At 64.0% G+C, this 57,151-nt stretch carries 50 protein-coding genes (2 of these 50 cut by a window edge); 18 read left to right on the plus strand and 32 right to left on the minus strand.

What is annotated here, in order from left to right; all coding sequences use genetic code 11:
* Positions 1-119, plus strand: partial view of a GntR family transcriptional regulator gene (locus B9A23_RS04600; RefSeq protein WP_084277680.1) — the end only. 547 nt of this gene lie to the left of the window's left edge; only the last 119 of its 666 coding nucleotides appear in the window; its start codon lies off the left edge, out of view; it ends in the stop codon at positions 117-119.
* A 66-nt stretch (positions 120-185) separates the two neighbouring features.
* Here B9A23_RS04600 and B9A23_RS04605 read toward each other — a convergent pair whose 3' ends face one another.
* From B9A23_RS04605 to B9A23_RS04610, 3 genes are all read right to left on the minus strand, one after another.
* Positions 186-2,855 (minus strand): TonB-dependent receptor domain-containing protein, encoded by a 2,670-nt coding sequence (locus B9A23_RS04605; protein WP_254894988.1) that lies wholly within the window; start codon positions 2,853-2,855, stop codon positions 186-188.
* 60 nt (positions 2,856-2,915) lie between these two features.
* Positions 2,916-3,152, minus strand: coding sequence for a hypothetical protein (locus B9A23_RS23260; RefSeq protein WP_254894989.1), 237 nt, complete (start codon positions 3,150-3,152; stop codon positions 2,916-2,918).
* 227 nt (positions 3,153-3,379) lie between these two features.
* Complete coding sequence (locus tag B9A23_RS04610) at positions 3,380-3,976, minus strand: rhodanese-like domain-containing protein (protein WP_139797345.1); 597 nt, start codon at positions 3,974-3,976, stop codon at positions 3,380-3,382.
* Positions 3,977-4,062: 86 nt separating this feature from the next.
* On the opposite strand from B9A23_RS04610, the gene B9A23_RS04615 reads away from it, so the two are divergent.
* Together B9A23_RS04615 and B9A23_RS04620 are read left to right on the plus strand one after the other, a co-directional pair.
* Positions 4,063-4,836 carry a quinoprotein dehydrogenase-associated SoxYZ-like carrier gene (locus tag B9A23_RS04615; RefSeq protein ID WP_084277898.1) on the plus strand — a complete coding sequence of 258 codons (774 nt, stop codon included), beginning with the start codon at positions 4,063-4,065 and terminating at the stop codon, positions 4,834-4,836.
* 14 nt (positions 4,837-4,850) lie between these two features.
* A complete protein-coding gene (locus B9A23_RS04620) occupies positions 4,851-5,789 on the plus strand; it encodes a quinoprotein relay system zinc metallohydrolase 1 (RefSeq protein ID WP_084277681.1) in 939 nt (312 codons plus the stop codon).
* Here B9A23_RS04620 and B9A23_RS04625 read toward each other — a convergent pair.
* The 8 genes from B9A23_RS04625 to B9A23_RS04660 form a co-directional block, all read right to left on the minus strand.
* Positions 5,786-8,038, minus strand: coding sequence for a TonB-dependent receptor (locus B9A23_RS04625; RefSeq protein WP_084277682.1), 2,253 nt, complete (start codon positions 8,036-8,038; stop codon positions 5,786-5,788). The two genes, B9A23_RS04620 and B9A23_RS04625, sit on opposite strands and share 4 nt — an antisense overlap.
* 2 nt (positions 8,039-8,040) lie before the next feature.
* On the minus strand, positions 8,041-10,077 hold the full coding sequence (locus tag B9A23_RS04630; RefSeq protein ID WP_254894990.1) for a TonB-dependent receptor: 2,037 nt from the start codon (positions 10,075-10,077) through the stop codon (positions 8,041-8,043).
* Positions 10,078-10,197: 120 nt separating this feature from the next.
* On the minus strand, positions 10,198-11,616 hold the full coding sequence (locus B9A23_RS04635) for a porin family protein (protein WP_084277900.1): 1,419 nt from the start codon (positions 11,614-11,616) through the stop codon (positions 10,198-10,200).
* Between the two features lie 179 nt (positions 11,617-11,795).
* A complete protein-coding gene (locus B9A23_RS04640; protein ID WP_084277901.1) occupies positions 11,796-12,776 on the minus strand; it encodes an NAD(P)H-dependent flavin oxidoreductase in 981 nt (326 codons plus the stop codon).
* Positions 12,777-12,807: 31 nt separating this feature from the next.
* Positions 12,808-13,596 carry an enoyl-CoA hydratase/isomerase family protein gene (locus B9A23_RS04645; RefSeq protein WP_084277902.1) on the minus strand — a complete coding sequence of 263 codons (789 nt, stop codon included), beginning with the start codon at positions 13,594-13,596 and terminating at the stop codon, positions 12,808-12,810.
* Entirely contained in the window at positions 13,593-14,651 is a 1,059-nt protein-coding gene (locus B9A23_RS04650; RefSeq protein ID WP_084277903.1) for a phosphotransferase family protein, read from the minus strand. Before B9A23_RS04650 ends, B9A23_RS04645 begins: the two co-directional genes overlap by 4 nt.
* Complete coding sequence (locus B9A23_RS04655) at positions 14,648-15,829, minus strand: acyl-CoA dehydrogenase family protein (protein WP_084277683.1); 1,182 nt, start codon at positions 15,827-15,829, stop codon at positions 14,648-14,650. Before B9A23_RS04655 ends, B9A23_RS04650 begins: the two co-directional genes overlap by 4 nt.
* A 32-nt stretch (positions 15,830-15,861) precedes the next feature.
* Positions 15,862-16,629: an SDR family NAD(P)-dependent oxidoreductase gene (locus tag B9A23_RS04660; protein ID WP_084277684.1), complete on the minus strand. Its 768-nt coding sequence runs from the start codon at positions 16,627-16,629 to the stop codon at positions 15,862-15,864.
* A gap of 135 nt (positions 16,630-16,764) precedes the next feature.
* On the opposite strand from B9A23_RS04660, the gene B9A23_RS04665 reads away from it, so the two are divergent.
* The 4 genes from B9A23_RS04665 to B9A23_RS04680 all read left to right on the plus strand — a co-directional run bounded on the left by B9A23_RS04665 (position 16,765) and on the right by B9A23_RS04680 (position 21,135).
* Positions 16,765-17,391 (plus strand): TetR/AcrR family transcriptional regulator, encoded by a 627-nt coding sequence (locus B9A23_RS04665; protein WP_084277685.1) that lies wholly within the window; start codon positions 16,765-16,767, stop codon positions 17,389-17,391.
* A gap of 139 nt (positions 17,392-17,530) precedes the next feature.
* Complete coding sequence (cysD, locus tag B9A23_RS04670; RefSeq protein ID WP_084277686.1) at positions 17,531-18,451, plus strand: sulfate adenylyltransferase subunit CysD; 921 nt, start codon at positions 17,531-17,533, stop codon at positions 18,449-18,451.
* Positions 18,451-20,373 carry a sulfate adenylyltransferase subunit CysN gene (gene cysN, locus B9A23_RS04675; RefSeq protein ID WP_084277687.1) on the plus strand — a complete coding sequence of 641 codons (1,923 nt, stop codon included), beginning with the start codon at positions 18,451-18,453 and terminating at the stop codon, positions 20,371-20,373. Before cysD ends, cysN begins: the two co-directional genes overlap by 1 nt.
* Before the next feature lie 21 nt (positions 20,374-20,394).
* On the plus strand, positions 20,395-21,135 hold the full coding sequence (locus tag B9A23_RS04680; RefSeq protein WP_084277688.1) for a 3'(2'),5'-bisphosphate nucleotidase CysQ: 741 nt from the start codon (positions 20,395-20,397) through the stop codon (positions 21,133-21,135).
* 12 nt (positions 21,136-21,147) lie between these two features.
* Here the strand turns inward: B9A23_RS04680 and B9A23_RS04685 are convergent, their stop codons facing one another.
* On the minus strand, positions 21,148-22,122 hold the full coding sequence (locus B9A23_RS04685) for a PQQ-dependent catabolism-associated beta-propeller protein (protein WP_084277904.1): 975 nt from the start codon (positions 22,120-22,122) through the stop codon (positions 21,148-21,150).
* A 147-nt stretch (positions 22,123-22,269) separates the two neighbouring features.
* On the opposite strand from B9A23_RS04685, the gene pedF reads away from it, so the two are divergent.
* The 4 genes from pedF to B9A23_RS04705 all read left to right on the plus strand — a co-directional run bounded on the left by pedF (position 22,270) and on the right by B9A23_RS04705 (position 26,410).
* Positions 22,270-22,716, plus strand: a complete 447-nt coding sequence (pedF, locus tag B9A23_RS04690; protein ID WP_084277689.1) for a cytochrome c-550 PedF — start codon at positions 22,270-22,272, stop codon at positions 22,714-22,716.
* An 8-nt stretch (positions 22,717-22,724) separates the two neighbouring features.
* Positions 22,725-23,585 carry a substrate-binding periplasmic protein gene (locus B9A23_RS04695; RefSeq protein WP_254894991.1) on the plus strand — a complete coding sequence of 287 codons (861 nt, stop codon included), beginning with the start codon at positions 22,725-22,727 and terminating at the stop codon, positions 23,583-23,585.
* 267 nt (positions 23,586-23,852) lie between these two features.
* Positions 23,853-25,595, plus strand: a complete 1,743-nt coding sequence (locus tag B9A23_RS04700) for a methanol/ethanol family PQQ-dependent dehydrogenase (RefSeq protein ID WP_084277691.1) — start codon at positions 23,853-23,855, stop codon at positions 25,593-25,595.
* A gap of 149 nt (positions 25,596-25,744) precedes the next feature.
* Positions 25,745-26,410, plus strand: a complete 666-nt coding sequence (locus tag B9A23_RS04705; protein ID WP_084277905.1) for a response regulator transcription factor — start codon at positions 25,745-25,747, stop codon at positions 26,408-26,410.
* A 3-nt stretch (positions 26,411-26,413) separates the two neighbouring features.
* On the opposite strand, the gene B9A23_RS04710 is transcribed toward B9A23_RS04705, so the two are convergent.
* The 12 genes from B9A23_RS04710 to B9A23_RS22710 form a co-directional block, all read right to left on the minus strand.
* Positions 26,414-26,605 (minus strand): hypothetical protein, encoded by a 192-nt coding sequence (locus tag B9A23_RS04710; RefSeq protein ID WP_084277692.1) that lies wholly within the window; start codon positions 26,603-26,605, stop codon positions 26,414-26,416.
* A 142-nt stretch (positions 26,606-26,747) separates the two neighbouring features.
* Positions 26,748-28,958 carry a hybrid sensor histidine kinase/response regulator gene (locus tag B9A23_RS04715; RefSeq protein ID WP_254894992.1) on the minus strand — a complete coding sequence of 737 codons (2,211 nt, stop codon included), beginning with the start codon at positions 28,956-28,958 and terminating at the stop codon, positions 26,748-26,750.
* On the minus strand, positions 28,955-30,091 hold the full coding sequence (locus B9A23_RS04720; RefSeq protein ID WP_084277907.1) for an FIST N-terminal domain-containing protein: 1,137 nt from the start codon (positions 30,089-30,091) through the stop codon (positions 28,955-28,957). The genes B9A23_RS04715 and B9A23_RS04720 overlap by 4 nt, the downstream gene beginning before the upstream one ends.
* A gap of 82 nt (positions 30,092-30,173) precedes the next feature.
* Complete coding sequence (locus B9A23_RS04725) at positions 30,174-30,593, minus strand: DUF779 domain-containing protein (protein ID WP_084277693.1); 420 nt, start codon at positions 30,591-30,593, stop codon at positions 30,174-30,176.
* Positions 30,590-30,898: an EthD family reductase gene (locus B9A23_RS04730; protein WP_084277908.1), complete on the minus strand. Its 309-nt coding sequence runs from the start codon at positions 30,896-30,898 to the stop codon at positions 30,590-30,592. Before B9A23_RS04730 ends, B9A23_RS04725 begins: the two co-directional genes overlap by 4 nt.
* A 154-nt stretch (positions 30,899-31,052) precedes the next feature.
* A complete protein-coding gene (gene adh / locus B9A23_RS04735; RefSeq protein WP_084277909.1) occupies positions 31,053-32,573 on the minus strand; it encodes an aldehyde dehydrogenase in 1,521 nt (506 codons plus the stop codon).
* A 205-nt stretch (positions 32,574-32,778) separates the two neighbouring features.
* Positions 32,779-33,843 carry an ACR3 family arsenite efflux transporter gene (gene arsB, locus B9A23_RS04740; RefSeq protein WP_139797325.1) on the minus strand — a complete coding sequence of 355 codons (1,065 nt, stop codon included), beginning with the start codon at positions 33,841-33,843 and terminating at the stop codon, positions 32,779-32,781.
* Positions 33,843-34,349: an arsenate reductase ArsC gene (locus tag B9A23_RS04745; RefSeq protein WP_084277911.1), complete on the minus strand. Its 507-nt coding sequence runs from the start codon at positions 34,347-34,349 to the stop codon at positions 33,843-33,845. Before B9A23_RS04745 ends, arsB begins: the two co-directional genes overlap by 1 nt.
* Positions 34,349-34,825, minus strand: coding sequence for an ArsI/CadI family heavy metal resistance metalloenzyme (locus tag B9A23_RS04750; RefSeq protein WP_084277694.1), 477 nt, complete (start codon positions 34,823-34,825; stop codon positions 34,349-34,351). Before B9A23_RS04750 ends, B9A23_RS04745 begins: the two co-directional genes overlap by 1 nt.
* Complete coding sequence (locus B9A23_RS04755) at positions 34,822-35,163, minus strand: ArsR/SmtB family transcription factor (protein WP_176217898.1); 342 nt, start codon at positions 35,161-35,163, stop codon at positions 34,822-34,824. Before B9A23_RS04755 ends, B9A23_RS04750 begins: the two co-directional genes overlap by 4 nt.
* 136 nt (positions 35,164-35,299) lie before the next feature.
* Positions 35,300-37,186 carry a CocE/NonD family hydrolase gene (locus tag B9A23_RS04760; protein WP_254895014.1) on the minus strand — a complete coding sequence of 629 codons (1,887 nt, stop codon included), beginning with the start codon at positions 37,184-37,186 and terminating at the stop codon, positions 35,300-35,302.
* 224 nt (positions 37,187-37,410) lie between these two features.
* On the minus strand, positions 37,411-37,587 hold the full coding sequence (locus B9A23_RS22710) for a hypothetical protein (protein ID WP_176217883.1): 177 nt from the start codon (positions 37,585-37,587) through the stop codon (positions 37,411-37,413).
* A 226-nt stretch (positions 37,588-37,813) separates the two neighbouring features.
* Here B9A23_RS22710 and B9A23_RS04765 point away from each other — a divergent pair, with 226 nt between their 5' ends.
* On the plus strand, positions 37,814-39,241 hold the full coding sequence (locus B9A23_RS04765) for a methyl-accepting chemotaxis protein (RefSeq protein ID WP_084277697.1): 1,428 nt from the start codon (positions 37,814-37,816) through the stop codon (positions 39,239-39,241).
* Positions 39,242-39,247: 6 nt separating this feature from the next.
* Here the strand turns inward: B9A23_RS04765 and B9A23_RS04770 are convergent, their stop codons facing one another.
* The 5 genes from B9A23_RS04770 to B9A23_RS04790 all read right to left on the minus strand — a co-directional run bounded on the left by B9A23_RS04770 (position 39,248) and on the right by B9A23_RS04790 (position 43,451).
* Entirely contained in the window at positions 39,248-40,126 is an 879-nt protein-coding gene (locus tag B9A23_RS04770; protein WP_176217884.1) for an MBL fold metallo-hydrolase, read from the minus strand.
* Between the two features lie 24 nt (positions 40,127-40,150).
* Positions 40,151-40,903, minus strand: coding sequence for an SDR family NAD(P)-dependent oxidoreductase (locus B9A23_RS04775; RefSeq protein ID WP_084277699.1), 753 nt, complete (start codon positions 40,901-40,903; stop codon positions 40,151-40,153).
* Between the two features lies 1 nt (position 40,904).
* Positions 40,905-42,533 carry an FAD-binding oxidoreductase gene (locus tag B9A23_RS04780; RefSeq protein WP_084277700.1) on the minus strand — a complete coding sequence of 543 codons (1,629 nt, stop codon included), beginning with the start codon at positions 42,531-42,533 and terminating at the stop codon, positions 40,905-40,907.
* Entirely contained in the window at positions 42,530-42,862 is a 333-nt protein-coding gene (locus tag B9A23_RS04785; protein ID WP_084277701.1) for a c-type cytochrome, read from the minus strand. Before B9A23_RS04785 ends, B9A23_RS04780 begins: the two co-directional genes overlap by 4 nt.
* Positions 42,863-42,980: 118 nt before the next feature.
* Positions 42,981-43,451 carry a DUF3429 domain-containing protein gene (locus B9A23_RS04790; RefSeq protein ID WP_254894993.1) on the minus strand — a complete coding sequence of 157 codons (471 nt, stop codon included), beginning with the start codon at positions 43,449-43,451 and terminating at the stop codon, positions 42,981-42,983.
* 87 nt (positions 43,452-43,538) lie between these two features.
* On the opposite strand from B9A23_RS04790, the gene B9A23_RS04795 reads away from it, so the two are divergent.
* From B9A23_RS04795 to B9A23_RS04810, 4 genes are all read left to right on the plus strand, one after another.
* Positions 43,539-44,735 carry an FAD-binding domain-containing protein gene (locus B9A23_RS04795; RefSeq protein ID WP_084277702.1) on the plus strand — a complete coding sequence of 399 codons (1,197 nt, stop codon included), beginning with the start codon at positions 43,539-43,541 and terminating at the stop codon, positions 44,733-44,735.
* Between the two features lie 40 nt (positions 44,736-44,775).
* Positions 44,776-45,705 carry an AraC-like ligand-binding domain-containing protein gene (locus tag B9A23_RS04800; protein ID WP_084277703.1) on the plus strand — a complete coding sequence of 310 codons (930 nt, stop codon included), beginning with the start codon at positions 44,776-44,778 and terminating at the stop codon, positions 45,703-45,705.
* Positions 45,706-45,799: 94 nt separating this feature from the next.
* Positions 45,800-48,442, plus strand: coding sequence for a TonB-dependent receptor (locus B9A23_RS04805; protein WP_084277704.1), 2,643 nt, complete (start codon positions 45,800-45,802; stop codon positions 48,440-48,442).
* A gap of 68 nt (positions 48,443-48,510) precedes the next feature.
* On the plus strand, positions 48,511-49,614 hold the full coding sequence (locus tag B9A23_RS04810; RefSeq protein ID WP_084277705.1) for an NAD(P)-dependent alcohol dehydrogenase: 1,104 nt from the start codon (positions 48,511-48,513) through the stop codon (positions 49,612-49,614).
* A 4-nt stretch (positions 49,615-49,618) separates the two neighbouring features.
* Here the strand turns inward: B9A23_RS04810 and B9A23_RS04815 are convergent, their stop codons facing one another.
* Positions 49,619-50,743: a DUF2332 family protein gene (locus B9A23_RS04815; protein WP_084277706.1), complete on the minus strand. Its 1,125-nt coding sequence runs from the start codon at positions 50,741-50,743 to the stop codon at positions 49,619-49,621.
* Between the two features lie 215 nt (positions 50,744-50,958).
* Here B9A23_RS04815 and B9A23_RS04820 point away from each other — a divergent pair, with 215 nt between their 5' ends.
* Both B9A23_RS04820 and B9A23_RS04825 read left to right on the plus strand, forming a co-directional pair.
* The gene (locus B9A23_RS04820) at positions 50,959-53,487 is read left to right on the plus strand and encodes a TonB-dependent receptor domain-containing protein (protein ID WP_084277913.1); all 2,529 of its coding nucleotides are present in this window, start codon (positions 50,959-50,961) and stop codon (positions 53,485-53,487) included.
* Positions 53,488-53,565: 78 nt separating this feature from the next.
* Positions 53,566-55,392 (plus strand): methyl-accepting chemotaxis protein, encoded by a 1,827-nt coding sequence (locus tag B9A23_RS04825; RefSeq protein WP_084277707.1) that lies wholly within the window; start codon positions 53,566-53,568, stop codon positions 55,390-55,392.
* 51 nt (positions 55,393-55,443) lie between these two features.
* On the opposite strand, the gene B9A23_RS04830 is transcribed toward B9A23_RS04825, so the two are convergent.
* Positions 55,444-56,055: a hemerythrin domain-containing protein gene (locus B9A23_RS04830; RefSeq protein ID WP_217806583.1), complete on the minus strand. Its 612-nt coding sequence runs from the start codon at positions 56,053-56,055 to the stop codon at positions 55,444-55,446.
* A gap of 10 nt (positions 56,056-56,065) precedes the next feature.
* On the minus strand, positions 56,066-57,151 hold the 3' portion of the coding sequence (locus tag B9A23_RS04835) for a catalase (protein WP_084277709.1). Its footprint extends 1,077 nt past the window's final position; only the last 1,086 of its 2,163 coding nucleotides appear in the window; its start codon lies beyond the right edge, outside the window — the gene reads right to left on this strand; it ends in the stop codon at positions 56,066-56,068.

Here is a 57,151-nt window from a genome sequence, read left to right on the forward strand (position 1 = left end):
AGGCCATGCTCGCGCTGATCCTTGCCGGCGACGCCGATGGCGCCGAACGCGCCATGCGCCAGCACATCGGCGACGGCTTCGAAACCCTCGCCCGCATCGAGGACGAATTCTACCGCTGATCGCGCATGAACGCGAAAGGCCGGCCCCACGGGGACCGGCCTTCGCGTTTTGCAACAGGGTTGAGGTCAGAGAGTGACCTTGGCCCCTGCATAGAGATAGCGACCGACGAAGCTGATCGGATAGTTGCTCGAGGCGATATCCGGCTTCTGGTTCCAGATGTTGTTGCCGCCCACATAGAAGCGGAACTTGTCGGCCACGTCGAAGCCGATCTGCACGTCGTGCTGCCAGCGCTCCTTGAAGTAAAGGTACTGCGGATCGACGAGGTCCGGATTGGCCGCCAGCGTTTCCAGCTCGTAACGGCGGGTCTTGCTGAACCAGCTGATGCCGTAGTTGATGGTTACGCCTTCCATCTTCCAGGTAATGTCGCCGGTGGCGTTCCACTTCGGGCTGTAGGCTTCCTCGCGATCGATATCGACTTGGGCGCCCGGAGTCGGGATGAACTCGAGACGATCAAGATAGCCGCCGACGAGGCCGATGCTGAACGAGCCGAGCTTCTCGGTGCGGAAGCTGTAGTTCAACTTGAAGTCGGCGCCCGCGGTGCGGAAGTTCGCGACGTTGACCGGCTGGACGAAGTAGCTCGAGATATAACCCGTGGTGCCCGAGCGAGTGATGCTCTGGCAGAACACGTTGTCGAGGCTCGGCTGGTCGACGCACAGTTCGGCCAGATCCTGCGCCGATGGCGTGTTCACTGCATTGCTCAGCTTGATGTCCCACCAGTCGAACGAGGCGACGAGGCCGGGAATGAAGCTGGGACGCACGACGACGCCCGCCGTCCAGGTGCGCGCGGTTTCCTCGCGCAGGTTGCGGTTGCCGCCCGAGAAGCCCGGAAGGCTGACCGTCGCGGTCGGATCATTTTCAGGATTGAACGCGGCAATCTGAGCCGGGGTCAGTCCTGCAGCGGTCAGCGCAGCGCGGCAGTTTTCCGCGCGGAACTGCGTGCCTTCGGTGACGAACACCGGGTCGCACGGATCGCTGATGAACGAGAAGCCACCGTTGCGCGGGGCAAACAGCTCGGTGATGTTCGGAGCGCGGACCGCTTCCGAGTACGTCCCGCGGAAGGTGACGTCCCGGATCGGCGCGTATGTGCCGTCAACCTTCCATGTCGTGGTCTTGCCTACGGTCGAGTAGTCCGACAGGCGGATCGCTGCACCGAAGGAGAGTTCGTGCGCCAGCGGCATGTCGCGAAGCAGCGGCACCTGCAGTTCGGCGAAGGCTTCCTTCACGTTGAATTCGCCCTGCTCGGGAAGCTGGAGCGAGAAGTCGGCCAGCGCGCCCTGCTGCAGGAGCTGGTCAGGCACGAAGTTGCTCGTTTCCTTGCGGTATTCGCCGCCAATCGCGAAGCCGACGGGGCCACCCGGCAGTTCGAAGAACTGGCCGAAGTCGCCTGAGATCGCGCCCGAGACAACATGCTGGCGGATACGCGCACGGTTCAGGATATCGGCATTGACCCAATCGAGCGCGGCCTGGCTGCGCACGCCATCGCCCAGCAGGTTGAGCGGAAGACAGCCGCTGTTGGCGCCCGGCGTGAACGTCGATGCCGGCGCATCGTAGTTGTTGGGATCGATGTTGCCGGCGGGGCTGATCGTGCTGCGGCAGACGATGTTGCCGCTGCCATCGCGCACTGCGTCGACAGCTGCGAAATAGCGGTCGGCAATGCGGTAGTCGGTCAGCAGGATGTTCGACTTGGTCTGCCCGAAGACATAGGAGATGTCGTAACGGGCATTGTCCGAGATGCGGCCTTCAAAGCCGGCGACAGCGCGGATCGTCTCGCGATCGTTGCGTTCACCACGCACGCCAAGGTCAAAGTTGTCGCGCGAGATCAGCGCACCGTTGCTGGTATCGGCAAGCCCGGCATAGCGCGCCTGCAGATAGGGGTTGTCCGGCGTGAGGTAGGTGAAGAAGTCGAACGATGGCTGGGCCAGCGTGAACGTGCGGTTCTTCACGTACTTGCCTTCGACATAGAACGAAACCGCGTCGCTGAAGTCGTAGTGCGCAAGGAAGTTCACGTTGTGAACGCGGTTGTAGGCCTGCAGATCACCCTGGTAACCGGCGAGCGGCGTGCTGTCGCCGCCCTGGGTCAGACCACCTGCCGAGCGCAGCAAACGGCCGCGGTCGTAGATCTTGCCCGATCCGGTGAAGTCCGGAATGCCATCGAGATCGAGGTCGACCGCGCCGTCGATCGAGCTGTCGGCGTAGCGCAGGTTGTTGGTGGGGACGCGGTCCGGCACGTTCGGATTGTCGGGGAAGTCTGCCTGGTTGCGCACCAGCCCGAAGGTCTTCTGCGGATCGCCGGTGAAGTCGCGCGCGAAGCTGCTGACCCGGTCGATCTCGCGGAATTCGTACGACAGCGCCACATTGCCGCGGCCGTCCGCAAAATTGCGACCCACGGTGACCGAACCGTAACGCTGGCCGGCGTCGCCCTGGTCGGAAATACCGATCTGGCCGCCTGCAGTCACGCCTTCGAAATTGCGCTTGAGGCGGAAGTTGACCACGCCCGAGACGCCATCGGCGCCGTAGATGGCCGAAGCGCCGCCAGTCAGCACGTCAACGCTTTCGATCAGGTCGGTCGGGATCGAGTTGACGTCAACCGCAGCGGAGCCGGAAAGGCTCGACACATGGCGGCGGCCGTTGACCAGGGTCAGGGTGCGATTCGAGCCAAGGCCGCGCAGATTGAGGAGCTGGACGCCAACTGCGCCAAAATCGGCATTCGAACCGGACGTGCGGGCCGCCGACACCGAATTGATCAGCGCCGGATTCTGCGCCAGCGTTTCGACGATCTGGATGTTGCCGGCCTGCTACAGCGTTTCGGCCGTGACCGCGACGACGGGGTTGGGGGTGTTGTAATCGGCGCGCTGCTGGATGCGGCTGCCGGTAACGACGATTGGCGCGGCGGCCTCGTCGACTTCGGCGTTATTCTCTGCCGAACTTGAAACTTCGGCCTGTGCTTCCTGCGCGACGGCAGGGAGAGCGGCAACTGCCAGGCTGCTGACGGAAACGAGCATCGCAGCCCGTGCGAAGGTGTTCTTCTGCATGATAAGTCCCTGAAAATCGCGACGCGACAACGCGTTGATCAGGTCAATTCCTTACAGACGATACCAAGGTCAACCGCCCGGAAGGGAATCCGGCCGCGAAAACTCACTTTCGTTTGGATATGCGGCATTTTGACAACACCGTATTTCAGGAACTTGTCGTCAATTTTTTGTCACGCGTGGACATGTATTGGCAATATGACTCAACGAAAGTTTAATAAACGTCGCTGTCACCTTGCGATCACTACAGGCGACGCCGGAGCCAGCTCTTGCCCGGAATCGTGCCAGCCTTCGATCCCCTCGGCCAGCCAGTAGACATTGCCGAAGCCGTCACGAGCGAGGCGGCGGGCGGCGTTCCAGCCCATCCAGCAATCGGTGCGACAAAACACCACCACCGGCAATCCCGGCGCCTTTTCGCGCGCCAGCGCGACGGCATCGTGCAGGCCGTGCCATAGCGCGACATCAGGACTGGCTCGTCCGGTTTCTGGATGCCACACCGCGCCAGGAATTGTCTCGTGGGCCTGGGCGAGGGTCCAGACGCCCGACAGCGGATCGCGACGCCCGCCTTCTGTTGGGAGCACATCGATAAACAGCGCATCCTGACCGGCGCGCAGCTTCAGCGCATCGGCCAAGGCGATTCGCAAGGCAGGGGCAGGAGCACGGTCAACCGGGCCTCGATAGCGCGACATCCTGTAACCGGATGCATCGAACAACGCCTCAGCGTCGTCAGTGGCCTGTGGCAGCCCGGAAGTCGGGTGCGTCATCTGCGCGGCCACCGGGGCCGCAATCGCTGCCAGCGCAAGTATTGCCAGCCCATGCCGCACCATCGTCTCGCGCTCCTCTCCATTGATCCTTGGTCCAATATGCACGGACCCTGTGACCTGCGATATTGATCGATGGGAGAATGCGCGAAATGAACAGGCTGTCCATCCTTACTGCGTCATTTTATGTGTCCGTCCAGACGCTTGCACCCGGCGCAGCGCAAGCGCGGACTTTGGTGGCCGATCCCTTGGGATCGCCGATGTGGGAGCATCATGGCGCGGGCCTGTTCGGCAAGGATCCGGTCAGCTTCGACCCGCGCGTGATCGTTCGCATACCGCAGATCGCGGAAAACCAGCGCGTCTTCCCGGTCACCATCGATGCCCGCGCGCTGCCGCAGGTCAAGCGGATCGTCCTGCTGATCGACCTCAATCCCATCCCCATCGCCATCGACTATGTGCCCACGGGGGCGGAGCCGTTTATTGCCACCCGGATCAAGCTCGACCAGCGCACGCCCGTACGCGCTGTCGTGCAGACCATGGATGGCAGCTGGCACGTTGCCGGCAGCTGGGTCGATGCGGCGGGCGGCGGCTGCTCTGCCCCGCCGGTCAGCCGGGTCAAGGGCGACTGGGCCGAACATCTTGGCGAAGTACGCGGCCAGGCCTGGCACGAAAGCGCCGGCGAGACGCGGCTGCGCATGACCTTCCGCCACCCGATGGACACCGGCCTGGTCGAGAACATCCCGCCCTACAACATCGAACACCTGACCTTGCACGATGCTACAGGCCAGTCGCTTGGGAAAATGGAGGTGTTCGGATCGGTGGCCGAAGACCCTGCCTTCACCGTGCTGGTCAAGACGGCTGGCCCGGTCAGCTTCGAGGCGCGTGACAGCGCGGGCTTGCGCTTTGCCGGCAAGACCGGCGCTTGAGAACGCGACGAGGCATGAAGATCGATCGTCGCGGCCTGCTGTTGGCAGGACTGCTTGCGCCAGCCGCCGCTTTTGCCGAGCAGTTTGCGGGAAAGTACCAACCACAAGCCCAGCCTATCGGCGAAGGCATCTGGATGGTGCGCGGTGCGGATGAGGCCATCGGCTTTGCCAATGGCGGCGCGATCGCAAACAGCGCGATCATCGCCACAGACGCGGGCGCAGTGCTGTTTGATCCGGGCGTCTCGCGCGAACATGGCCTGGCGCTTGGTGCGCTGGCGCAGAGGCTGACCGGCAAGCCTGTCGGCCGAGTCTATATCAGTCACCTTCATCCCGACCATGCGATGGGCGCAGCAGCGTTCGATCCGGCAATCATTCACGCGCTGCCGGCCACGCGCGCCGAACTGGAGCGCGATGGCGAAGGTTTTTCGGATGCGATGTACCGCCTGCTGGCCGACTGGATGAAGGGCACGGCGGTGGTGCTGCCGCAAGGCGATCTGGCTGGCGGGTCAACGCAGTTCGGCGGTCGCCCTTTCCGCTTGCTGGCACTGAAGGGGCACTCCGGCGGCGATCTTGCTATGATCGATGAGCGCACCGCCACGCTGGTCACAGGCGATCTGGTGTTCCACGACCGCGCGCCCTCAACCCCGCACGCCAGCCTGCCCGACTGGCGCGCCTCGCTGGGCGTGCTGGCCGGGCTGCCGCACAAGGTGCTGGTTCCGGGCCATGGTCCGCTCGACAGGGATGGCAGCGCGATTGCCCAGACGCGCGACTGGCTGGATTGGGTAGAACAGAGCCTGCACAAGGCGGTGGTCGATGGCCTCGACATGAGCGAGGCTGGCGATCTGCCGATCCCGGCGCGCTTCGCCGCCCTCAAGGCCGCGCGTTACGAATTGCAGCGCAGCGTCTCGCACTTCTACCCGCGGCTGGAAGCGGAACTGCTGCCCAAGCTCTAGAACGCTGCCCGCAAAGAAACCGCGAGCCGCCTTGGCGCGCCGGGTGCATAGGCACGCGGATTCTCGGCACCGGGGGCTTCGGTCAGTTCGATATCATCTACTTCCGAGAAAGTCCCGAAAGTCGCATAGCGCTTGTCGAGCACGTTCCGTAGCTGCGCGACAAGGCGAAGATTGGGAAGAAGCTTTACCGAAGCATCGAGATCGAACACGGCATAGGCCGGAGTCAGGGCATTGTCGTTGCCTTCGTCACCGGCAAGGTATTGGCCCGAGCGGGCACGCATCGTCAGTCCGGCAGACCAGGTTCGCTCCTCCCTCGCCAGACGCAGATTAAGGGCGTGGCGCGGTGTCGACGGAAGCCGGTCACCGCGCATGACCATGATCGTGCCGTCGTCGTCGGACGCGGGATTGGACGGGCTCGACATGGTGAAGCCTTCACGGAAGCGGGCATCCGTAAAGCCATATGCCGCGGAGAGATGCCAGCCGTCCTTGCGCCATTCCGCCGAAGCCTCGACGCCTTGTCTGCGGGTGTGGCCAAGGTTTGCAAAGTAGGCGCGGCCACGCACCGCCGAGGCAACCATGCGGATGTCATTGCTGGTTTCCGAGCGCCACAGGTTAACGCGCCAGGCCAGCGAAGCGCTCGTTGCGCTTATGCCGCCGTGCCAGTTGGTCGCCGTGACCTGTTTGAGCGGGGGATCGGCGATGAAGAAATTGGCCAAGGTGCAGGGTGCGTCGGGATCGGCGCAGCTCAGCTCTGCGGGGGTGGGGTTGCGGCTGGTGAGCGCGAAGCCGGCGGCAGCGCGCATGCCATCGGCCAGCGCGTAGTCCAGTTCGACCGACGGGTTGAAACGGTTGAAGCTGTGTCTGCCATCGAGCGCGGTGCCGAGCCGGTCGTCCATCACCACGCGATTGTGGGACCAGCGCGCGCCTGCCTCCATCGACAGACGTGGCAGCAGCGGCAGTTCGACGCTGGCGAACAGGGCAAGGTCATCGAGCCGTGTGGCAAGATCGACTGGCTGGATCGCGCCTTCTTCCGAGATCAGCGGCAGGCCGAGATCCTCGACCGAGCGGTCATCCTCGAGCTCGCCCAGATCGGTACTGGCGCCAAAGCGGGTGCGGGCGCGCTCCCACGTACCGCCAAGCGCGATGCGGCGGGTGCCGATGGCGGTTTCACGCTCGTCCAGCCATTGCAGCGTGGCGCCAAAGGCCCGGGTGCGCTCTTGCCCGCGGTTGAACACGGCGGGATCATCGCCTGCAGCATCGGCGGCGATCGGGGCGCCATTCGAGAACAGCCGGTCGGCAAATCCCTCATCGTCGTCCTCAACGCAGAGCAGCGAGGGATCGGCTTCGCAGGGGCCGAAATCGGCAAGGTCGCCGTTGGCATTGCGCCGGTCGAGGTATTGCCAGTGCGCGCGCAACTCGATGCGCCCGTTGTCACCCGTCGCCAGCCAAGGTGCGGCGACAAGGCGGCCGAACCGCGTACGGGTGGTGTCCGGGCGGGTAAACACGGCGTTATAGCGGGCATCGAGCAGTTCGACAGGAGACACGCCGTTTCCGGTCAGGTCTGTCGAAGCGCCAAGCGCGGAAAACTCGATACCCCAGCCCTCGCCCACGTGAACGCCCTTGGCAAAGCCGCGATATAGCGTGGAGGGGCTGGCAACGCGCCACCCCTTGTCGTGGCGGGCCTCGATAGCAACGAGCAGGTTATCGGCCTGCGTTCCGGAGCCGAAGCTAACCGCGCCGCCAACCATACCCTCTGTATCGGCATCAGCCTGCGCCCTCAAACCCGAAAGGCTGACACCGTCGCCAGTCTGGACGAGCAGCGATCCTGCGAGCGCATTGCGGCCAAGCACCGGGTTGGCATCATTGACCTGCGCGCTGACCAGAACGGTATCAGGCACAAGATCCAGCAGCACGACATCGCCGAACGGCTGGTTGAAGCGCACGCCATCGAGATAGACGGCGAGGCCCTGTTCCGCCCCTTGCAGCGCGCCGGCCGAAAAACCCCGCCAGTTGATCGTGGCCTGCCATGGATTGCCCGCCGCTTCTCCCAGCGTCAGGCCCGGGATCGCACGCTCGAGCGCACGGCCAAGATCGGCGCGGCCCGACGCATCTATCGCCGCGAGGTCGAGCCCTCGCGCTTCGTCGAGATCAATGATGCCACCGGGCGCGGTGACGACGATCGGCACCGCCTCGCCGGCCAGCGCAGGCGCGGGAGCGGCAGCGAAAAGCAGCAGGATCAGCTTGCGCATCGTCAGATCTTCACACGCAAGCCAGCCCAGATCGTGCGCGGATTGCCAAGGTCGATCGAACCGCCCGCGTTGCGCGTCACGATCTCGGCGTCGAAGATATTCTCGGCGCGCAGAACAAGGCTGACGCCCTTGGGCAACGGCAGTTGCGCGAACAGGTCGAGCGTGGTGGCAGCCTTGAGGCTGTCAACCTGCAGGTCGTCCTCGTATTGCTGGCCGACATGGCGCAGGGTGGCGGCGACGTCCCAACCCGGCGCGGGGGCCAGGCCAAGCGTGGCCGACGCTACAATGCGAGGGGTCTGGGCCGGGCGCTTGCCAGTGAGGTTGGAGGTGGCACCGTTGCGCACCTCGGCATCGGTCCACGCCAGCGAACCATCGAAGCGGACCATGCCAAGCTCAGCGTGCGCAGCGGCTTCAACGCCGCGGGCGCGGATTTGGTCCACGTTCTGACGCTGCCTGAGGTTCGTACCAACCGTGACGTTGGCGATTGCATCCTCGATGCGATTATCGAAGCCCGTCACCGAAATCCGGAAGCCCGCAGCAGGCGTCAGGTCGATGCCCGCCTCGAAACCTTTCTGCCTCTCGTTGCGCAGCGAGGCGTTGGCTTGGGTGGTCACCGGGAAGACCGTGAAGGGTCGGTAGAGTTCGTTCAAGGTCGGCTGGCGCAAGCCGCTGTAGGCTGCAGCCCGCAGCGCGATTGCGGCATTGGCGCGCAGCACCGCGCCGCCGCGCCAGGTCACGGTCCAGTCGCTCTGCGTGGCGTAGTCGGTCCTGCTGGTGACGTTGCCGGCATTGTTGCGCACTTCGAAGTAGCCATCGGCGATAACGGTACGGTCGGCACGCAAACCGCCAGTCAGCACAAGCTTGCCCAGCGTCAGGTCGTTTTCGGCATAGAAGCCGAGATCGGTGTTGACGCCGCCCGCCCGGCGCCGCGCCGTTACCGCGCCCGTCGTCGCGTTCAGCGCATTTTCCTTCATCGTCCCAGATGCGCGGCGCCAATCGACACCGAGCCGCAGCACATCGTTCTCGCCGACCGGCGGGCGCAACTCGAACTTGCCACCAAGGCCTTGCGCGGGGGTATCGTATTGATCCAGCGTCGGCCTGAAGCTGGTGGCGGAAACGACGATGTTGTCGAAGTTCCGCACTTGGACATAGCCGAGCGCATCGAATTGCCAATCACCCCTGCCGACAAGGCGCAGGCTGGCATCCTGCCCTTCGCTGGACGTGGTCGCGCCCTTGAAACGGAGCAGCCGGTCATCGCGATAGACCAGCGCGCGGGCCTGAAGTTCGACCGTGTCGGTCAGCGGCGCGACGGCGCGAATCTGGGTCGACCACGATTCATAGCGGGCGCGAACCGTGGCGGGCACACGCTGGGCCTCGGGCGTTGTGAAGAAGCCCTTGCCGCGGTCCCAGCGGCCCGAGACGACCGCGAAGCCCGAACCGAGGCGTGGGGCGACGCTGAGCGCCGCTTCGGTCTCGCCGCGCTGGCTGCCTAGAAGCTGTCCATTGATCAGGCCAAGTTGATCCGGCCCTGCGCTCTCGAGTTCGATCGTGCCGGACAGCGCTCCTGCGCCGAACGGGCCGGAGCCGCCGCCGCGCGTGACGCGGATGCTGCCAAGCGTGTCGGGCACGAGCGCGGGCAGCGGGATATAGCCGAAGAAGGGATCGGCCATCGGCACGCCATCGAGCAGCACAAGCGCGCGGCTGGTGGCATTGCCGCCCAGCGCTCGCAACGTCACGCCCTGCGCCGAGGGGTTGGAGGAGCGGCTGTCGGACCGGCGGAACTGCTGGAATCCGGCAACGGAGGTCAGCACGTCCTCGATGCGGCCCGAGGCCGAAGTGGTGATTGCATCGCTGCCGATCTCGACCGTGGAATAGGCGGGCGTGCCAGGGGTCTTTTCGAGACCGGTGCCACGCACGACGATTTCGCCATTAGGGCCTTCATCGGCAAGGGCCGGAAATGCGGTCGATGCAAGGGCGGCTGCGGCCACGAGGCCGCCGACCCGCATCGAACGGGCCTTCAGAAACTTGGTGTCGTCCATCTGCTGCGACTTTCCGGATGACGATTTGAAAACAGGTATGTCGGCGGCGGTAAGAGAGGAGATTTGCGCCGCCGACAAGGGTGGACTTCGATATCGGATGTTAAGTTTATGAAATCCGGATCAGAAGAACAGGATACCGCCAAGAGCCACCGCATCGCTTTCGGCCTTGTTGCCCGAATGGGCAACCGCCTTGGAATGGATGTACTCGCCAATCAGCGTGACCCACGAGGTCAGGCCGTAGCGAACCTGGCCGACATAGCTCGAATTGACATCGAGCAGGTTCGGATTGGCAAGACGATCGGCATTGCTGGCATAGTCGAGCCGGCTCTCACCATAGCTTCCGCCTACCGACACCTTGCCGAAGGTTGCCAGAGCCTGGGCATAGAAGCCGCTCGAGTCACGCTTGGCAACGCCGGGACCGGTCTGCCGGACGCCTGTATCGAACAGGCCGAGCACCGTCGTGCCAAGGCCGCTGGCGGTATAGTAATAGCCGGTGGCCGTCAGCGGGCCGACCGTTACCTTGCCACCGAAGTCGATGCCGCTGCCGGTGAAGCTGCCGCCCCCGACGACGTCGTGCTTCTGCGTGATGCCCGAAACCCACAGGCGCGTGGCCACCTCGCCGAACTTGCCGTCATAGGTGAGCTTGCCCTGGAAGCCCGGGGCCGAGTTGCTTTCGGCCGGGCCCGTCAGCGACGACAGCGGCTGGAACACGCCGACCGATGCCTGAAGCCCTGAGAAGCTGGGCGAGGTATAGGTGATCTGCGGCTGGAAATCGGTGTAGATATAACCAACGCCGATGCGGCCCAGCGTGGTATTGGCCGGGGCCACGTTGTTGCCTGGCGTTCCCGACGAAAGCAGGGTGATATCGTTGAGGATCGCTTCCGAGGCGAACAGTCCGATGTCACGGCCGATCTTGAAAGTGCCGACATCCGGCTTGCCGAACGTCATGAAGGTCTGGCGGAAGTCGATCCCGGCGGTCGCCAGGGCGGTCGGCTGGCCGCCGTTATTGGCACCAAGAGTACCGTAGGCGGTGGAATTGATGCCGGGATACATGCCGAAGGTGGCACCGACGTCCCAGCCCGACTGCTTGGCTGCGACCGAAACCTTCAGGAAGCCTGGCAGCAGACCATTGCGGATCGCGCTGGAATTGTTCCCGCCGACACTGGCGATGCCACCAGTTACGGCAGTGCGGGCGGTGGGCGTTGCAGGGTTGTCGTGAACGTAGAACCCGTTGACCGAGCCCGAGAAGGTGATCGTGGCCGGGCCGACCTCGAGGCCGATGCCGCTTTCGGTCATCCGCACGTTGCGGCTGGAATCGACGGACTCGGTTGCGCGGGTCATCGTGTCGCCTGCCGGGGCGGCGCTTGCGGCGACCGGCGAAGGCTTGGCTTCCTCGGCAAGAAGCTCGGCATATTCCTCGTCGGAGAGGATGCCCTTCTCGTGCAGGCGCTTCAGAAGTTCAGCGGTGCCGGCATAGGCGGGCGTTGCCGCAATCGCCATGGTGGCGAGCGCGACCGAGGCGCAAAGCGCCTTCTTCATGTTCATTTCCATCCCCTCCGTGAAAGGTCGTGTCGATTATTCTGCGACTGAGAGGGGACAATGCTGCGCAACAACGCGCTGCGATATTGGACTTTGGGCGTTGGACTTTGGGATAAGAGGGACCCGTGCTGCGGACCGGAACACGCCCGGCCCGCAGCACCGATCAGGCGATCACGCGATCAGGCCAGCAGACTGCCGAGACGGCCGCGGATGATGCTTTCTGCATCGCCGACGATACGGTCGATCAGTTGCTGGCAGGTGGGAATGTCGTGGATCAGCCCCTGTACCATGCCAGCCCAGAACACACCCTTGCTCATATCACCGGTTTCGAGCAGCTGCTTGCCGGCGCGGCCGTTGACCAGTTCCTGCACGTCCTCGAACCTGGCACCAGGTTGCGACAAGCGACGAACGACTTCCTCGGAGACCTCGCTCTTGCCCACGCGGGCGGTGTTCTTGAAACTGCGGAAGATCAGGTAGCTGCCGCGTTCGTCGTTGGCGATGTAGGCCTGCTTGACGTTGTCGTGGATCGGCGCTTCGACCGTGGCGCAGAAGCGGGTGCCCATATTGATGCCCTCGGCCCCAAGCGACAGCGCCGCGACAAGGCCCCGGCCATCGCCAAATCCGCCAGAGGCGAGCATCGGGATCTTCACCTTGTCGGCAGCGGCGGGGATCAGGATCAGGCCGGGGATGTCATCCTCGCCGGGGTGGCCGGCACATTCGAAGCCGTCGATCGAGATGATGTCGCACCCGGCGCGTTCTGCCGACAGGGCGTGACGCACCGCCGTGCACTTATGCAGGATGGTCACGCCGTGGGGTTTCAGCATTTCCCAGATCTCGCGCACGGCTTGCGTACCTGCGGTTTCGACGATCTTCACCCCGCCATCGATGATGGCCTGGGCATAGGCCCTGTAGTCCGGTGAATTGACGGTCGGGAAGATCGTCATGTTCACGCCGAACGGCCTGGCGGTCATCGCCTTGGTACGCTCGATCTCCTCACGCAGCGCTTGCGGCGTGGGCTGCGTCAACGCGGTGATGATGCCAAGTCCGCCCGCATTGGATACGGCGCTGGCGAGTTCGGCATAGCCGACATTCATCATGCCGCCCTGCACGATCGGGTGCTCGATGCCGAGCATTTCGGTGATCCGCGTCTTCAATGCCATTCGGTCCTCCTCCTTGTGGCCGCCCACACCTTCATCCGGATATGGTGCGAAAATCCGCCTTGCGCTTGGCCAGGAATGCGCTGACGCCTTCCCTTGCCTCGGGTCCTGCACCTGCCATGCCGATCGTCCGGCTTTCAAGGTCGAGTTGCGCGGCAAGATCCTGCGTCTGCCCATGACGCAGCAAGCTGCGCACAGCACCAAGGGCCCCGGTTGGCGCATCAGCGAGTCTTGCTGCGAGGGCACCTACTTCGGACGCGAGGCTCTCTGGCGCGACAGTGCGCGTGACCAGCCCCAGCGTAACTGCCTCGGCAGCCGAGACGCGGCGATTGGTCAGGATCATCTCCTGCGCCACGCGCATCCCGACAAGACGCGGCAGGGTCCGGCTCATCCCGCCGTCCGGGGTCAAGCCGATGGCGGTATAGGCGGCGGTGAAGTGCGCGGCTTCGCTGGCGATGACGATGTCGCCAGCGGCAGCAAGGCTGAGCCCTGCCCCAGCGGCCGGACCATTGATCGCGCAGACCAGTGGCTTGGCCATCTCGGACAGGACCACAACCGCCTCATGCAACTTGCCGGCCAATGCCTCCAGGAACGGGCCTGCCCGATCGCCCGCTGCAGCAAATCCGGCGATGTCGCCGCCTACGCAGAACATCCGGCCGGCGCCGGTCAGCACCACGCAGCGCACGGCAGGGTCCTGCGCCACTGCCTTGGCCGCCTGCAGGAGATCCTCGGCCAGGGTCATGTCGATGCCGTTGCCTTGCTCGGGCCGGTTGAGCGTGAGCGTGGCGACGCCATTCTCGGTCGCGGCAAGGACGGTGGTCATCGACATTTCTCCATGGCTTCGCGTGCCAGCGCCGCAAGGCGGGGCAGCGCTTCGGCACGTTCGCGTGCCTGCGCATTCGATGCCGTGCCGCGCAGCACGCGCCCCTTGATACCGTGGAAGATGGCCGCCAGCCGGAAGAAGTTGAAGGCGAGATAGAAGTCCCAGTTGGGTATGCTGTCCCGCCCGGTGCGCTGGCAATAGGCTGCGATATAATCGGCTTCGGTCGGCAGGCCCAAGGGCACCGGGTGCTGGCCCGAAAGCCCGGCGACGATATCGGCCGGCATGCGATACATCATCGCGTGATAGGCAAAATCGGCCAGCGGGTGCCCCAGCGTCGAAAGCTCCCAATCGAGCACCGCCAGCACGCGCGGCTCGGTCGGGTGGAAGATCATGTTGTCGCAGCGGAAATCGCCGTGGACGATGGTGGTTTCATCGCCCTCGGGAATCGCGGTCGGCAGCCATTCGACCAGCGCGTCCATGTCGGGCAGGCGGCCGGCCAGTTCATCCTCGAGATACTGCCGCGACCAGCGTCCGATCTGGCGCGCAAAGTAGTTGCCGGGCTTTCCGTAATCGGCCAGCCCCACGGCAGCCTGATCGACCGAGTGCAGCGCCGCGATCACGCAGTTCATCTCGTCGAAATAGGCGGCGCGTTCTTCCGTCGGCACTTCGCTGAACGATGCGTCCCAGAACACCCGGCCATCGACCATGTCCATCACGTAGAACTGGCTGCCGATGACACTTTCGTCTTCGCACGTGGCAAAGATACGGGCGACGGGGACGTCTGTCCCGAACAACGCCTGCTGCACGCGTGCTTCGCGCAGCACGTCATGCGCGCCCTTGAGCAACGGCCCCGGCGGCTTGCGGCGCAGGACGTAGCGGGCTGTCGGCGTGGTCAGGCGATAGGTAGGGTTGGACTGCCCCCCGTTGAACTGCTCGATCGTCAGCGGGCCGGAAAATCCGTCAACGTTGGCAGCCAGCCATGCGGCCAGTGCCGCTTCGTCGACGCCCACGCGGACCTTGCCCGCCCCCTTGTTGGCATCTGCGATTGCGCTCATTGCGCGTGCTTCCAGTCCCGCCGCAGTTTCTTGGCCAAGCTCCACTTGTGGACTTCGGTGGGGCCGTCATAGATGCGGAAAGCGCGGATCTCGCGGAACATCGTCTCGACGATGGTCTTGTCGGTCACTCCGGTGCCGCCCATCACCTGCACGCACTTGTCGGCCACGCGCATCAGCGCTTCAGACACGGCAACCTTGGTCATGCTGCTCTCGACCGTGCCAAGCGATCCGGTGTCGAGCACCGAGGCGCACCAGTCGATCATCAGTTCGGCCTGCTTGAGGTCGATCATGTTCTCGGCCAGCATGAAGCCAACGCCTTCGTGGTCGATCAGGGTCTTGCCGAAGGCCATGCGGCGGTTGGCGTAATCGACCGCGATTTCCTGCGCGCGGATGCACCCGCCGAGCCAGCGCATGCAGTGCGACAGGCGCGCCGGGCTGAGGCGGATCTGCGCGTACTTGAAGCCTTCGCCGGCATCGCCCAGCATCTGGTCAGCCGGAATGCGCAAGTCTTCAATCGTGATCTCGGCATGGCTGCCGGGCATCGAACTGTCGATGGTGTTGGGCACGCGCGTGATGCGGATCGCCGGGTCGGGCAAGTCGACCAGGAACATGCAGGCGCCGCCCTGGCTGTCCGGGTCTTCCGACCTGGCCATGACGATGCCCACCTTGGCGCCTTCGGCTCCGGTGATGAAGGCCTTCTTGCCGTTGACCACCCAATGGTTGCCGTCCTTGCGGCAGGTGGTGATCATCATCGAAGGATCGGCGCCTGCGCCCTGCAATTCGGCCGGTTCGGTCATGAAGAAGGCCGACCGCGCCGTGCCATCGACCAGGGGCTTGAGGAAACGATCCTTCAGGTCTGGGCTGCCGACCTTGCCGATGAGGTACATGTTGCCTTCGTCCGGCGCCTGCGTGTTGCAGGCCAGCATGCCCAGCGGCGTCAGGCCCGACTTGATCAGTATGACCGCCGTCTCGCGCTGGTTGAAGTGGCCGCCATCCTGCCTGATGTGCGGGGTCAGCACGCCAGCTTCGCGCGCCAGGCCGCGCAGTTCCATCACCAGTTCGTCGGTCGGGGCGCCGTGGTGGTCGCGGCGCGGGTCCTGTTCGTAAGGGAACACCTGCTCGCGCACGAAAGCCTCGACCCGTGCCGCCACTTCCAGCGCTTCCTGGCTGATCGTCATTTCCTCGAAACCTTCCCGAAAGCTGGGTCTGTTTACTTCGGAGGCATGCGGATTGCCCCATCGAGGCGGATCACTTCGGCATTGACCATGGGGTTGGTCACGATGGCCTCTACCATCTTTGCGTACTCTTCGGGCCTGCCAAGACGGCTAGGGAAAGGCACCTGCTTGCCCAGCGAATCCTGCGCCTCTTGCGGCAATGATCCGAGCAGCGGGGTCCAGAAGATGCCCGGTGCGATGGTGTTCACGCGAATGCCATAGCGGGCAAACTCGCGCGCGATCGGCAGCGCCATGCCCACGACGCCGCCCTTGGACGCGGCATAGGCGGGTTGGCCGATCTGGCCTTCGAAGGCGGCCACGCTGGCGGTGTTGACGATCACGCCCCGCTCGCCATCCTCGTTCAACGGATCGGCATCATGAATGCGGCTGGCGAACTTCGACAGGACGTTGAAGGTGCCGATCAGGTTGATGTTCACGATTTTGGCGAAGTCTGCCAGCGGCAGCGGGCTGCCATCGCGATTGAGCACCTTGGCCGGCGGGCCGATCCCTGCGCAATTGACGAGGATGCGCGCCTTGCCGTTGACCGCCTCAGCCTCAGCGATGGCATCGGCAACGGCGTTCTCATCGGTCACGTTCACCGCGCTGAACCGCCCGCCGATGTCCTGCGCCTTGGCAATGCCGAGATCGGCGTTGAGGTCGAACAGCGTGACCTTGGCTCCGCGTGCTGCCAGCAGTTCCGCCGTTGCCGCGCCAAGGCCCGAAGCGCCGCCGGTAACGATTGCGGCCAATCCATTGATGTCCATCGAAGTCCTCTTTGGGTAATCTTTCCACGCCACAAAACGAACGACATCTCACGGAATCGTTCGCTACACGGCCTCATCTTCTACTCACGAGTAGATTGCGTGCCCCGGAGTTTTCTGTCAACTATCCGTTTAGCCATGAGCAACCCGTCAGACGCCACCTCCCCCTTCCTCTCGCCCGAGCAGAAGCGCAGTGCGCGCGAGGCCAAGCGTGAGGCGGTGCTGCGCGCGGCAGTCCAGATGTTCAACGAGCGCGGTTTCCACCAGACCTCGCTCGATGACGTGGCAGCGCGACTTGGGATCTCAAAGCCCACGATCTACCACTACCTTGGCAACAAGGATCAGGTGCTGCTGGAATGCGTGACCATCGGCCTTGGCCAGTTGATCAAAGCGGCCGAACAGGGCCGCGCCGCGCCCGGCAACGGCGCTGACCGGCTGATGGCCTATCTCGTCCGCTACGCCGAAATAAACATGGATGACTTTGGCCGCTGCGTGATCCGCACGGCGGAAGAAGCGCTGGCACCAGAAAGCCGCACTCGCTTTCGCGAACTCAAGCGCCGCATCGATTCCGACATGCGCGAGCTGATCGCGGCCGGCATGGACGACGGGTCCCTTGCCAGAGGCGATGTCAAACTCACCGCATTTGCGCTGGCCGGCGCCTTGAACTGGCCCGCGCGATGGCATGAGCCGTCGGGCGAGAGCAGCCCGCTGGAACTTGCGCGCGGCCTCGTCGGCATCCTCGGCCATGGTCTTTTGCCGCGATAATCCGGGCCAAGATACCGCAGCTATTGCCCGGTAAGCCAAAACTCGTCTCGCCTGCTCCCATCTGGGAGATTATCTGCCCCGATCGAGACGCCACCTGCGTCTTTGAAAATTGCAGCGGCGCAGCAAGGCGATATCCACGATGGCAGATCGACAGACACTCACCCACCTGGAACGGCTCGAATCCGAGGCGATCCACATCATGCGTGAGGTCGTGGCTGAGGCCACCAACCCGGTCATGCTCTATTCCGTGGGCAAGGACAGCGCGGTCATGCTCCATCTGGCGCGCAAGGCGTTCTATCCCTCGCCGCCGCCTTTCCCGCTGCTGCACGTGGATACCACCTGGAAGTTTCAGGACATGTACGCCCTGCGCGACAAGATGGCGACCGAGAGCGGCATGGAACTGCTGGTCTACCAAAACCCCGAAGCTGCCGAGAAGGAGATCAACCCGTTCGACCACGGCTCGCTCCACACCGACATGTGGAAGACCGAAGGGTTGAAGCAGGCGCTCGACAAGTATGGCTTCGACGCGGCTTTCGGCGGCGCGCGGCGTGACGAGGAAAAGAGCCGAGCGAAGGAGCGCATCTTCTCGTTCCGCACTGCCAGCCACGGCTGGGACCCCAAGAACCAGCGCCCGGAACTGTGGAACCTCTACAACGCCCGCAAGAACAAGGGCGAATCGATCCGCGTCTTCCCGATCTCGAACTGGACCGAACTCGACATCTGGCAGTACATTCATCTCAACAACGTGCCCATCGTCCCGCTCTACTTTGCCGATGTGCGCCCGACATTCGAATGGGAAGGCGGCCTGTTCATGGCCGACGACCTTCCCCGGCTTGAAAAGGTCCTGGGCTACCGGCCCGAGATCACCGAACGCTCAATCCGTTTCCGCACGCTCGGCTGCTTCCCGCTGACCGGCGCTGTGGAAAGCACCGCCAAGACGCTACCCGAAGTGATCCAGGAAACCCTGCTCACCACCACCAGCGAACGCCAGGGCCGCGTGATCGACAAGGATGCCGGTGGCGCCGGCATGGAAGTGAAGAAGCAGCAGGGGTACTTCTGATGACTTCCGGGGACGTAATCTATCAGACCGAAGCCCTCATCGCCGAGGACATCGACGCCTATCTCGAACAGCACCAGCACAAGACGATGCTGCGCTTCATCACCTGCGGGTCGGTGGACGATGGCAAGTCAACGCTGATCGGCCGCCTGCTCTATGATTCGAAGATGATCTTCGAAGACCAGCTCACCGCACTTGAGAACGATTCGAAGAAGGTCGGCACGCAGGGGCAGGAGATCGACTTCGCGCTGCTGGTCGATGGTCTTGCCGCAGAGCGCGAACAGGGCATCACCATCGACGTCGCCTACCGCTTCTTCAACACCGAGAAGCGCAAGTTCATCGTCGCCGATTGCCCCGGCCACGAACAGTACACCCGCAACATGGTCACTGGTGCCAGCACCGCCGACCTCGCCGTGATCCTGATCGATGCGCGCAAGGGCGTGCTGGTGCAGACGCGCCGCCACTCGTACCTGTGCCACCTGATCGGCATCAAGAACATCGTGCTGGCCGTCAACAAGATGGACCTGGTCGATTACGATCCGGTCGTCTTCGACGCCATCGTCAAGGACTATGCCGAGTTCGCCCGCTCGATCGGCATCGAAAGCTTCACGGCCCTGCCGATTTCCGGCTTCAAGGGCGACAACATCACCACCCGCTCGGCCAATACGCCGTGGTACAAGGGCCCGACGCTGGTCGACCATCTCGAGACGGTCGAAGTGCTGTCCTCGGTCGATGCCGACAAGCCATTCCGCATGCCGGTGCAGTGGGTCAACCGCCCCAATCTCGACTTCCGCGGCTTCTCCGGGCTGATTGCCACAGGCTCGGTCAAGCCGGGCGACGAGATCCGCGTGCTGCCTTCGGGCAAGACCAGCACGGTCACCCGCATCGTCACCCTTGATAGCGATCTGGATCAGGCAGTGGCTGGCCAGTCCGTCACGCTGTGCCTGGCAGACGAAGTCGATTGCTCGCGCGGCGACGTGATCAGCCTTGCTGACAATCCACCGCAGGCCGCCGACCAGTTCGAGGCGACGCTGGTCTGGCTTAACGACGAGGCCATGCTGCCGGGCCGCGCCTATTGGCTCAAGCTGGCAACACAAACCGTCTCGGTCACGGTGCAACAGCCGAAGTACGTGGTGAACGTGAACACCATGGAGCAATTGGCCGCCAAGACGCTTGAGCTCAACGCCATCGGTGTGGCCGAAATCGCCACTGACAAGCCGCTGGTGTTCGAAGCCTATGGCGATAACCGGACGTTGGGCGGCTTCGTGCTGATCGACAAGATGAGCAACGCCACGGTCGCCGCTGGCATGCTCAACTTCTCGCTCCGCCGCGCGCAGAACGTGCACTGGCAGGCGCTCGACATCAGCCGCGATGCCCACGCCGCGCTCAAGCGGCAGAAGCCCAAGGTGCTGTGGTTCACCGGACTTTCCGGCTCGGGCAAGTCGACCATCGCCAACATGGTCGAAAAGCGCCTGCACGCCGTGGGCAAGCATACCTTCCTGCTCGATGGCGACAACGTGCGCCATGGCCTGAACAAGGACTTGGGCTTCACCGAGGCCGACCGCATCGAGAACATCCGCCGCGTTGGCGAAGTGGCAAAGCTGATGACTGACGCGGGCCTGATCGTGCTGACCGCTTTCATCAGCCCTTTCCGTGCCGAGCGCGAGATGGTGCGCACCCTGATGGCCGAGGGCGAGTTCGTCGAGATCTTCGTCGACACGCCGCTGGAAGTCGCTGAAGCGCGCGACGTCAAGGGCCTCTACAAGAAGGCGCGTACCGGCCAGCTCAAGAACTTCACCGGGATCGACAGCCCCTACGAAGCTCCGGAAAAGCCCGATTTCCGCATCGACACCACCCGCGAAAAGCCCGAAGACGCGGCCGAGCGTATCGTCAACGAATTGCTTGGCTGGGCGCCCACGATCTGACGGGCCGGGAGGAACTGACCGATGAACGACGCGGAACTGGCCGCTCATCTCGCGCAAGTGGCCGGCAACCTGCTGCTGACCGTGCGCGATAGCGGGGTCTTGAGCCTCAAGTCGCTGGGCAAGGCGGGCGATGCCACTGCCAACCAGTTCCTCGTCCACGCTCTGCGCGAACAGCGGCCCGAGGATGGCCTCCTGTCGGAAGAGGAAAAGGACAATCTCGACCGGCTGGCGTTCTCGCGCACCTGGATCGTCGATCCGGTCGACGGCACGCGCGAGTATGGCGAGGCACGGACCGATTGGGCAGTGCATGTCGGCCTTGCTGTCGGTGGCGTGGCGCGTGTCGGCGCGGTCGCCTTGCCCGGCGCGGGCATCGTCCTGCGCACCGATCAGCCGCGCGTGGTTCCGCCCGCGCCTGCCACCTTGCGCATGGTCGTCAGCCGCACCCGCCCTGCGAACGAGGCGATTGCCGTGGCCGAAGCCATCGGTGCAGAGCTCGTGCCGATGGGCAGCGCCGGCGCCAAGGCCATGGCGGTGATCCTGGGCGATGCCGACATCTACCTGCACTCAGGCGGCCAGTTCGAATGGGATTCCTGTGCGCCGGTCGCGGTTGCGCTGGCCCATGGCCTTCACTGCAGCCGCATCGATGGCAGCCCGCTGGTCTATAACCAGGCCGATACCTACATGCCCGACCTGCTGATCTGCCGGAAGGAACACGCAGTCACGGTACTGGACGAAGTGGCGAAGGTTCCGGCCAGGGCCTGAAGGTCCCGGGCGTCAGCGTCCCAGCGCTACGCCCCAGGGCCCTTCCCCGGCCTTGATCGTGCCCGTCACCGTCATCGCGGCGATATCGACGAACGACACGGTGTCGTTCGCGCCATTGGCGACGATGGCGCGGGTCCCGTCGGGCGTGATCGCCAGATGCCACGGACGTTCACCCACCTTCACATAGCCGCGCACCTTGCGCGTGGCAACGTCGACGACCGCGATGCTGTCAGCACGTCCGAGGGCGACAATCGCGGTCTTGCCATCAGCCGTGAACCGGATGCCGCAGGGCATCACCTTGTAGGCCGGCACACCCGGCGGGGCGAAGGTCAGGGTCTGCTCGATCGCCTTGCTGGCGGTATCGGCGATCTGCACGGTGCCGGCCATCTCGGCGGCGATCCACACCTTCGCGCCATTGCTCTCGAATTCGATGTGGCGGGGCCGGGTGTTGGTATCCATTTCCTCGACGACCTGCCGCGTGGCAAGGTCGATCCAGGCGACGGTGTTGTCCTCCTCGCTGGTGACCAGCAGCCACTTCCCGTCAGGGCTCTGCGCAACGCCTTCCGGCTCATTGCCGGTGGAAACCTGCCAGGCGACCTTGCGGTTCGCGAGATCGATTGCGGTGACCGCGCCATTGTCTTCGTTCGCGGCGAAAAGCAGATCGCCCGCGTAGGCCGGGAAGAACTGTTCGGGATCTGCGCCCGAGGGCAGCGCGGCGATCAGCGCGCCAGTGGCCGGATCGCGCATCTCCACGGCGTTGTCGGCACTTGCGGCAACCAGCAGCGCCTTGCCATCGCGTGTCATGGCGATGCCGCGCGGCCGCTTGCCGACCGGCCACTCCGCCTCGACCGTGCCCTTTTCCACGTCGATCACGGTAACAGTCGATGACCGTTCGTTGCTGACATAGGCGCGGGTCGCATGCGCTGCCGGCGCGAGCGTCGTGCCAAGCAACAGGGCTGCTGCGAAAGCCTTCAGTTTTCTCTCCATGATGCACACGATACCGCTTGTGCAAACCTGCATAAATAACACCTTGGTCTTGTACCATGGTGCAATTTGCGCTGGCGCAACCACACGATAAGCAAGGCCATCATCGGGGCGGACACCAATTCGCACCCGTGTCGCAGAGGATGACTGATGTTCAAGATCTCCAAGGGCCGTGCCGCCCTGCTGGGCGCTGCTGCGCTCGCCACCGGCGCCATTGCATCGCGCCTGTCCGCCCACGGCAATGTCACCCCGCAGGCGGTCGATACCTCTGCCCTGCCCGACCTTGCCGGTGGCAACGACACCTGGGTTACGGTCAATCCCTATCGCGGGAACGAAAAGGCGCTGGAAATCGGGCAGTCCGCCTATGGCCAGAACTGCGCGCGCTGCCATGGCCTCGATGCCATCTCGGGCGGCATCGCGCCTGACCTGCGCTATCTCGAGACCGGCGACAGCGGCGACGAATGGTTCATCCAGCGCTTCCAGCATGGCTCGGCCCGCGACGGCAAGGTCTACATGCCGCCGATGGGCGAAGTGCTGGGCCAGAAGGCCGGATGGGCGATCCGCACCTGGGTCGAATCCAAGCACACCGACGAGTGAGCGCGGACGTGCGCGCCAGCCGGCGTTCCTTCCTGCAAGGGCTGGCGCTCTCCGCGCTGGCCGCCTCATCCTCTGCCTTTGCCGCGCCGCTAGAGAAGGTCAAAGACCTCGGAGTCCTTCGGGTCGGACTCTATGCGGATAACCGGCCATGGTCGTGGAACCAGGATGGCAAGGTCGCTGGCATCGATGCCGATATCGCCAAGGCATTCGCCGAGGCGCTTGGCGTGCGGGCCGACCTGCAACTGTTCCTGGCAGGCGAGGATATTTCCGACGACTTGCGCAACATTGTCTGGCGCGGCGGCCTGCTCGGCTTCCAGCCTTGCGACGTCATGCTGCACGTACCGTTCGAGCGGCAATTGATGCAGGCCGAAGACAACGTCGTGTTCCTCGCGCCCTATTATCGCGAGACCTTCGGCGCGGCCTGTTCGCGCGATGGCGGCAATTGCGAGGCGGTGCCTGCTGCATTCAAGGGCCACAAGATCACGGCGGAACTGGCCTCGATCCCCGATTTCTATCTGCTCGGCCACGCTGGCGGCGTGCTGGCCAAGGACCTGATCCACGTGCCCAACGGCTATGACGCGCCCGCCGCGCTGGTCGATGGCAGCGCGGACTTCACGGTGGCCACGACAGCGCAGATCGAGGCCGTCGTGGCCGACCACCCCGATGCCGGGATCAAGGTGCGCAAGGGTCCGCTGCCGATGATGATGTCGCCAGGCTGGGACATCGGCATCGCGGTGAAGGAAAACTCGCGCAACCTAGGCTTCCGGCTCGAGGAAGTGCTTGAACAGATGACCGCCGACGGGCGCATGGCGGCGATCTTCAAGCGCCATGGCGTGAACTGGAAGCCGGCGCTTTCGGCCCAATCCTGATCAGTCAGCTCGCACCCGCCATCCTCGATCGGCGGGCCAACGGGGGGACGGGAACACCGACTGCGACCGGTGTTCCCCGAACCGTTTCTGATGCAGGTTTTTTGCGCAGCATTATTCACGGCACAGTTCTTATCCCAAGGTTCAATTGTGCGCATAACGGCATGGGATAGGCTCAACTTCGACGATAGGGGACCAGTGGCGAACCGGGGGGATTCCCGCATGACCGCGCTCCATCGCAGAACAAGACCCCATAACAGGAGGGATAGGATGAAGCGGCGTTTTTCAACAGTGTTGGCGGGCCTTGCGGCCGCAACGATTCTTTCGGCGGCCCCGGCCATCGCGGGCGGCCCGACCAGCGCAGACATCATCAACGATGCGGCCACGCCCGGCGACGTGATCAGCTACGGCATGGGCCCGCAGCAGCAGCGTTTCAGCTCGCTCGACAAGCTCAACACCAGCAACGTCAAGAACCTCGTGCCGGTGTTCGCAGCCTCGCTCGGCGGCGAAAAGCAGCGCGGCCAGGAATCGCAGCCGCTGGTCTATGACGGCACGATCTACGTGACCGGTTCATACTCGCGCCTGTTCGCGTTCGATGCCCGCACCGGCGAGAAGAAGTGGGAATACAACGCCCGCCTGCCCGATGGCATCATGCCCTGCTGCGACGTGGTCAACCGCGGTGCCGCGATCCATGGCGACAAGGTGATCTTCGCCACGCTCGATGCGCATCTCGTCGCGCTTGATCGCCACACCGGCAAGGTCATCTGGAACAAGAAGCTTGCCGATTACCAGGCTGGCTATTCGGCCACGGCCGCGCCGCTGATTGTCAAGGACATGGTCATCACCGGCAACTCGGGCGGCGAATTCGGCATCATCGGCGAAGTTTCCGCCCGCAATGTCGAGACCGGCGAACTGATCTGGACGCGTCCGACCATCGAGGGCCACATGGGCACGCTGGCCGGCAAGCCCTCGACCATGACCGGCAAGCTCAATGCCAGCTGGACCGGCGACCTGTGGAAGACCGGCGGCGGCGCCACCTGGCTCGGCGGCACCTACGATCCGGAAACCAACCTCCTGTTCTTCGGCACCGGCAACCCTGGCCCCTGGAACAGCAACCTGCGTCCGGGCGACAACCTCTACACCGCCTCGACCCTGGCGATCGATGCCGATACCGGCGAGATCAAGTGGCACTACCAGACCACCCCGCACGACGGTTGGGACTTTGACGGCGTGAACGAGTTCATTCCGTTCGACGCCACGATCAAGGGTAAGCCGATGAAGCTCGGCGCCAAGGCTGACCGCAACGGCTATTTCTACGTCCTCGACCGCACCAACGGCAAGCTCGTCGGCGCCAACAAGTTCGTGATGCAGACGACCTGGGCCAACGGCATCGACATGAAGACGGGCCGCCCGAACTTCATCCCCGCCAACCGTCCGGGCGCGCCGAACGGCGCCGAGAAGGGCACGACCGTGTTCGCCAGCCCGTCGTTCCTCGGCGGCAAGAACTGGATGCCGATGGCCTATTCGAAGGATACCGGCCTGTTCTACGTGCCTTCGAACGACTGGGGCATGGACATCTGGAACGAGCCGATCGCCTACAAGAAGGGCGCGGCCTATCTCGGCGCCGGCTTCACCATCAAGCCGATTGCCGAGGATCACATCGGCGCCCTGCGCGCGATGGACCCGGCCACCGGCAAGATCGTGTGGGAATACAAGAACAAGGCTCCGCTGTGGGGCGGCGTTCTGGCCACGCGCGGCAACCTGGTGTTCACCGGCACGCCCGAAGGCTACCTCAAGGCCTTCGATGCGAAGACCGGCGCAGAGCTGTGGAAGTTCCAGACCGGCTCGGGCGTGGTCGGCTCGCCCGTGACGTGGGAGCAGGATGGTGAACAGTATGTCGCCGTCATGTCCGGCTGGGGCGGTGCCGTTCCGCTGTGGGGCGGCGAAGTTGCCAAGACCTTCAAGGAAATCAGCCAGGGCGGCTCGCTCTGGGTGTTCAAGCTGCCGAAGTAATGTTTCCCCGGAGCGTCAGACCTTTGCCCATAGATCGGGTTGGGGGTCTGGCGCTCCACCCCCTCCCCGGGTAAAGAGCCATGAACGATACCGTCGCAATCAGCACCAACGCAGCAGGATCAGCAGCGGCCGAAAGGGGGAGCGTCGCCATGGCACAAACCGGTTCGCCGCCTCGCATCATCCCCGAGCGGGTCCTGATCGTCGACGATCACTCGTTGGTGCGCGATGGCCTGCGCTCGATCTTCGATGACGCGTTTCCTGCCTGCGAGATCCTCGAGGCCGACAGCCTGCAGGCTGCACTGGGAACGCTGGAGCAGGCAGGCGACGTCGACCTCGTCCTGCTCGATCTCAACATTCCCGACGTTTCCCATCTATCCGGGCTGGAAGCCCTGCGCGACCGATTCCCGGCAACGCCGGTGGTGATGGTATCGGGCGTGACGGACCGCAACGTGGTGCGCGATGCCCTTTCAGCCGGCGCAGCCGGATTCGTGCCGAAAAGCCTCAAGCGCGCAGCGATACTGGATGCGCTCAATCAGGTTCTGTGTGGGGAAATCTTCATGCCGGAACTGGGCGGCGATGAATCCGCAGCAGCCGAGGAGGACATGATCCGCACCCGGATCGACAGTCTGACGCCGCAACAGCGCGTGGTGCTAGGTCATCTGGTGGCAGGGCGTCTGAACAAGCAGATCGCCTATGAACTCGATGTCTCGATGACGACGGTGAAAGCACACGTGTCGGCCATCCTGCAGAAGATGAACGTCTTCTCGCGTACGCAGGCGGTCATCATGGCCGGGAAGGTCGGCTTTCGCGGCTAGGCGCTAGTTGGCTTCGTCGGACGTGCTATCAAGCCGCTCCAGCGCCTGGCAGATGTCGATGCCGACAAAGCCAAGCCGCAGATCATCTGCAAGCGTCAGGGCAATTTCCAGGCTGCGCACAAGCTCTGCCCGCAATCGGACCTGTTCGGAATAGCTGCGGCGCGGTTGCGGCGCTTTGAACTGCAGAATAGTCATGGTTCCCAAGCTCCTGGGCGACGGCCAAACGAAGGCACAATCCTGCCCAACCCGGATGATCAAATCCGTACTTACAGGATTTGTTCCAGCCAAGACCACAGCCCATCCCCGTCATGGCACGGGCTGGCGCTTTTTACTGCTTTTATAACACGTCAAGTTGCCGAAGCAGTGCGCGAAGCTGCGCCGGCTTGACCGGCTTGTGGAGGATTGGCAGTCCCAGCGAGGACAGATGAGCCTTCGTGTCCTCGCTCCGGTCGGCGGTCACGACCATGGCCGGGATTGCCACACCTGCCATGGCCCGCAGCCGTTCGATGGCAATGTCGCCGGTCAATCCGTCATCAAGCTGGTAGTCGACGATCAGCATGGCGGGACCCTGCGCCAGCCCGTTGCGGGCAGCGGGATCGCCCGGATCGCGCGCCACCAGCACTTCCAGCCCCCAGTTCTCAAGCAGCGCTTCCATGCCCGAAAGGATCGCGGGATCGTTGTCGATGACCAGCACCAGCCCGCCGCTGCCTGCAGTCGAGGCGGGGATTGCCTCGGCTGCGCATTCCGTGCGGACCGGGTCAACCTTTGGCAGCAGGATAGAAAATGTCGAACCACGGCCGAGTTCGGTTTCCAGCTCCACAGTATGGCCAAGCATGATGGACACACGCCGCACAATGGCAAGCCCCAGCCCCTTGCCCGGAATCTTCTGTGTCTTGCCGACGCGGCGGAACTCGCCGAAGATCTCCTCGCGATCAGCTTCGGCGATGCCGGGACCGGTATCGTGCACTGCCACCCGCACCCCGCCCGCATCATCGCTGACCTCGACGATCACGTGGCCCGCCTCGGTGTAGCGGATCGCATTCGACACGAAATTCTGGAGGACACGCCGCAGCAGTCGCGCGTCCGAGCGGACCCACAGGTCAGTGTCGGGCACATCGAAATGAAGATTGCCGGCAAGAGCCAGTGGCGCGAATTCCACCTTGAGCGCGTGCAGGATGCCACCAAGAGCATGATCGGCGATCTCGGGCTGGATTGCTCCAGCATCGAGGCGTGAAATCTCGAACAGGGCCTCGAGCAGGTCCTCCACCGAATCCAGCGCGGTCGAAGCCTGGCTGACCAGCGCGCGCGGACGTTCCGGCAGGCTCTGGCCGTCCATCGCCGATACGAACAGTCGCGCGGCATTGAGCGGCTGGAGCAGATCGTGGCTGGCCGCGGCAAGGAAGCTGGTCTTCGAGCGATTGGCCGTCTCGGCCTCGTTCTTGGCTTCGACAAGCTGCCGATTGACCTCGACCAGTTCGGCCGTGCGCTCCTCGACGCGGCGCTCCAGCAGTTCGGCGGTTTCGGTCAGCGAGCGCTGAAGGCTGACGTGGTCGGTCACGTCATCGAAGGTAAAGACCATCCCGCCGCTGCCAAGCGGGACCGAGCGGATCACGAAATGCCGGCCATCCATCAGGCACTCGGCCGAAAGCTGCCGGGTGTCGCCTTCCCGCCAGGCAAGGCTGTCAACGCAGGCGAGACCGAGGCGCCAGCTGCACCATTGCACAAGCTGCACATGGCTTTCGACATGGCGCATCAGATCCGCGCCTGAAAGCCCGAGCACGCGGACGAGGCCTTCATTCCATGCCTGCATCCGGCGCTGGGCATCGAACAGGCAGACGCCTTCTGACAGGGTATCGAGCGTGGCCTGCAGTGCAAGGTTGCGCTCTGCCAGTTCCAGCGCGCGTTGGCGGGCATCCTCAGCCTTGACCGAGGTGATGTCGGTATAGATGCCGACGATGCCGCCATCGCTGGTGCGCAGCTCGTTGATCTGGATCCAGCGCCCGTCGCCCAGCGCCTGCACATGCGCGCCCTCGGCGCGGCGGTGCCACTCGACCCGGTCGCTCAGCCAGCGATCCGGCGCCATGGCCGCGCCGATCGTCGATCCGGTAATGGCGACGCGGCTGGCCATCTCGGCAAACTCGGGCGAGTCCTGCGAGATCGGCTCGATTGCCGGAAACAGTCGCAGAAAGGCGCGATTGCACAGGATCAGCCGGTCGTCGGCATCGAACAGGGCAAAGCCGTCGCTCAAGGATTCGATGGCATCGCGCAGCAGCACGCGGGCAATGGTGGCGTCCTCGTTGGCAGCGGCGAGTTCGGCCATCGCGGATTCCAGCGCACTCGTGCGGTCACGAACGACGGATTCAAGCGCGATTGCCGTCTCGAACATCGAGAACGCGCCGCCCTCCATGTCGACGGAGCGTTCCACCCGGTCCATCAGCGCGGCGTTGATCTTTTCAAGCTGCCGGACGCGCGCGCGCAGCGCAGTCACCTCGTCCTCGCCGTTGACCATGGCGGGGGCAAGGATGCCGGTGAGATTGGCGCTGCTCATCGACCGACGGCGAGACCGGTGAAGGTCTGGTTCATGTGCGCGGCGCGGAACTGCTCGCCATAAGTGTTGAAGCCGAACACGCGGTTGGCAACATACATGCGCGAAACGGCGCCGGCCTGCTGGCGATCCTCGGCATCGAGCCGGTTCAATACGCAGTCGAAGCCGACGACATGATCGATCTCGCCGACCTTCCGGCCGATCTCGTCGAACAGGGCGTCCATCTCGGCAAGCCGGTCGACCGGCTCGCCGATCGAAAGGACGACGCCGGTATCGATCGCGCAATAGAACGTCAGCGAGCCGTCATCATTGGCGGTCTGGATCGAGCGGACGTGGAACTGGCCGCCAGTGCGCACGATGGGCGGATAGGCTGCGAAGAACTGCGCGTTCAACTCGCATGGCGGACTTCCCGCAAGACGACGGTATTCCTCGGCGGCGGGCGCAGCGTTGATTTCGGTGACGACGCGCGATTCGGCGTCGGCCTCGGTTATCACCATCTTGGCCGGGCCAGGGCGGTAGAAGCTCTTGCAGAAGACATGGAGCGGACGGCGGCTGGTCAGCAGCACGATCACGGCGGCGTCCTTGTGGAAGGCGCCCTCATGAAGGATCGCGGTATCGCGGAAGGACAGGCCATCGCCGCTGGACCCGCCGATAAGCTGGATGTCACCCAAGGCGTGCTGCGCCGTCATCGTCAGCAGCTCCTCGCGGTGGGACAGGCCATCGACGAAGAACAGCGCAACCTGATGCAGCCCCTCGGTCTGTTCGCGGCGGGATTGCGCGACAAGCTGGCGGATCGCGCCCTGTGCGGCATGCGCATCGAAGTTGTCGAGATCGTCGAACCGCAGCGAGGTCATCGCAAACGGGCCTTCGGGGAAGCCGATCAGCACGACCGAATGGGTATCGTATCCCTGATCATTCAATTCGCCCGCGCTGGTGCAGCCGAACAGACGCACATCGGGCATGGCGCGCGCAAGTTCGTCCTGCAGGGCATCGCGTGGATAGCTGTTGGAACAGAACAACAAGGCACCCGCCAGCTTGCGCCCGGCGATGCATTCGGCCAGTTCGGCTACTGCCAGGCGCGGATCGGCGGCGCGCGAGGTGCACGCGATCATGCGCACTTCGTCGACTGCCGTCATGCTTTCCACAGCCATGCCCATCACCGCATCCTCCATGGCCTGACCTCTACCGGACCTTGCCACCACCTGCGTCAACCTAAGGTCAACCTGCCCTTTCGCCAAGCACCACGCTGTCACCCCGCAGAGGCTCGCCGGCAGCCTCTAGCGCGGCGCTTTCCTCGTCGGAGAACACCCGGCTGCGCACGATGAAACGCACGCCTTCGGGTGCCTCCAGGCTCATGCCCGCACCTCGGCCAGGCACCACATCGATGGTCACTTGCGTATGCCGCCAGTATTCGAACTGCGCCGCCCCGATCCACACCGGCGTATCCTCGGCCACGTGGCCGAGCAGCACGTCTTGCCCGCCGACGCGGAACTCGCCGGCGACAAAGCACATCGGCGCCGAGCCATCGCAGCAGCCGCCGGACTGGTGGAACATCAGCGGCCCGTGCTGCGCCGTCAGCCGGGAGATCCATTCCCCGGCCTCGGGCGTGTTCAGGATGCGGGGCGGCAGATTGGTCATCCGGCCTGGCAAATCATGACCGTTGCCCCGCCCGAGGCAAAGTTCGGAATATCACCAGTCGCGGCCTGCGCTTCGGCAGAGCCCATGCCTGCGGCCATGGCGGCGGCATCGGCGAACCAGATCTGCGTGAGGCGATAATAGGGCGGCGGGCTGCCATCGGGACCGGGCAGGCCCTTGAGCAGGACGACCTTCTCGACCGACGGTATTTTCTCGGCGATCGGCATGTGCGTGCCGAAATAATAGGATTCGAACGCCTCGGGATCGGCAGGCGCGTGGTACAGCACGTTTACAACGACTTGGGCCATCGGTTCATCCTCTCTTGCTTGTCGCTTCACCTTTGCCCTCTTGCGGGGCCTTGGCAATCGGCAGATCACAAATGGCGACGGCGCGACCGGGACCTTCCTCCCTGCGCCGCGCCGTCTCCGTCCAGCGATCAGGCTGGCAATTTCATCATCCGCCTCAGAAGAACCCGAGCTTCTTGGGGCTGTAGCTGACCAGCAGGTTCTTGGTCTGCTGGTAGTGATCGAGCATCATCTTGTGGGTTTCGCGCCCGATGCCCGACTGCTTGTACCCCCCGAAGGCGGCGTGAGCCGGATAGGCGTGGTAGCAGTTGGTCCATACGCGCCCGGCCTGGATGCCGCGACCAAAGCGATAGGCACGGGTTCCATCGCGGGTCCACACGCCGGCACCAAGGCCATAGAGCGTGTCGTTGGCGATCTCGAGCGCTTCCTCGTCGGTCGAGAACTTGGTCACGGCGAGCACCGGGCCGAAGATCTCTTCCTGGAACACGCGCATCTTGTTGTGGCCTTCGAGCACGGTCGGCTTGACGTAGTAGCCCTGCGCCAGATCGCCCTCGTGCATCGCGCGCTCGCCACCGGTCAGGACCTTGGCGCCCTCATCGCGGCCGATCTGGATGTAGGAGAGGATCTTCTCCATCTGATCGTTCGAAGCCTGCGCGCCGATCATGGTCGACCCTTCGAGAGGGCTGCCCAGCTTGATCGCCTCGACGCGGGCAATCGCCTTCTCGATGAAGCGATCGTAGATCGATTCATGCACCAGCGCGCGGCTCGGGCAGGTGCAGACCTCGCCCTGGTTGAGCGCAAACATGGTGAAGCCTTCCAATGCCTTGTCGAGGAAGTCGTCGTCGTGGTCCATCACGTCGGCAAAGAAGATGTTCGGGCTCTTGCCACCCAGTTCAAGCGTGCAAGGGATCAGGTTCTCGGACGCATACTGCATGATCAGGCGGCCGGTGGTGGTTTCACCGGTGAACGCGATCTTGCTGATGCGCTTGTTGGTGGCGAGCGGCTTGCCCGCTTCGATGCCGAAGCCGTTGACGATGTTGAGCGTGCCGGCGGGCAGGATGTCGGCGACCAGTTCAGCCAGGACGAGGATCGACATCGGGGTCTGCTCGGCAGGCTTCAGGACCACGCAGTTGCCTGCGGCCAGCGCCGGAGCAAGCTTCCACGCCGCCATCAGGATCGGGAAGTTCCACGGAATGATCTGGCCGACCACGCCCAGCGGTTCGTGGAAGTGATAGGCGACGGTATCGTGGTCGATCTCGGCGATCGAGCCTTCCTGTGCGCGGACGCAGGCAGCGAAATAGCGGAAGTGGTCGATGGCGAGCGGAATATCGGCGGCGGTCGTCTCGCGGATCGGCTTGCCATTGTCGATAGTCTCGACCATGGCGAGGAGATCGAGGTTCGCTTCCATCTTGTCGGCAACCTTGAGCAGGATGTTCGACCGTTCGGTGGTCGACATCTTGCCCCAAGCATCCTTGGCGGCGTGTGCGGCATCCAGCGCCAGTTCGATGTCCTCGGCAGTGCCGCGGGCCACCTGACACACGACTTGTCCGGTGACGGGCGAGATATTGTCGAAATACGCACCCTTGACCGGGGCAACCCATTTGCCGCCGATGAAGTTGTCGAATTTCTCGCGAATGAGTGAAACGCCAGTGAACTGGCTAAGGGCCTGCTGCAACATCCTCCGGTCCTCCAGAAACTTGTTTTCGAGATCTGGAGAGAGTGTGCGCCCAAGCTGGCTTGCGGCCAATTGTACCTTGGAACGACAGGGAGGACACGGATCGATCATCGCAGCATGAGTGGCAGTGCTTGCGGCGCGCGGGAGAGCATCTGCGCGTTCTGTCGCCGCCTCATCGCGCCAGAACCGGGTGCATTGCGCAAGAAGTTCAGGGTGCGCGGAACCACGCACCCTTGAACCAGAGCGCCAGGTTGACCAGCGCAATCAGCACCGGCACCTCAACCAGCGGGCCGATGACAGCGGCGAAGGCCACTGGCGAGGCAAGGCCGAAGGCGGCGATCGCCACGGCAATCGCCAGTTCGAAGTTGTTCGACGCTGCGGTGAACGCAAGCGAGGCCGTGCGCTCATAGCCAGCGCCGAGCGCTCGTCCGGCTGCAAAGGCCGCAACGAACATCACCACGAAAAATATGACCAGCGGCAAGCCCACCTTGAGCGCATCCAACGGCAGCGCGAGGATCTCGCCTCCCTTGAGGCTGAACATCGCCACGATGGTGAAAAGCAGCGCTGCCAGCGTCAGCGGGCTGATGGTGGGCACGAAATGCGTTTCGTACCACTCCCGCCCGCGAGCAGCGACGAGCGCCTTGCGCACCAGGAAGCCCGCGAGAAAGGGCACGCCAAGATAAGTCAGCACGGCCTTGGCGATCATCGTGAAGTCGATGTCGACCACTTGGCCTTCAAGCCCGAAGACCGGCGGCAGGAACGTCAGGTAGAACCAAGCATAGGGCACGTAGAACAGGATCTGGAACAACGAGTTGAAGGCAACCAGCCCGGTAACGTACTCCGGGCTTCCCCCCGCCAACTGGTTCCATACCAGCACCATGGCAATGCACGGCGCGATGCCGATCAGGATCAGGCCAGTCATGTATTCCGGATTGTTCGGCAGCAGCAAGGCGGCCAATGCGAACATGAAGGCCGGCGCCACGATCCAGCACAGGCCGAACGATACGGCGAGCACCTTGCGATCGCGGAACACCTCTCCCAGTTCCTCGTAGCGCACTTTGGCGAGCGGCGGGAACATCATCAGGATCAGGCCAATCGCGATGGGAATGCTGGTCGAACCGACCGACATAGCGGCCAGCGCCCGAGGCACTGCCGGCACCAGGCTGCCCAGCGCTATGCCCAGCGCCATTGCGCCGAAAATCCACAGCGTCAGCCAGCGATCAAGAAACGCTAGGCGCGGTTTTTCAAACGCTTCTGCAGCCATCGTGGCCATCACGCCGCTCCTTCCATTGCGCCGATGCGGGCAAGTTCGCGCGTCAGTTCGGCTCGCGCCATGGTCTCGAACGGCAGGGCCAGCAGCGCGGCCACGCGCATTTCGAGCCAGCTCCATGTCTGCTCGAACGCGGCGTCGACTTCCGCCTCGCTCCCTTCAACGTTAGCCGGATCGGGCAGGCCCCAGTGCGCCTTCAACGGCGCGCCCATGAACACCGGGCAGGCCTCGCCTGCGGCATTGCCGCAGATCGTGATGGCTAGATCGATCGGCGGCGCGCTCGGCCCGCTGAACTCGTCCCAGCTCTTGGAGCTGAACGGCGCCACGTCGATGCCCTTGCGCGCCAGCAGCCGCAGCGCGCCGGGATGCGGCACGCCCTTGGGCTTGCTGCCGGCACTGTACGCGACGATCCGGCCCGCGCCCATCGTTCCGAGAATGGCTTCCCCCAGGATCGAACGGGCGGAATTGCCGGTGCACAGGACCAGCACCGAAAATGGCCGGTCGCTCATCAGCAACATCCCGCCTTTGCAGCCGGTGCGGCAACCTTCGGCGCGCAACACGCGCTGTCCGAAGCATTGGCAGACCCAAGCGGTGCAAAGTCCGGACTCTCGCCATATACGGTGCTTTCGCCCTCGGTCAGGAAGGCTTCCCAGATCACGCCATCGGGATCGGCGATCCAGCTTTTTTCGGACTTGGCGTAACAGCAGGTTGTCGCGCCCTCCTCGATCACTGGTCCCTTGGCATTGGCCAGACGGCCATAGACTTCCGCCAGTTCGCCAGCGCTCTCGACCTGCAGGCCAAGGTGCTCGATCCCCTTCACCGCGCCATCCTTCTGCGAGATGGCAAAGTTGATGCGCGGGTCCTCCAGCATCCACTTGGCGTAATCGGCCTTGGTCACTGTCGGTTCGGCACCGAACAGGCCGGAATAGAATGCGATCGACGCATCGAGATCGGCAACGCCGACATGGACATGGAAGCGCTTCATGCGACGTCCTTTTCAGAAGGTTTTGCAGGTTTGCACTGGGCAGGCGCGCAAGGCATGCCGCCACAGCAGTTCTCGGTCAGGAAGCCCATCAGATCCGCCATCGCGTCATAGTCGGCGGCGTAGAGGATGGAGCGGCCCGCGCGGCGCTGGCTGACTAGGCCGGCATTGGCCAGTTGGGCGATATGAAAGCTCAAGGACGAAGGCGCGATGTCGAGCGCCTCGGCCAGCGTGCCTGCGGCCAGCCCGTCCGGTCCGGCCTGCACGAGCAACCGGAAGGCCGCGAGCCGATGCTCCTGCGCCAATGCGCCAAGCGCGCGCACGACCGATGCTGATTCCACTCTTCGCCTCATTCGATTTGATATTTCAATAATAGTTGAAATATCCTAGCCTGCAAGGACAAATGAAAAAGGGCGGAGCCGAAGCCCCGCCCTTGTGTTTCAACCGATGTGAAAGGCTCGGCAGTTGCCGGCGCCGTCACGGCGCCTTGGGCAACGGGGTTCCTTCCGCAACAACGGGCAGCCAGACCGCGCTTGCGGCCGCGCCGCCACGCTCCAGTGTCACGGTCGCCTTCTGATAGTCCGCCTTCTTCGCGAGGAAGATGTTGGGCACGAACTTCTGCGGATTGCGGTCATAGAGCGGGAAGAGCGAGGACTGCACCTGCACCATGATGCGGTGGCCCGGCTGGAACACGTGGTTCACCGTCGGCAGGCGGAACTTGTAGCGCTGCACCTTACCCGCCGGAATTGCCGTCGGCTTGGCGAAGCTGTCACGATAGCGGCCACGGAAGATGTCGAGGCTGATCGGCAGTTGATAGCCCCCCATCTTGGGATCCGAACCCGCGACCTCATCGGGGAACACGTCGATCACCTTCACCACGAAATCGCCGTCGGTGCCAGTCGTCTTGGCATAGAGGTCCGCAATCGGCGCGCCCGATACTCGTACAGCGCTGGTCAGCACCGGCGTGGTGTAGGTCATGACGTCGGGCCGGCCATCGGCGTGGCGCTGGTCGCTCACCAGCCAGTCGCCCCAGCGCCCGTCGCTGAAGTTCACCGGGCGCGGCAGGTGGGGCACCGGCTTGTCAGGGTCGGAGACATAGGAATCCTCGCCCACAGCGCCCTTGTCGAAGCCCAGACCACCGGCCGATTGCAGGTAGATCGGCTTGAGGGGCGAGGCGCAGTCCTTCTCGCAGGCCAGCGGCCATTGCGTCAGCTTGTCCCAGTGGTTCTCGCCGGTGTTGTAGATCGCCGCCTGCGGCAGGTTCGCCGCCGGACCATCCTTGAGGTACTGGTTGAACAACGGCAGCACCATGTCCTCGCGGAATTGCTGCGCGGTATCGCCATTCCACTTGAACGGCCCCAGTTCGCGTCCGTCACGGTTGACCTGGCTGTGCCGCCACGGCCCCATGACGAGGAAGTTGTTGCCGGTCTTGCCCTTTGCCTTCAGCGCTTCCCACGCGGTGATCGCGCCGTACATGTCCTCCTGATCCCACAGCCCCTGTTCCCAGATCGTCGGCACGTTGGAAGGATTGGCCGCCAGCAGCTTGTCGAGCGCCTGGCCCTGCCAGAACTCGTCATAGGCGGTGTGCTTGACCATCTTCTGCCAGGCAGGAAGCTGGTCGAAGCCGGAGTTCTTCGCCCATTCGTTGGCCCCGCCGAGGCGGCGGAATTCCTCGTAATTGTCGTAGATCCCGGTCGCCGGATCGTCGCCCTTGCCCTTGTAGCCGGTCTGCGATCCGATCCAGCCGATGTTGGCAAGGCGAAACGCGCCGTAGTGGAACCAGTCATCGCCCATCCACCCATCGATCATCGGGCTTTCGGGCGCTGCCACTTTCAGCGCAGGATGCGGATCGAGCAGCGCCATGACCACGGTGAAGCCTTCATAGCTCGACCCGATCATGCCGACCTTGCCGTTCGATTCGGGCAGGTTCGCCTTGTTCACCAGCCAGTCGATCGTGTCATAGGCATCGGTGACGTGGTCGGTCTGCGTCTTGTTGAGCGGGCCGCGGACCGGACGGGTAACGATGTAATCGCCTTCCGAGCCATACTTGCCGCGAATGTCCTGATAGACGCGGATGTAGCCCGCCTTGACGAAAGCCTCGTCCGCCTGCGGCAAGGTTGACAGTATGTGCGGGCTGTCCATCCGGTTGGCGCGCGACTTTGCATCATAGGGCGTGCGCGTCAGCACGATCGGGGCGTTCGTCGTGCCCTTGGGATAGACGATGACGGTGTAGAGCTTCGTCCCGTCACGCATCGGGATCATCACTTCGCGCTTCACGTAATCGCGCGCATCCTGCGGCGGGGTGAACTTGGCGGGGATATCGCTCGGGGGGAAGCTGTCCTGCGCAACGGCAGCGCGGCCCATCACCGCCAGCGCCGAGGCTGCGAGCAGGGACAGCATTACGGGACGAGCGGAACGATGGGACATGCAGTGGCCTTCCGGTTGCAGCAGAAACGACTCAGTGCGCCTTGGCGCAGGCGCGACCGTATCGGCAGCAAGGGCAAGGTCCAGCCCATTCAGTGCATTGCAGCAATCTTTTGTCAGGAAAACCCGGGATGCCACCGCCAGCGAAACACCTCAACCGGGCGTTAATCCTCGATCATGCGCAGCATGCGGCAAAGGTCATGCGAAGCGGACTTCAGCCCCAGTTCCTCGCAAAACAGAAAAGCCTCGTTGAGATGATGACGCAGCATGAGCAGATTCTGTTCGGTCGAGGATGTGACCATGGACGCGGCTGCAGCGACCTCGCGCATCAATCCGGACATTGCCACCTCCCCTGCCAGTCACTGCCTTGATCGTACAGTCGACAGGCGGGAGAACCGTGACCCCTGCATTATGTTCCCGCAGGGATGTGCGCGTTAAACCTGGACGGGCGAAAACCTGCACCATTTGACATGCGTAATTTACCGAGCATGTGGCGTCAGCGCTTTTTACGCCCGGCAGTTATAGACCCTGTCAAATCATAGCGATACGCGACAGGAGCAGCCTTTAATGCTGGAATGGTTCGAAACGCAGGCGCCAATACGCGAGAAGTTCCGGGTTCTCCTGCTTGTCCTACTGGCAGCCTCGGCGCTCAACCTCCTTGCGGTGCCGGCAATCGAACTGTTTCCCGAACAGGCAATGCTGGCCGTTGGTGCAATCGCGCTTGTTTCTATGGGCCTGACCTTCACGATCATGAAGCTGGCCGCCGAGCGGGTGTGCCGACCGTATGTCGAGACAGTCGTGCGCATGGAAGCCATGGCGGCGGGCGATACCGATACGCTTATCCGCTACACGCACCACAACGATTGCGTCGGCCGCATGACCAAGGCGATGGAAACCTTCCGCCAGTCGATCCGGGCCTCTACCGACGTCGACACACAGCGCCGGATCATCGATCAGATGAATGCCGCACTGGCGCGGCTTGCCAATAACGATCTTACCGCCTCGATTACCGCTCCGTTCCCCGGCGAGTACGAGGCAATGCGTCTGAGCTACAATGCCGGCATTGCCAACATTGCCAGCGCACTCGAATCCATCCGCGCCCTTTCCGACAGCGTGCTGACCGGTTCGGAGGAAATCGACGCAGCGTCGGCTGACCTTGCGCGCCGAAACGAACGGCAGGCTGCGAACCTGCAGCGAGCCAGCGGCGCGATGATGGAAGTGACCGAGGCACTTGGCCAGACCGCGCAGCGCGCCGATGTGGCGCACAAGTCGGTCAAGAGCGTAGCGTCCAAGGCGACCGAGGGACACGAGGTTGCCGCCACGGCCATGGAATCGATGCACGAAATCGAGAAGTCCTCGCAGGAAATCGGCCGCATCGTCGGCCTGATCGATGGCATCGCCTTCCAGACGAACCTGCTGGCACTTAACGCCGGTGTCGAAGCCGCGCGTGCGGGCGAGGCCGGCAAGGGCTTTGCCGTCGTCGCCACCGAAGTGCGCGCGCTGGCACAGCGCTGCGCCGAAGCTGCGCGCGACATCAAGGGGCTGGTCGATACCAGCAGCACGACCGTCGCCAAGGGCGTGACCACGGTGGAGCGGACCCGGTCGGTCCTTGCTGAACTGACCGGGCTGATCGACGAGATCAACAGCTTCATCAACGAAGTGGCCACACACACGGGCGATCAGGTGCGCAACCTGGCCGGCGTGAGCGCCGACGTCGCCGAGATGGACCAGATGACGCAGCAGAACGCGGCAATGGTCGAGGAATCCGCCGCCGCCGCGCGCAGCCTGTCGGAGCAGGCCAACGCGCTAGCCGAGGGTGTCAGCGCCTTTGCCATCCCTGCGAGCTTGGCCGGCCACACGGCAACTGCGCGAATGCCTGCCGCCCGACCTGCGCCTGCCCCAGCCCCGCAGGCTGTCGATCACGCGCCTGCGCGCACGCCGCCGCCGCCGGTCAGAGGCAACCTTGCGCTGGCCGACGACTGGTCGGAGTTCTGACGGCCTCTATTCGTCCCACGGCGGAATCTCTCCGGCGCCAACCTGGCTGGAGATACCAAGCAGGAAGCCGCCATAGACTTCGGTCGCATTGGGGTACTTTTCGGCCATGATCGCGGCGAGCTCTTTCGAGGTCTTCGATCTGGAGCGCGCGTCGGCAAAGGCGTTGATATAGGTGCGGGTCCAGCCGATGCTCATGGTGTCATCGGGCAGGCCCGGCTTGGTGTGGCCGGCCACGACCTTGACCGGGTTCAGCGCCTCTAGCTGGTCGAGCGTCTTGAGCCATGCGTCATATTGCGCAGGGCCGTGTTCACCGAGCCAGACGTAGACCCCGTTGTAGAGGATGTCGCCCGCGACAAGGGTTCGCGTCTCGGCATCCCACACCGCGGTCGAGTGGACATGATCGCCCTGCATCGGCCCGATCACCTGCAACTTGTGGCCTTCCAGGTCGAAGCTGTCGCCGCTCATCGCCTGCGGCTGGACGGGGCGCTTGGGTGCATTGGTGCCGAGCTGTCCGCTCCAGCGCTTGAACTTGATCGGGATCGAGCGCGCCATGTCCTTGGCGGCGACCGGATTGGCAATGATCTTCGCGTCGGGGAATGCATCCTGCAGCACGTCCAGCCCGAAGAAGTGATCGGGGTGATCGTGCGTGATGATGATCGCCTTGAGGCTCTTGCCACTGTCAAGCACCTCGGCGGCGACGCGCATGGCGTCGGACCGGGCGAAGGGCACGTCCACCAGCACGGCTTCCTTTTCGCCGGTGATCAGCGTGACATTGGCAACCATGCTGACCGGGCTGGTCGGGATCACCTTGTAATCGAGCGGCTTGGCCTGGGCAGCGCTGATCGATAGCGCTGATGCCGCGAGAAGCGAGAGTACCATTCGCATTTCCGTCTCCTCGGTACGCATGAATCAATGTGCGGTCTGGCCGCCGTCGATGGTGAAAGTGGCGCCGTTGATGAAGCTCGCCCCGTCGGAACACAGGTGCAGCACGGTGGGGGCGATCTCCTCTGGCCGGGCCGCGCGGCCCGAAATGTTCTGGGCAAAGAACATCTGCGTGAACTCGTTGCTGTCGGCCCAGTGCTGCGTCATCGGGGTGACGACGAAGCCGGGCGCGATGGCATTCACGCTGATGCCCATCTGCGCATATTCCACCGCCGCTGCCTTGGTGAGGCCCGAAACGGCGTGCTTCATCGCGCAGTAGGCGCTCATGTTCGGGTCTGCGATCAACGCACCGACGCTGGCAGTGTTGACGATTGCGCCCCCGCCGACGCTGAGGAAGTGGCGTATCTCCGCCTGCATGGCAAAGAAGACGCCCTTGAAATCGACATCGATGGCAAGGTCGAGCTCCTGCTCGGTCACTTCATGGATCGGGCGCTGCGGGGGGAGGACACCGGCGTTGTTGAATGCCGCGTCCATCCGCCCGAAACGTTCAAGGCATTCGGCGACGAGCGCATCGAGATCGGCGGCCTTGCGCACGTCGGTCTGGCGGAATGCTGCGCGTCCGCCCTCACCCACGATCAGCTCGACCGTCTCTGCAGCGCGGGCATCGACATCGCCGATCATGACGGCTGCGCCTTCGCGCGCGAAAGCGAGAGCGGTTGCGCGGCCTATGCCGGTGGCAGCGCCGGTCACGAGGACGGCCTTTCCTTCGAAACGCATCATGTCAGATGATCCCTGATTTGCCGGGGGCGAGAATGCCGTTGGGGTCAAGCGCGTGTTTGATTTTCGCGTTGAATTCGCGGTTTACCGCACCGTATTGCTGCGCAACGAGGTCCATGGAGTTTACGCCGGTGCGATAGCTTGCCCAGCCTTGCGCCCCGAACCGCGTGACCAGTTCGCGGTAGCAGGCGTCGGCCTTCCTCTCCTGTTCGGCATCGGATTTGTCGAACAGGAGCGCGATGATGTGGTGCAGGTCGCGCCAGCCGATGGCATAGGCAGCCGTGTAATCGAAGCCATGCTTCTCGACGATTTCCCTCGCCAATGCGGTCTGGCGCTCGGCCTCGACGCCGCGCGCGGCGGCAACCGGTGCGAACCAGGCAAGTCCCCCGCCCGCCCCGCGCCAGCGCAGCAGGCCGATCTCATCGAGATTGAGGCCGCCTTCCATAAGCGTGGCGTGATGGTGGAACCAGGGATTGTCGCCCATTTCGGCAGCGGTCAGAACTTCGCCGCCGCTCGCCGTCAGGCTTGCGCGGATGATCGGCTCGACCCCCGCCACCGTCTGTTCGGTGCCGTAAAGCGCGAAGTACGTGTTCCACATGCCGAGACCGTTGGCCTTGGCCACCTTCTTGATCGAGGCCTCATCCAGCGGCATGCCATCGGGCACGATCTCGTTGCGGCGCTTGAACATGGCGAGCTGGTAGGACGCACTCATCATCAGGTTGCAGTTGGCGAAGAGGTTCGAGACGCGTAAGGGGCGCATCGCCTCGATGATGCGCGGAACGTCGGCCATTTCAGCGTGGCGCACCATGAACGGCTTGTAGACCGGGGGCTTGGGCATCAGCCACAGGCCCATCTTGGTGACGACGCCGAAATTCGACTGGGTGAACAGGCCGTCGATGTAAGGGCCGTAGCCCCACTTGAACGCCTGCCACGCAGTGCTGCCCTTGATCGAGCCCATGCCGGTGCGCATGACCTGTCCATCGGCCAGCACCACTTCCATGCCGCACTGGAACATGAAGTGTTCGCCATAGGGCGTGTAGCCCACCCCGCGATCCAGCGTGTTGCCGACCGCGGAGGCGATCGGGCCGACCGTGGGCACGTCGATCCACAGCGGGATGTTGTTCTCTACCAGATAGTCCTTGAGCTGCTGGTAGGTGACGCCCGGTTCCAGCAGACAGGTGCCGAGATCGGCGTCGACTTCGAGGATGCGGTTCATCCGCTTGAGATCGAGCACCACCTGCCCGGGCGTTGCCGGCGCAGTCATGCCGTAGCCCATGTTCTTGCCGGTCGAGACCGTCCACAACGGCTGCTTGTAGGTGTTGGCGATGCGGACGATTTCCTGCACCTGCTCCACCGTCTCGGGGCAGACCGCGCCGACGGGAACATGGCGGTGCGCAGGGTCAGGCACGTAGACCTTGGTGTAGGGCGCGACCGCCTCCTCGTCGCCGAACACCCATTCGTTGCCGACGACGGCGCGGAAGGCCTTCATGGCACCGGCAAAGTCGGCTTTCGACATACGCGGGGCGAGCGGGGCGGGGTTCTTCGCGCTGGCACCGGTGCCAAGGCCAAGGCTGGCCGCGCCGATTATCCCTGCGCCGAGCAGGCCGCGGCGGTCGAGGTCGATGCTGCTCATTGTCCGTGCTCCTCCTTGCGCGGCTGGCTATTCTCTATCCACGCTGCGAGGGCTTCCAACTCTTCCGGCTTCACCTCGGTCGGGCGGAAGGCGGGCATGCCGTTCTGGCCATGGCGGACGATATACTTGACGCTCTCGGCAGGCAGGCCGCGCCCGAGGATAATCGGGCCGACATTGCGGCCATGGCAGTAGCCGCAAGTCTTGGCGTAGATGGTTTCAGGCGGGCGGATCGGTTGCGCCTCGCCCAGCTTCTGCCCAGCCAGCGCTGGCGCGGCGAGCGCAAGCAGCGCTGCCCCTGCAATGGCAAAGGCGGTGGTATTGTCCGGCATATGTCCCCTCCGGTGCGGCGTGATCTCCGCTTCCGGAAAAGGGTTATCGCGGCTCAGCGCGGCTCGCCATCGACGGTGTCATCGCGCGTTCCACCAAGCGAAACGTGCGCGCGAACGGTCACCCCACTGCCGCAAGCACGAGCGTCAGCACGCCGAGGCCACTGGCCATCCAAACCCGCAGGCGCAACCAGCCTTCGGGCAGAATGACCTCGCCCGCCAGCTTGTGATCGACAAGCGGACTGGCCAGCAGGAGTAGACCGAGCGCCACCAGAGAAGGCCCCGGCCAATGCCAGCCCTCGCTCCACGGCAACAGCGCTGCCCACGCAGCAAGGCTTGGCAGCACCGAGACGACATAGAGCCCCGATTTGCGAACGCCGCCAAGCAGGCCTGCCATCCACCACAGACCGCCCAGGAACGACAGGATCAGCGCGGCATAGAAGCAGCCCGCTGCCCGCGCCGTCCATTGATAGGCGCCCTTGTCCAGCACGGCCCAGATGCACAGCGCCTGCGGGAGCCAGCCGGCCAGGCCAAGCAAGGTCACGGCAGGGGGCAGCGAGGCGAGCTTCATGTGGGCGGAGTCCTTCAGCATCGCTTCCGTCTGGCCGCTCGCCAAGGCTACCGCAACACGGACCTGTTGCCACGTCGAGACCGGCGCGCGTCAACGCTAGCCAGAGCCATGGACAGGTTTCCCCTCACCCGTGCCGCAGCGCTGGAGCGCCTCGAACGGTTCGTGCCCAAGGCCGCCGGCGCCTATGCCGCGCGGCGCAATCTGGTGGACCCGCAAGGCGATCACCGCAACGTCTCGCGCCTATCTGCAACGCTGCGCCGCCGTCTGATCGGCGAGGACGAGGTGGTGCGCACCGTCCTTGCCGCACATCGCTTCGATAAATGCGAGAAGTTCGTCGCCGAAGTGTTCTGGCGGACCTATTGGAAAGGCTGGCTGGAACAGCGCCCTCAACTGTGGACCAGCTACCTGGCCGAATGCGAGAGCCTGCCGGTTACCCCGCAGGTTCATGCCGCGATGGATGGACGCACCGGCATCGATGCCTTCGACCACTGGGCACGCGAACTGACCGAGACCGGATACCTGCACAACTGGGCGCGGATGCAGGTTGCCTCGATCTGGATCTTCACGCTGGGTCTGCCGTGGCAGCTTGGCGCACAATGGTTCCTGGATCGCCTGATCGATGCCGATCCTGCCTCCAACACGCTGAGCTGGCGCTGGGTGGCCGGGTTGCATACCGCGGGCAAGACATACCTCGCCGATGCCGACCGCATCGCTGCGATGACAGGCGGGCGGTTCCGTCCGGCAGGACTGGCCGAAAGCGCTGCTGTGCCCGAGGCCTCACCCATGCCCGGCCGGACACCCCTGCCGGCGACGCAGGAGATCGACCCCAGTCAGCCCACAATGGTTCTGATCACGCCCGAGGACTGCTCGCTCGAGACCGTACTGCCCCAGCTTGACGTTCGAGCCGTGGCCGTGGCCGATGGCATGGCGCGCAATGGCTGGGATCGCACCGCTCTGGGCGATGCTGCCGCGCGGGCATCGGGGCACTGGCAATGTCCGGCCGCAGCGGGCGACATCGTCGCGCTGGCCCTGCGCCATGACTGCAAGCAGATCGTCACCGGCCTTGCCCCCGCCGGACCGGTGGCGAGCGAGCTGGCTGCCCTGCGCAAGAGGCTTGGCGAACGCGGCGTGAGACTGGTCGAGCATCAGCGCGATTGGGACAGGCAGTGCTGGCCACATTGCGGCAAGGGCTTCTTCAACCTCAAGTCGCAAATTCCAGGCCTGCTGCGCAGTCTCGATCTTTTGGTGAAGACTGCACCCAATCGGACCGGGGAAAGTCTTGGCAAGGATTGCTATACCATGTAACATTCCCACTGGAGAGACCTGAACTCAGGCGGAACGGAGCATGATCGAAGTCATCAGCACGCGCGATCTCGCACCAGTGGAGCGGCTGGATTACTGGAACGATCTTATCGCATCGACTTATCAGGGCATGGTGGTCGATGCCCCGCGCGACCGCTTCGACGCACGGTTGACCGTCTGGCAGATGGGCGCGCTGCGCATGGTGCGGCCCTATTCACGGGCTGCGGTGATTTCCCGTCATGCCGACAGGTCAACGCGAGGGACAGAGCAGTTGATGGTGGCGCATCTCCTGACGCGCGGACAGGCGCGGCTGGAACAGCGCGGGCGAAGTGTCGATCTTGTAGAGGGCGACATGGTGCTTTGCGCAGCAGAAGAATTCTACCGCTTCGATACCCGCACCACGCACGAGATGATGGTGGTCGAATTTGACCGGCGCACGCTTGCCGACCGCGTTCCGGGCATCGACGACTTCGTCGCGCGGCGGATCTCGGGCGAGCTTGCCTCGACGCGCCTTGCCCATCGCTACATGTCCTCGCTGTGGCAGGAAGCGCCCGAGACTCTCCCGCCCGCGCATTGGCAGATGCACGCCGGCATTCTCGGCGACATCATTGCGTCCTGCATCGAAGGGAGCCGCGAATGTACCGAGGCTTCAGCCGGTGCCCTCCTGAAGCGCGCCGAATCAGTGATACTCGACCGCATCGGCGATGCAACGCTGGGTCCGTCGACGCTGGCGGCAGAACTTGGCGTGCCCTTGCGCACGCTTCAAGCCACGGCCGCCGCGGCCGGCACGACGCTGGGTGCCCTTATCATGCGCCGCCGCCTGCAGTGCGCGGCCAAGCGACTGGTGAGCGTGCCGCTGGCCAGCGTGACGATGATCGCGCTGGAATGCGGCTTTGCTGATTCGGCGCATTTTGCCCGGCGTTTCCAGCAGCACTTCGGCATGACGCCTACGCAATATCGGCGCATGAACTGAGGCGCCTTGCGCGCTCGTCCCAAATGCTGCGCGTGCAGACAGGCGCGCCCCGCCACGTGAGCTAGACCTTCCCCATAAACATGGGAGGTTCTGCATGAAGGCTCGATTTACTTCGGCTAGCGTCGTTGCGCTTGCTGCATCCATTCTCGCCGTTCCCGCTTTCGCGCAAGAGGCCGCACAGGCCGATGCTGCCGGCGGCATCGAGGAGATCGTCGTTACCGCCCAGAAGCGGGTTGAAAATGTGCAGGATGTGCCGATCGCCATCTCGGCCTTCGGCGGCACTGCGCTGAAGGAGCGCGCGGTGGCCGACATTTCGGCCCTGAGCGGCATTGCGCCCAATGTGAACCTTGATGGCGGCACGCCGTTCTCAGGCTCGTCTGCGGTGCTTTCTGCAACGATCCGCGGCATCGGCTCCGACGACTTTGCGTTCAACATCGATCCGGGCGTGGGTATCTACCTCGACGGCGTGTTCCTGGCGCGCACCGTTGGCGCCAACCAGGACCTTCCCGATGTCGAGCGGATCGAGGTGCTGAAGGGACCGCAGGGCACGCTATTCGGGCGCAACACCATCGGCGGCGCGATTTCCATCGTCACGCACAACCCCGGCTACGAGTTCCGCCTCTCGGGCGATCTGACCACCGGCAGCTTCGACCTGCTGCGCGCCCGCGCCACGATCGACCTGCCGCTGGCCGAGGGCCTTGCCGCCTCGCTGACCGGCGCGGTCACCAGCCGCAGCGGCTTCCAGAAGCGCATCCCCTATCAGGGCACGGCGGCGGAAATGCGCGCCATTGCCAATTCCGATGCCTTCACGTCATTCAACAACGCCGACTATTCAACCTCCAGCCGCCAGAGCGCCGACAACAACATGAGCCTGCGCGGCAAGCTGCGCTGGGACGATGGCGGTGCGTTCCGCGTGACGCTTTCGGGTGACTATACCAATCAGGATTCCTCGGGGCAGAACAACTCGTTGCTGGGCGTGTCCTTCCCGCCGGGGCCGTTTGCGCCAACCAATCCGCTGCCCGGCACAGGCATCAATCCAATAAATCCGGCGGGTGGCTTCCTGTTCGCGGGGCTCTACAACTTCTGCATCGGGTCGACGCAGGCCGAGATTGCCGCCCGCGGGGCCAGCGCAATCTGCGGTGCGCGCGGCACCAGCGTCAATCCTGGCCGGCTGCTCGGCTCACTGGCCGGCGTGAACACCGATGCCAACCCCGCCAACGACCGGCTGCCGTGGGACGGCCGCTTCATCACCGGCGATCCTGACAAGACCTACGCTACCGGTCCGACGCTCAACAAGCTGCGCGCCTGGGGCTTTGCCGGCAATCTCGAATACGACCTTGCCGACGGCCTGATGGTGCGGTCCATCACCAGCTACCGCAAGACCAACTGGAAGGCCGGCACCGACCTCGACGGCTCGCCGCTTTCGATGCTCGAACTTACGTTCAGCCAGAACCAGCAGCAGTTCAGCCAGGAAGTGCAGTTGCTGGGCAACAACCTGCTCGATGGCAAGCTCAACTTCGTTCTTGGCGGATACTACTTCAAGGAAGACGGCGACCTTCACGATTACGTGACTTTCGATGAAGGCCTGCTGCAGGTTGACGGCCCGAACGAATTCGACACCAAGAACTACGCTTTCTTCGGCCAGGTCGATTTGCGCGTGAATGACTGGATCGGCATCACGCTGGGCGGCCGGTACACCAAGGAGACCAAGCTGTTCGAAGGCGGACAGCAGGACCTCAATGGCGGCAACTACAAGCTGTTCGGTTGCGCCAATGCCGCCGGCACGATCTTCCCGTTCGGCGACTTCCCGCTGGCTCCGCCACAGGCGGCGGGCGGCCCGCCCTGCTTTGCCGCGCTGTCCTTCCCCGATCCGAGCAATCCGGTGCGCGTCTATGCGCCGGGCGTGAACCGCAAGACCTTCTCGAACTTTGCGCCCAAGATCGGCGTGCAATTGCACCCGAGTGACGACGTCATGGTCTACGGCAGCTATTCTGAAGGCTACAAGACCGGCGGCTGGACAACGCGCCTGACCAATCCGCAAGGTAACGTCGCGCCCGATTTCGACGAGGAAATCGCCGAGACCTATGAAGTGGGCGTCAAGTCCACCTGGCTCGACCGCCGCCTGCAGGTGAATGTCGCGGCCTTCACCACCAACTACAAGAACGTCCAGCTCAACCAGCAGGTCGGTACATCACCCACCATCGACAACGCAGGTACCGCGCGCATCAAGGGCGTCGAGCTCGAGGCCATCGTCGCCCCGGTCAAGGGCCTGACGATCAACGCCTCGGTCGGCTATCTCGACGCCTACTTCACCGCGCTTTCGGCCAGCGTTTCACGGCCTGACGTGGCGGGGGCGATTCCGGGCCTGCGCGAAGGGGCCGTGGTAGGCGGGCAATTGCCCAAGACGGCGAAATGGTCGACCAACGTCGCCCCGCGCTACGAACTTGGCCTTGGCAATGGCGGATCGCTGGTGATGCTGGCCGATTGGACGCACAAGAGCGCGGTGTGGAACGATGTGGCGCGCTACCTGCCGCTGCGGCGCCAGCCGATCGATATCGTCAACGCGAGCATCACCTACCGTGAACCCGGCGGCAAGTGGGACCTGACCCTTGGCGGCACCAACCTGACCGACGAACGCTATCTGGTCTCGGCAGGCGCGAACGATGCGGCCGGGGTCTATTTCGGCAGCTACAACCGGCCCCGCGAATGGTACGCCCGCGTCGGTTTCAGGTTCTGATCGTCCGGAGCCCCGCCACGCGGCGGGGCTCTGCCACCATCGCCTTTGCCATTTACAGGAAACCCACCATGACCACTGCCAAGGCCGCCGTGCTGCGCACCGTTGGCGCTGCGCCCGCGATCGAACCTGTGAAGCTGGAAGAGCCGCGCGCCGACGAGGTGCTCATCGAGATGCGCGGCGTCGGCATCTGCCATACCGACATGGTCATGCGCGATGGGCATTTGCCGGTGCCGCTGCCTGTGGTGCTTGGCCATGAAGGTTCGGGCATCGTCCGCGCACTCGGCAGCGACGTGACCGACCTTGCGGTGGGTGACCACGTCGTCCTCAGCTTCATGTCATGCAACCATTGCCCGAGCTGCGCCGAGAGTTCACCGGCCTATTGCCATTCGTGGGTGCCGCTCAACTTCTTCGGCGCCCGCTCCGATGGCTCGACTGCACTGACGGACGCGGCGGGCGCACCGGTTCACAGCCATGTCTTTGGCCAGTCTTCCTTCGCGACGCACGCTGTCGTGAACCGGCGCAATACGGTCAAGGTGGACAAGGACCTGCCGCTCGAACTGCTGGGTCCGCTGGGCTGTGGCATCCAGACGGGAGCGGGCGCGGTGCTCAACGCCTGCCGCGTTCGCGCAGGATCGAGCGTGGCGGTGATCGGCGTCGGGGCGGTCGGCCTTTCTGCCGTGATGGCGGCGGGCATTGCCGGTGCCACAACGATTGCCGCGATCGACATCAACCCGGCAAGGCTCGACCTTGCCATCGCGCTTGGCGCAACTCATGCATTGCGCAGTGGTGGCGACTTCACCGCTTTGGCATCGGAAGCGGGGTGTCCGGCGGGCTTCGACTACGTCATCGACACCACCGGCATCGCGTCGCTGGTCAACGCTGCGATCCTTGCACTTGCGCCGCGCGGCGAGATGGCGCTGGTGGGCGCCTATGCCCCCGGCACCGAAGTCTGCGCCGATACCACGCATTTGATGAGCGCGGGGCGCGTGATCCGGGGCGTGGTGGAAGGCAGTGCCGATCCGCAGCAATTCATCCCGCAGCTGATCGCCTTCCACCGCGAAGGCCGGTTCCCCTTCGACCGGCTGGTCCAGTATTTTGCGTTCGAGGAGATCGCCGATGCGGTCGCTGCCGGCGAGAGCGGCAAGGTGGTGAAACCGATCGTGCGGTTCTGAAGGTTCAGCCGGAAAGCCCCGCCCAGTCGAACCATTCGGCATAGGGGTGGCATTGGGCCACTACCTGCGGGCGCCCGGCTCCCGCCTGTCCATGCCATTGCGTAAGCGTCACTTCCACGGCGGTGCGGTCGGCATTCCATTCGAGGCCGACGCGCACGAGCGGCGTCGAGGGCGTGGCCACGCGACCTGCCTGGGCCAGGGCAAGATCGATCATGCGGCGTTCGGTTTCAGGCAGATATTGCGCGACCATCGAATGGAACACGACGCGCCGTTCGCCTTGCGGCTGCGGCAGGGCAAGCTGCTGCCCCAGCCATTCCCCGGCGCGGCCCCTGTCCACCTGCGGCGGGTGGAACCGGGCCAACACAAGGGCGGCACGCAGGCGTTCCGAGCGGGCGCGCTCGCCCGGCCAGATATAGGCGTGGAGCCGTTCACCATCAGCTTCGCGCCGCACGTCGAGCGGATTGAGATCGACGCCGCGCGCGCCTGCGATGCGCGTCCGCCCGGGCAGCGGCGCATGTCCGCTCCAGCGGGGCGCAATGCAGACTTCGCTGGAACAATCGCCCGCTCGCTGCGCACCCATGTGAATGTCGTAGTGTTCGAGATTGAGGTTCAATCCTGCGCTTGATCCCAGTTCAAGCAGGCTCGTCCGCATCGGCGCGCGGGCATCGAGTTCCATCAGCACCGCAGCAAGCGCTGCAACGCGCGCCACTTCGTTGGTCTGGGTCGGACCGCTCATCCATTGCAGGAGATCGGCCTCTCCATCATGAAGCGCCAGAGACAGCGTGATATCGAGCAGCAAAGGCTCCGGCGCTGCATCCGCTGCATCGGCGCGGGCATCGCGATAGATCGCCGCAAGGCCGGGATGGCGGCCCGAACGCGCCATGGCGTGAAGACCCGCGCCAAGCCTGAAGATCACGCCCGCGCTGGCAAGGTCTCCGGGCCAGGTTTCGATGGCATGGGCAAGGAGCGGAGCTTGCGGCAGGACCCGCGCCACGCTTTCCAGAACAGCCGCAACGAAGACCTTGCCAAAGCTGCGCGCCTTGGCCGCTTCGATGGCGAGCTGGGCCGCCGCGCGGCCTTTGACAGGAGCCGGCAGGCAAGCGGGCTCGGCAAGGGCAGCGATAGGCAAGGGTCTGTTCTTTCAGGAAATTGGCAATGCGCCCGAACAAGCATCAGCCCTAGGCGAACATCCCCAAGAAGCCGGAAACACGTACTTTCGGTTTTCCCCTATCTCGTCCCGAAGACGCCACAGTACCGAGGATTTTGAGGCGTAACATTACGTAACCGCCTCCTCGCCGTGGATTAATCCGCTCTCCGCTAACTGCGATGAACAAGATTAACCACATGAGGAATACGATGCGTAACTGGCAGTTGCTCGCCACCACGGTTCTCGGCTTCGGCCTTGCAAGCCCCGCCTTTGCCGAAGAAGCCGCCGATCGCGAAGCTGGCCCTGAATCGTCTGCTGCCGCCCAATCGGCACCTGCTCCGGCCTCGGCCAAGCCCGCAGGCAAGGCCTTCAGCACGGGCGTTGCCAAGGGCCGCGACCTTCTGGACACGGCAATTTCGGCCAGCGTGATCGACGAGGCAGACCTGCCCAAGCTGTCTGTCAGCTCGGTTGCCGGGATCATGCAGAACATCCCCGGCATCCGCGCCGAGACATCGGACATCGACGGTTTCTCCTCGATCACGGTGCGCGGCCTGCCGCTTTCGGCCGATGGTTCGAAGTTCCTGCAACTGCAGGAAGACGGCCTGCCGGTTCTGGAGTTCGGTGACCTGCACTTCTCGTCTGCCGACCAGTTCATCCGCGCCGACCTTTCGCTGTCGCAGGTTCAGGCGATCCGGGGCGGCTCGGCCTCGACGTTTGCCTCGAATTCGCCCGGCGGCGTCGTCAACTTCATCTCCCGGACCGGTGAGACCGAAGGCGGCGCAGTGCAGCTTTCCAGCGGGCTCGGCTATGATCTCAAGCGGCTCGACTTCACGTATGGTGCGCCGCTAGGCGACGGCTGGCGCTTCCACGTCGGTGGCTTCTACCGCCAGGGCGAAGGCCCGCGCGACATCGGTTACGACGGCTTCCGCGGCGGCCAGGTTAAGCTTAACGTCACCAAGCAGTTCGCAAGCGGCTATGTCCGCTTCTACGGCAAGTATCTCGACGATCGCCAGCCGAACTACTCGCTCTATCCGGTCCAGCTGACAGGCACGAACGATGCCGTGAAGATCAACGATCTGCCGGGCAACAGCGTGCGCGGCGACGTTTATGAATCGCCCTTGACCGCAAGCTATATCGCGCTCGACCAGAACAACAACCGGACGACCCTGGACGGCCGCGTGGGCATTCGCGGGATCAACAAGTCGGTCGGCCTGGAAGCGCAGTTCGACGTCGGCGGCTTCACCATCAGCAACCGCTTCCGCTACGCCGATGTGAGCGGCGAATACAACGAGACGATCCCCATGGTCACGGCCCCGGCCGCCATCCTCGGCGCGGTTCTGGGCAGCCCGGGTGGTTCGTTCTCCTATGCCGGCGGACCCGATGCGGGCAAGCCGTTCAGCCCCGCCGCACTGGCGGCGATCTCGATCAAGATCAATGCCCAGCTCAACCAGATCGACAATGTCACCAACGACCTGCGCGCCAGCCGCGTCTGGGAAACCGGCGGCGGCAAGCTGACCACGACGGCAGGCCTCTATGCGGCCTCGCAGTCGGTCGACATGTATTGGAACTTCGCCAACACCCTGAACGATCTTGCGGGCAACGGGCAAAACAATCCGCTGAACCTGACGAGCCTCGGCGGCGTGCCGCAGAGCGATGCGGGCGTATATGCCTATGGCTTCGGCTTCGGCGTGCCCCTGGCATCGTATCATACCCATTACGACCTGACGTACCGCATCCTCGCACCTTACGGCTCGCTCAACTACCAGATCGGCAAGCTGGCCATCGGCGGCAGCCTGCGCTGGGACAAGGGCCGCGTCTCGGGCAGCATCCTGTCCTCGTCGCTCCGGGGCAATGGCTCAGCCGTGGTCGACATGAACGGCAATGGTGCGATCTCGGTGGCGGAAACCAAGGTGGCGATCCTGCCGCTGGGCCAGGCCGCGAACGTCGACTACGACTATGACTACCTGTCGTACTCGGCCGGCGTGAACTACCGCATCGCCCAGCCGCTTTCTGTGTTCGCGCGCTACAGCCGCGGCGGCCGCGCCAATGCCGAACGCATCCTCGGCGCAGGCTCGCTCAATCCCCTCACCGGCAAGCTGGCCGATCCTTCGACCGCGTTCAGCCCGGTCAAGCAGGCCGAAGGCGGCGTGAAGTTCCGCGAAGGTGGCATCACCGCCTACGTCACCGGCTTCTGGGCTTCGACCAGCGAGCGCAATTACCAGATCGGCGCCGACAATTCAGGCCAGGTCGTGGTCATCCCGATCAACCGCACCTACAGCGCCAAGGGCATCGAGTTCGAAAGCGAAGTGCGCGAAGGGCCTTTCGCGCTGGCGCTTGGCGCGACGTGGACGGACGCCAAGATCGACAAGGACCGCACGTCGCCCGCACTCGAAGGCAACCGCCCGCGTCACATCCCCAAGTTCTCGTTCCAGGCCCGTCCGCAGGTCGAATTTGACGCGGTGACCTTTGGCGCGGTGGTGAATGGCACGGCCAGCAGCTTTGCGCAGGACACCAACATCCTCGAGCAGCCAGGCTACGTGATCGTCAGCCCGTTCCTGCAGATGCGGCCGGTGGATCGCGTGCAGCTTTCGCTCAACGCCTTCAACGTGTTCAACAAGCTGGCCGTGGTCCAGATCGCCTCGGCGGTGATCCCGACGGGCGGGCTGACCAATGCGCAGGTCATGAATGGCCGCACGCTCACCGGCTCGCTCCGCTTTTCCTTCTGATACCCCCGGCGGCCCGCCCTTAATCGGGCGGGCCGTAACCAGCGCCTGATACCTTAGGGAAACACAGTCTTGGACCGCATGAACATCCCCCGCCGCCTTGGTCTCTCCTTCGTCGCGCTCAACGTGACTGCGGCGCTGATGATGATCGTCTTCGGAATCAGCCTCGCGATGGTTTCCAGAGTGACGGCGCGCAACACCGAGAGCCAGGCGGTGCTGGCCGATACGCTTGCGCTCGAAACCGCGCTGTTGCGTCAGAACAGCCAGTTCCGCGGCTTTCTCGTCACGGCCGACGAGAGTTATCTCAAGTCGTATTACGAAGGGCGTGACGATTACGACAAGACATCGGCTGAACTTGAAGGTCGGCTGACCGACGCGAGCCTGCAGGACAAGGTGCGGACGTCGCGCGCCGAAACCGCCAAGTGGCGCGAGGCGTGGGGCGACAAATACATCGCCGTGGTGAAGTCGGGCCAGCGCGATGCAGCGCAAGAGGCTGTCCGCGCTGCCGGGAAGGCCGTGCTGGTCAGCGACGCGGTCCTGCCCCTGCGTGCCATCAAGGATGCCAAGAGCAAGGAAATCGCCGACGAGACCGGATGGCAGGAGAGCGCCATCCTCTATGCCTGGATCAGCCTCGCCATCGGCGGCGCCATGCTGATCGGGCTGGCACTGGTGCTGTCGCGCCGCCTGTCGCGCTCCATCGCCCAGCCGATCAGTGACCTGACGGAAACGATGACTGCGCTGGCCGATGGCCAGAACGATGCCCCCATCCCCGGCACCACGCGCGCCGACGAACTGGGAGACATGGCCCGCGCGGTGATGGTGTTCCGCGATGCAGCGCTCGATCGCAGCCGCGCAATCGCCGAACGCGAGCGCGCGATGGCACAGATCGGCGAGCGCCTGTCATCCGTTGCGCAGGCGGACCTGTCGGTGCGTATCACCGGCGTGCCTCCGGCATTCCAGGCCGTGGCGGACGACTTCAACGAGGCGATGGAGCGACTGTGCCAGGCGATGGGTCTGGTCCAGGACAGCATCGTGGCGATCAACCTCACCTCGTCGGAGATCCAGCAGGCGACGACCGATCTTGCCAGCCGCAGCGAACAGCAGGCGGCCAGCCTGCAGGCATCGTCGAGCGCGATGGAACACCTGACCACGCAGATCGAGGACTATGCCAAGATCGCCGCAGAAGTGAGCGGGTCGATGGTCGAGGCGCGCGGAGAGGCCGAGAATGGCGGCAATATTGTCGGCAAGGCGATCGAGGCGATGGACAATGTCGAACGCGCCAGCGTCGAGATTTCCGAAATCACCACGATGATTGATGGCATTGCCTTCCAGACCAACCTGCTTGCGCTCAACGCTGGTGTTGAAGCCGCGCGCGCTGGCGAGGCGGGCAAGGGCTTCGCCGTTGTCGCATCGGAAGTGCGCGCATTGGCACAGCGCGCGACCGAGGCGGCCAATGCGATCAAGCAGAGGGTCGAGGCGGTGACGAGCCACGTTCGCTCGGGCGTGTCGCTGGTCAACGAAACCGGCTGCGCGCTCGAAACGATCATCAGCCGCGTAAGCACGGTGACCACGTCGATCTCAACGATTGCCGAGACCGCCGGAGAACAGAGCGTTGCCCTGCGCAAGATCAACGGTGCGATCGGGGCGATGGACCAGATGACCCAGCAGAACGCAGCCATGGTCGAGGAAACCAACGCTGCTACCAAGAACCTGACGCAGGAGGCTGGTCAGCTTTCAAGCGCCTTTGCCAGTTTCCGCATCGGGCGCGAACATCGCCCGACTGTGGCACCCCTCGCACCGCGCGCGCCGGTTTCAGCGCCAGCGCCGGTACGATCGGCAGCGCCTTTGCCGCCAGTCCCGCGCGCCAGCGGAAACCTGGCGCTCGACAACGACTGGTCCGAGTTCTGACAACTCCTGATAAAAAAGCCCGGTGTCATATGGCACCGGGCTTTTTTCAGTTCAGGCGATATCGTTGATCTTCAGCTTCGGCTTTACTTCAGCCGCGGCCTTCTCGGCTTTCTTGCGCCGTTCGAACACCGCCAGCATGTGCTTGCGGTCAGCAGCGGTCAGGATCTTTTCGCTTTCGACGAACTGCTCCTGCTCTTCCTCGCGGATATGATGGAGGTATTCTTCCTTCAGCGCGGCAAAGCGTTCCAGCCACTTCTTGCTGCCCATGTCGCGGGCAGCAAGATCGTCGAGCATCTTGTCGATGTCCTTGTGCTCGGCCACGGCGTGGCGTGCGAACTCGGTCGTCTTCGGGTTGCGCAGCACGGTTGACCACAGCGCCTGTTCCTCGGCAGCGGCGTGGCCTTTCAGTTCGTGCACCAGCTCTTCGAACAGCGCAGTGGCGTCATCGCCCTTGCCGCCGGTCGCCTCCAGCATGGCCAGCAGCGCGCGGTGACGATCGTGGTCCTCCACCAGCCGGCCGAAGATGTCCGGCAAGCCGCGCAAGTCGGTCACGGGGGTCTGGCCGATATGCGCCGGCACATCCGGGGCAATGGCCTTTGCCTTGGCTACGGCCTTGGCCTTCGCTTCGGCCGGCTTGGTCTTGGTTGCAGCTTTCGTTGCCATCATCGACTCCTCAGGCGAGATCGCGGATCTTGGGTTCACGCTCGAAGTGGCGCACCGGCCCCACTTCTAGCAGCTTTTCATTCGGCACCACGCCTTCATCGGGCTCGACGCCGGCCTTCTCAAGGATCACCTTGGTGCCGTTGCAGTGGGCGATGGTCTTGCAATGGCCATAGGCATCCATGAACCACTGCACCGCAGCGCCCTGCTTGCTGAGCTTTTCGGCCTCGGCGGGCATCAGCACCGATGCGACTGCATCAAACATCACCGAAGGCGATCCATCGAGTTTGCCGTCTGCCTTGAGCGTGCCGCCCTTGACGGGGATCCCGCCGACCTTGGGAGCAACCAGGAACACCGAGCCACCTTCTGCTTCGACGCCTGCCTTGAGCTTGTCGATCGTTGCCTTGTCCGACCCTTCGGCAAAGAGGATGCCGACCTTGCGGCCTTCGAACGTCATCTTGCTCTGCTTCTGGATCGACAGCGCATCCGATGGCTTCATGTCCACCGGCTCACGTGCGGCAGGCGCCTTTTCAGGCAGGTCCATGGCCAGACCATCGGCCACGCGGGCCGCAAGTGTCTCGTCAACGTTGCGCAGGCGCGACAGGACGCGGGCGCGGACGTGTTCGAGCGAGACCTTGGACAGTTCGAACACGAGCGCCGAGGCGATGTGCGCCTGCTCGTTCTCAGTCTGCGAGTGGTAGAACAGGGCTGCCTGGCTGTAGTGATCGGCGAAGAGTTCGGCACGAACCCGTACCTTCTCGGTGGGATCGTTGCGCTCGCCGTTCTCGCGGAACGAGGTGAAGCCCGTTTCCGGCGCAGCGCGCGGGCCGCTGTCCTCGCCTGCTTCATCAAGAGAGTTGGGCTCGTAGTTCGCGCGGCCGGTCGGCACCAGCGTCTGCATCAGCCCATCGCGCTGCATGTTGTGGAACGGGCACTTGGGCGCGTTTATCGGGATCTGGTGGAAGTTGGTCGTGCCAAGGCGCGACTTCTGCGTATCGAGGTATGAGAACAGCCGTCCCTGCAGCAGCGGGTCGTTCGAGAAATCGATGCCCGGCACCACGTTGGTCGGCAGGAACGCTGCCTGCTCGGTTTCCGCAAA

It is taken from the genome of Novosphingobium sp. B1 (genome assembly GCF_900176395.1).
GTDB lineage: Bacteria > Pseudomonadota > Alphaproteobacteria > Sphingomonadales > Sphingomonadaceae > Novosphingobium.

Excerpts from the sequence above, each read along its gene's own strand:
- B9A23_RS23260 (WP_254894989.1), bottom strand. The coding sequence starts at position 3,152 with ATGCAGAAGAACACCTTCGCACGGGCTGCGATGCTCGTTTCCGTCAGC.
- B9A23_RS04610 (WP_139797345.1), bottom strand. The coding sequence starts at position 3,976 with ATGGTGCGGCATGGGCTGGCAATACTTGCGCTGGCAGCGATTGCGGCC.
- B9A23_RS04615 (WP_084277898.1), top strand. The coding sequence starts at position 4,063 with ATGAACAGGCTGTCCATCCTTACTGCGTCATTTTATGTGTCCGTCCAG.
- B9A23_RS04620 (WP_084277681.1), top strand. The coding sequence starts at position 4,851 with ATGAAGATCGATCGTCGCGGCCTGCTGTTGGCAGGACTGCTTGCGCCA.
- B9A23_RS04625 (WP_084277682.1), bottom strand. The coding sequence starts at position 8,038 with ATGCGCAAGCTGATCCTGCTGCTTTTCGCTGCCGCTCCCGCGCCTGCG.
- B9A23_RS04630 (WP_254894990.1), bottom strand. The coding sequence starts at position 10,077 with ATGGACGACACCAAGTTTCTGAAGGCCCGTTCGATGCGGGTCGGCGGC.
- B9A23_RS04635 (WP_084277900.1), bottom strand. The coding sequence starts at position 11,616 with ATGAAGAAGGCGCTTTGCGCCTCGGTCGCGCTCGCCACCATGGCGATT.
- B9A23_RS04640 (WP_084277901.1), bottom strand. The coding sequence starts at position 12,776 with ATGGCATTGAAGACGCGGATCACCGAAATGCTCGGCATCGAGCACCCG.
- B9A23_RS04645 (WP_084277902.1), bottom strand. The coding sequence starts at position 13,596 with ATGACCACCGTCCTTGCCGCGACCGAGAATGGCGTCGCCACGCTCACG.
- B9A23_RS04650 (WP_084277903.1), bottom strand. The coding sequence starts at position 14,651 with ATGAGCGCAATCGCAGATGCCAACAAGGGGGCGGGCAAGGTCCGCGTG.
- B9A23_RS04655 (WP_084277683.1), bottom strand. The coding sequence starts at position 15,829 with ATGACGATCAGCCAGGAAGCGCTGGAAGTGGCGGCACGGGTCGAGGCT.
- B9A23_RS04660 (WP_084277684.1), bottom strand. The coding sequence starts at position 16,629 with ATGGACATCAATGGATTGGCCGCAATCGTTACCGGCGGCGCTTCGGGC.
- B9A23_RS04665 (WP_084277685.1), top strand. The coding sequence starts at position 16,765 with ATGAGCAACCCGTCAGACGCCACCTCCCCCTTCCTCTCGCCCGAGCAG.
- cysD (WP_084277686.1), top strand. The coding sequence starts at position 17,531 with ATGGCAGATCGACAGACACTCACCCACCTGGAACGGCTCGAATCCGAG.
- cysN (WP_084277687.1), top strand. The coding sequence starts at position 18,451 with ATGACTTCCGGGGACGTAATCTATCAGACCGAAGCCCTCATCGCCGAG.
- B9A23_RS04680 (WP_084277688.1), top strand. The coding sequence starts at position 20,395 with ATGAACGACGCGGAACTGGCCGCTCATCTCGCGCAAGTGGCCGGCAAC.
- B9A23_RS04685 (WP_084277904.1), bottom strand. The coding sequence starts at position 22,122 with ATGGAGAGAAAACTGAAGGCTTTCGCAGCAGCCCTGTTGCTTGGCACG.
- pedF (WP_084277689.1), top strand. The coding sequence starts at position 22,270 with ATGTTCAAGATCTCCAAGGGCCGTGCCGCCCTGCTGGGCGCTGCTGCG.
- B9A23_RS04700 (WP_084277691.1), top strand. The coding sequence starts at position 23,853 with ATGAAGCGGCGTTTTTCAACAGTGTTGGCGGGCCTTGCGGCCGCAACG.
- B9A23_RS04705 (WP_084277905.1), top strand. The coding sequence starts at position 25,745 with ATGGCACAAACCGGTTCGCCGCCTCGCATCATCCCCGAGCGGGTCCTG.
- B9A23_RS04710 (WP_084277692.1), bottom strand. The coding sequence starts at position 26,605 with ATGACTATTCTGCAGTTCAAAGCGCCGCAACCGCGCCGCAGCTATTCC.
- B9A23_RS04715 (WP_254894992.1), bottom strand. The coding sequence starts at position 28,958 with ATGAGCAGCGCCAATCTCACCGGCATCCTTGCCCCCGCCATGGTCAAC.
- B9A23_RS04720 (WP_084277907.1), bottom strand. The coding sequence starts at position 30,091 with ATGACGGCAGTCGACGAAGTGCGCATGATCGCGTGCACCTCGCGCGCC.
- B9A23_RS04725 (WP_084277693.1), bottom strand. The coding sequence starts at position 30,593 with ATGACCAATCTGCCGCCCCGCATCCTGAACACGCCCGAGGCCGGGGAA.
- B9A23_RS04730 (WP_084277908.1), bottom strand. The coding sequence starts at position 30,898 with ATGGCCCAAGTCGTTGTAAACGTGCTGTACCACGCGCCTGCCGATCCC.
- adh (WP_084277909.1), bottom strand. The coding sequence starts at position 32,573 with ATGTTGCAGCAGGCCCTTAGCCAGTTCACTGGCGTTTCACTCATTCGC.
- arsB (WP_139797325.1), bottom strand. The coding sequence starts at position 33,843 with ATGGCCACGATGGCTGCAGAAGCGTTTGAAAAACCGCGCCTAGCGTTT.
- B9A23_RS04745 (WP_084277911.1), bottom strand. The coding sequence starts at position 34,349 with ATGAGCGACCGGCCATTTTCGGTGCTGGTCCTGTGCACCGGCAATTCC.
- B9A23_RS04750 (WP_084277694.1), bottom strand. The coding sequence starts at position 34,825 with ATGAAGCGCTTCCATGTCCATGTCGGCGTTGCCGATCTCGATGCGTCG.
- B9A23_RS04760 (WP_254895014.1), bottom strand. The coding sequence starts at position 37,186 with ATGGGCCGCGCTGCCGTTGCGCAGGACAGCTTCCCCCCGAGCGATATC.
- B9A23_RS22710 (WP_176217883.1), bottom strand. The coding sequence starts at position 37,587 with ATGTCCGGATTGATGCGCGAGGTCGCTGCAGCCGCGTCCATGGTCACA.
- B9A23_RS04765 (WP_084277697.1), top strand. The coding sequence starts at position 37,814 with ATGCTGGAATGGTTCGAAACGCAGGCGCCAATACGCGAGAAGTTCCGG.
- B9A23_RS04770 (WP_176217884.1), bottom strand. The coding sequence starts at position 40,126 with ATGCGAATGGTACTCTCGCTTCTCGCGGCATCAGCGCTATCGATCAGC.
- B9A23_RS04775 (WP_084277699.1), bottom strand. The coding sequence starts at position 40,903 with ATGATGCGTTTCGAAGGAAAGGCCGTCCTCGTGACCGGCGCTGCCACC.
- B9A23_RS04780 (WP_084277700.1), bottom strand. The coding sequence starts at position 42,533 with ATGAGCAGCATCGACCTCGACCGCCGCGGCCTGCTCGGCGCAGGGATA.
- B9A23_RS04785 (WP_084277701.1), bottom strand. The coding sequence starts at position 42,862 with ATGCCGGACAATACCACCGCCTTTGCCATTGCAGGGGCAGCGCTGCTT.
- B9A23_RS04790 (WP_254894993.1), bottom strand. The coding sequence starts at position 43,451 with ATGCTGAAGGACTCCGCCCACATGAAGCTCGCCTCGCTGCCCCCTGCC.
- B9A23_RS04795 (WP_084277702.1), top strand. The coding sequence starts at position 43,539 with ATGGACAGGTTTCCCCTCACCCGTGCCGCAGCGCTGGAGCGCCTCGAA.
- B9A23_RS04800 (WP_084277703.1), top strand. The coding sequence starts at position 44,776 with ATGATCGAAGTCATCAGCACGCGCGATCTCGCACCAGTGGAGCGGCTG.
- B9A23_RS04805 (WP_084277704.1), top strand. The coding sequence starts at position 45,800 with ATGAAGGCTCGATTTACTTCGGCTAGCGTCGTTGCGCTTGCTGCATCC.
- B9A23_RS04810 (WP_084277705.1), top strand. The coding sequence starts at position 48,511 with ATGACCACTGCCAAGGCCGCCGTGCTGCGCACCGTTGGCGCTGCGCCC.
- B9A23_RS04820 (WP_084277913.1), top strand. The coding sequence starts at position 50,959 with ATGAGGAATACGATGCGTAACTGGCAGTTGCTCGCCACCACGGTTCTC.
- B9A23_RS04825 (WP_084277707.1), top strand. The coding sequence starts at position 53,566 with ATGAACATCCCCCGCCGCCTTGGTCTCTCCTTCGTCGCGCTCAACGTG.
- B9A23_RS04830 (WP_217806583.1), bottom strand. The coding sequence starts at position 56,055 with ATGGCAACGAAAGCTGCAACCAAGACCAAGCCGGCCGAAGCGAAGGCC.